This window comes from Thiohalocapsa halophila, assembly GCF_016583825.1.
Classification (GTDB): Bacteria; Pseudomonadota; Gammaproteobacteria; order Chromatiales; family Chromatiaceae; genus Thiohalocapsa; species Thiohalocapsa halophila.
Window position 1 is genome coordinate 1 of the sequence record NZ_NRRV01000001.1, and the last position, 57054, is coordinate 57054.

Sequence of the window (57054 nt, forward strand, 5' to 3'; positions counted from 1 at the left end):
CAAACTCTCCACCTTCATCGACCACTTCAACAACACCCTGGCCAAGCCGTTTCGCTGGACCTATACCGGCAAGCCGCTCGCGGCTTGAGTTGCAGACGGTCTCGGGATTTTCATAGCAAAGCACTAGCATCTCATCGCGCTGGCCTGGGGAACGAAACCCGAAAGGCAGTCCCGCCAGGACTAACCGAACCCGGCGACGCCCCGAAGTGATTGTGGCGATGGTCATCGCGGGGCGATGCTCGTTTCCTAGCTCAGGATAAGCCAGAACGGTATCGGTGAGTTCCGTGTCGGTCAGGGCCGCATATGCCAGCGCTTGATGCAGATCAGAGCGGTGAGCATCGCGGACAGCTTCCGCAAGACCACGCCAGCCGTATTGGGAGAGCAGAGAGAGATGGGCCTTATATTTGGCGTCCACCCAGACCACTCGCCGGGGGCCGCGGAGCCCGGTATCGGGGATCAGCGCACCCATTGAACTTGGGCGACCCTGCCAGTTGAGCCGATGCTTGGCCTCGCCGCGCCCAGCCCAGACCAAGCCGAGGTACGGAGCTAAATCACGCACGAAGGAAGCCACAAAGGCTTCCCACAGTTGGTCAGCTTCAAGGTCCCAGGCTAGGCCATCGAGGCTACGCGCACCGCCCAAGCCCCTCTCCTCCGCCACCCAGCCCATGGCCTGCTGCGCATCTGCAAGCCACCCTGAACTACCCCCAGGCTGATCCCAGGGCGCGGGCCGGCGACTGCGACCGGGCCCCAGATCGTGGTTCAGCAGACGTATCCGCTCGTACAGTGCACGGCTAGTCAGCGAGTCGAGTTGCGGGGCAAGGTCCTGCTCCAGTCGCGCCAGAGTCCAGCGCATGGCAGCGACAAGCTCCGGGTCATCGTCAAGATCTGGGAAGGTGCAGGGCAAACGGCCCCATTGCCCCTTCCCAAGATCCCGCTGAACCCACTGCGTCCACTCGATGCGCCCGCGCGGGGCCGACCGGACCTCCGTACGTTCGACGAAGCCCCGTTTCATATAGCGGAGCAGCGCCTCAAGGCGGTTCAAGACGGGGGCGACGAGCAACCAGGAGGGGACTTCGCGAGCTGAACCCGGGACGAGCGGTGCTTGGCCGAGCCGCGGCTCGACAGCAAAACCGACTGACTGGAGAACACTCCCCAATGCCGCCCAACGAAAACGGGGCGCGACAAGTACCCCTGCCGCAACCCGGCGCGTCGCCGTTGACACCAGCGGCACGGCGCCGATGTGGCTACCGGGGTGCAGAACCAGGCATACGCCGCCGCGGGTCTCGACCTCGGTGCGCAGATCGAGTCGGCGCAAATGCGCGTGGTTGGCTTCCAGAAAGCCGTCGATCCATCGATCCCCCGTGGCGCCGACGCTCGAGGGTCTGATCCGGATAGGATCGCCATGGTCCACCAGCCGAAACAGGTTCCGAGCATTGGATACCGACGAACGAGCCAGCTCACCGCGTCCCTTGCCCTTCGCCGCGGGGCCCCGCGCTGCCATCAGCTCAGACCCATAATCGTGGAACTGATTCTGTCAGTGAGCCCGGCGATGGCTTCGCTGGCACCGCCGCACAGGCGCTCGTCAAGATATTCGCGTAACAGGGGCACGAGCTCTAATTCCAGGCGCCGGGCGACCCTAGCCTGGCGGTCCGCGGAGCCCAAATCTGGGCGGGGATCCAGGAAGTAGGCATGGCCCGGGACGAGCCGAAGAGTCTCATCGTCAGCGAACTCGGCAAAGCTGTGAACGGTGTCGGCGAAGAGGTGCACGGCGAAGTCCACGCGCTCGGCTGCCACGACGTCCAAGTCAGGCCAAACAGGGACGAACGCGAAGCGACGGCGGATGGCGAGATCCAGACGCGCAATGGTGCGGTCGGCCGTGTTGCGAGTACCGAGCATCAGCAGGTTCGGAGAAAGTTCCAATTCTGGCGGATGCCCCGCCGGTACCTGAGGCAGTCTTACCCGCCGGGGTGCCTCGCCGACCTCGAAGAGCATCACGGCCTCGCCCAATACCCGCCCAAGGTCCGCGCGGTTGATCTCATCGATCAGGAGGACGTGGGGTCCCTGCGCAGCCTCTAAGTTGGCTTGAAGCAAATCCCCCGCCCGCACCTCGAAGGCCAAGCCGTCGGCGGCCGGGCGCGGAAAGAGGCCAACCACGAAGTCCTCGTAGGTGCGTGCTGGGTGAAATTGGACCGTCGTCACGCCCCCAATCTGCCGAGCCAGATGCAATGCCCACCGTGTCTTGCCGGTGCCAGGCGGGCCTTCCAGGATAACGAAGCGGCGTTCATTCAGCAGGTTAAGGACCTGTGCAGGATCGAAGCGCGGGAAAATAGCGCTCGCAATGTCCTGCTGACGACCAGCCCAACGATCTCGGAACTTGCCTGTCAGGGGTGTTCCATGCTCGGTGAAAAAGAGGTCCAGAAGATCCTCCACGGCCGAGCCATCCTTGTTCGTGCGCACGGGTACAGCGGCATAGATGACATGGCCATAGGTATTCATAGCGGATTCGGCAGCCGGCCAGCTAGCCATGACGCTATCTGGCACCCGGCTGTTGAGGTCCAGTAGATCTGGCTTGACCCAGACGTGGCCGTGGTGCAATGCACGAAGGGCGCGCAACCTCCTTCCATGACCCGGGCGACCGAGAATGTGACTGTCAGCGCCGAAACCATCGGTGCCAATGACCAAAACCGCAATACTGCCGCCAACGCCTGGGAACCAGACGAAGGAAGTCCCCTGGTACGCCCCTGAGGTAGGATTGTCCGCGGTGATCCAGCCGGCGTAAGAAGCGACCTCTTCTTTCTTCTGGAGGTTTGCGCGCAGTTGGTAGCGCTCCCGGTGGTGTGCGGCGCTATGATAGCGCTCGCCATAGACCGCGGTCATCAGCTCGCGGGCTTGGTCCGAGTTCCCCATGCCCGCCCAATCTCGGCCGGCGACCATGGCAGCGATGAGGTCTTGAAAGGCACTCATGGCAAAAGGCATCTGCACAGTAGCGAGCGAAGCTTGGCCCGCGACAAATGGAGCGTCAATCGGCAGTATTGGGCAAACGGGATCTTGTGTTTTCGCACCAGCGGCTGACTGTGCTTACCCCGTGTGGGGTCGAGGACTTGATCAAGTCAGAAGCTGGTGGACTGCGCTTCGCTTGTCCACCCTACGCCCTGCGCCTGCCGGATTGGCCGGAGTTGTGATCGACGCCCAAAAGCCCGCTTGAGTGATGTAAGCGCCGAGCAACGCCAATACACAGGGACCTTCAGGCACTGGTCCTTATCAGTCGCGGTGTCGGGCTTCGTCCCTCAGCCCGACCTACGAAGCCGCCGTGCTAATCGTTGGGCCAGAATTCCGGATCGAGTGCCTGCTCCGGGCTGAACGGGCAATGCTCCGGAAAGCAGGCACGCGGCAGGCCGGTCTCGTGTGCCGCGGCGCGCTTTGCCTTCGGATAGGCATAGGCCAGAGTTTCGGGCACGAGCCGGCGCAGGGAGGGGCTTTGACGCAGCAGGGTATCGAGCTGGTCGCGCTGCTCGTCAATGGTCCCCATCCATCCGGACGAACGTTCGTCTGGCTGGTGCTGCCATTTCAATAGATGCATCAGCAGAACCTTGAGCCGGCTCTCCAGCTCCCGACGCTCGCTCGCACCCAAGGTCTCGATCTCCTCGGCAATATGCACCAAGTCGGCGTCTTGGAGCCGGCCGGCGCGCAGCAGGCGCACCTGCTGCTCGGTCCAGGCATAAAAGTCTTGGTCATAGAGGGGCTGATTGCTCGTCATGGCTCGACGCGGATACAGCGCACCATTCGGCCGTCATGCAGCGCGCGCTCGGCTGGGTACTGCGCGGCACAGTCCTCGATGGCCTCCGGGCAGCGTGGGTGGAAGTGGCAGCCGGCGGGCGGGTGGGCCGGTGAGGGCATATCGCCTTCCAGCCGGATGATCTCGCGGCGGCGCTCCGGGTCGGCGATGGGTACGGCGGAGAGCAGCGCCTTGGTGTAGGGGTGCTTGGGCTCGGCCAGGATCTGCTCCGTGGTGCCCTGCTCGACGATGCGCCCGAGATACATCACCGCCACCTCGTGCGCCAGGTAGGACACCACCGAGATGTCGTGGGTGATGAAGAGGTAGCTCAGGCCCAGGTCCTGCTGGAGGCGCTTCAGCAGGTTCAGGATCTGCGCCTGCACGGAGACGTCCAGGGCGCTGGTGGGCTCGTCGCAGACGATGAGGCTGGGCTCCACCGCCAGCGCCCGGGCGATGCAGATGCGCTGGCGCTGCCCGCCGGAGAACTCGTGCGGATAGCGGCCCATGGCCTGCTCGCCGATACCCACCTGCTCCAGCAGCGCCGCGACGCGCTTGCGCCGCTCGCCGCGGCTCGGTGCCATGCCGAGCGCCTGCAGCCCCTCGCCGACGATGTCCTCCACCAGCATGCGCGGGTTCATGGACGCGAAGGGGTCCTGGAAGATGACCTGGAGCTCTTTGCGGTAGGGCCGCAGCCGGCCCGGCTTGAGCTGCGCCAGGTCTACTTGGTCGTAGTGGACGGCGCCCGCCGTGGCCCGCTCCAGCTGGAGAATGCCCTTGCCGGCGGTGGTCTTGCCGCAGCCGGACTCCCCCACCAGCGCCAGGGTGCGCCCGGCCCTGAGCGTCAGGTCCACACCGTCCACGGCCTTGACGAAGCCGACGGTGCGCTTGAAGAGCCCGCGGCGGATGGGGAAGTGGACCTTGAGGCCGTCGGTGCGCAGCAGCTGCTCGCCGCCGCGTGCGCTGTCGGCGCCGCCGGTGCTCTCCTGCGCGGCCACCGGCGCGAATTCCGGGCTGTCGCCGTCCCAGAGCAGGCAGCGCACGCGGTGCTCCAGCCCCGCCTGGAACCAGTCCGGCACGGTGTCGTGACAGCGGTCCATGACCCGGAAGCAGCGCGGCGCGAACCGGCAGCCCGCGAAGTCCTGATCCAGCGGCGGCACGCGGCCCGGGATCACGGCCAGGGCGCCGGCGCGCTTGTCGGCGTCCGGCAGGCTCTCCAGCAGCTTGCGGCTGTACGGGTGCGCCGGCCCGGCGAAGAAGGTGTCCACCGCCGCCTGCTCGACGATCTGCCCGGCGTACATGACCGCCAGACGGTCTGCGGTCTCGGCCACCACGCCCAGGTCGTGGGTGATCAGCAGCACCGCCATGCCGCGCTCGCGCTGCACGCCCTTGAGCAATTGCAACACCTGGGCCTGGATGGTGACATCCAGCGCCGTGGTGGGCTCGTCGGCGATCAGCAGCTCCGGGTCGCCGGCCAGGGCCATGGCGATCATGACCCGCTGCTTCATGCCGCCGGAGAGCTGGTGCGGATACTCCTCGGCCCGGCGCTGCGGGTCCGGGATGCCCACGGCGCGCAGCAGCTCCACCACCCGGGCGTCGATGCGCCCGCGCGGCATGCCCTCGTGCACCCGCACCGCCTCGGCGATCTGCGCCCCCACCGTCAGCACCGGGTTCAGGGAAGTCTGGGGCTCCTGGAAGATCATGCCCATGCGCCCGCCGCGGATGCGGCGCATGTCCCGCTCCGTGAGCCGGAGCAGATCCGTGTCGCCGAGACGCACCGAGCCCGCGGTGATGCGCCCGCCGAGCGGCAGCAGCCGCATCAGGGACAGCGCCGTCATGGACTTGCCGCAGCCGGACTCGCCGAGGAGTGCGACGGTCTCGCCGGGGTGGATGCGCAGCGCCAGGTCGTCGCAGACGCGCACCGGTCGCTCGCCGCCGCGGCTCGGCGGCAGCTCCGTGGTCAGTCCAGTGACGTCGAGCAGGGCGTCGGTCATGGTGTCGTCAACGGCTCCGTCCATTCATGTGACCCGCGCCAGCCTTGGGTCGAAGGCATCCCGCACCACGTCCGCGAACAGGTTGGCTGCCAGCACCAGCGTGAACATGAACACGAAGGCGGCGGCCAGCGACCACCAGACGATGGGCTCGCGGGCCAGCTCCAGGCGGGCGCTGTTGATCATGTTGCCCCAGCTGTTCATAGTCGGGTCGACGCCGATGTTGACGTAGGAGAGCACCGCCTCGGCGAGCACCAGGCCGCTGAAGTCCAGCACCACGGTGATCATGACGATGTGCAGCACGTTGGGCAGGATGTGGCGGGTGATGATGGTGCCGTGGCGCACCCCCAGGGCCGAGGCCGCCTGCACATAGTCCTGCTCGCGCAGCTTCAGGGACTCGCCGCGCAGCAGCCGGCAGAGCCCGGTCCAGCTGGTCACGCCGAGGATGATGCACAAAAACAGCAGGCGCAGATCGGCGCGCTCCACCAGGCTCGCGAACTGATCGGCGTTGTTGGTCATGTAGACCTGGAGCATCAGGATGGCCGCGGCGATGAGCAGCACGCCGGGGATGGAGTTCAGCGTGGTGTAGAGGTACTGGATGACGTCATCGGTGATGCCGCGGAAGTAGCCGGCCATGATGCCGAGGATCACCGCCGCCGGCAGCATGACCAGCGTGGTGAGCGTGCCGATGACCAGCCCCGTGCGGATGCTCTTCAGGCTCTGGTAGAAGACGTCCTCGCCCACCTTGTCGGTGCCCAGGATGTGATAGCCCGCCGCCAGCTCGGCGGCGACGAAGCTCAGCACCAGCATCGCCGCCAGGGCAATCAGCAGCACCCGCCAGGGCACCTCGGTGCGGCCCTGCCAGATGGCGTTGGCGCCGTCGTTGAAGTCCTCGCCGCGGGCATGGGCCACCAGCCACACCAGGCCCGCCGTCAGCGCCATCCACACCAGCATGCCTTTGATGGCGCCGAGCACGGTGCGCACGGCGATGTCGAAGCCGCGCCGGGACGGGTCCTTGAGGTGGGCACCGCCGTGCTCGAGCGGCGGGTAGCCGCGCACGATGCTCCCGTCCGGCTGCTCAATGGGCTCCTTGACGAAAAGGTGCGTCGCGAAGGGCGCCGAGAAGGTCTTCTCCTGGCGCTCGCGCAGGCCGGTGAGGATCACGTCCAGCACCGAGAGCACCTGGGTGGAATAGCGGGCCTCGGTGGGCGCGGCGGCGGCGTCGCCGGGCCCCGAGCGCTCGGCATCGGTCTGCGCCGGCGCCGCGGCCTCGCCGGTGGTCACGGGCTCGATGCGCGGATGGAAATGCATCGAGTCCAGCACGCCGATGAGCACATAGAAGCCGATCACCACCAGTGCCGCCACCCCGACCCGCGAGCGCGCCACGCTGCGCCAGGGCGCGCGCAGGTGCTCGTGCTGGGAGGCGTAGACGCCGTAGCCGAGCGCCACCGCGATCAGCAGAAAGATCAGGGCATCGGTGGTCAGGATCACCGGCATGCGTGCTGCCTCCCGTCGTGCCTGGATGGGTGCCCGCGGCGCCGGTGCGCCCGCGCCCAGCGCTCTGCCGGGAAGCGCGTCATGACAACCTCACCCGCGGGTCCACCATGGTGTAGGAAATGTCCGTCAGGATCAGCCCCAGGATGTAGAGCACCGAGCCCAGGAACACCATGGCGCGCACGATGGAGAAGTCCTGGCGGTTGATGGCATCGATGGTGTAGCTGCCGAGGCCGGGGATGCCGAAGAAGGACTCGGTGATCAGCGCCCCCATGAACAGCAGCGGCAGCACGGCCACCACGCCGGTCAGGATCGGAATCAGCGCGTTCTTCAGCACGTGGCGGAAGAGCACGATGCGCTCGCGCAGCCCTTTGGCCCGGGCCGTGCGCACATAGTCGCGGTTGATCTCTTCCAGGAAGAAGGTCCGGTACAGCCGCGTGCCGGTGCCGATGCCGCTCACCACCCCGACGATGACCGGCAGGATCAGGAACTTGAAGGCCTCGAGCCCGATGTCGTAGCCGGAGATGGGCACCAGGTGGAAGAGCTTGCCGATCAGGAACTGCCCGCTGATGATGTAGAAGAGTCCGGAGATGGACATCATCGCCACCAGCAGCACCACGCTGCCGACGTCGATATAGGTGGCGCGGAAGAAGACGATCATCAGCGCATAGCTGATGTTGATGGCGAGCCCCACCAGCAGCACCGGCAGCGCAATGGCCAGGCTCGGCCACATGCGCTGGCGGATGTCGTAGCCGATGTCCCGCCCGCTGTCCGAGGTGCCGAAGTTGAGCGCGAAGAGCTTCACCGACTTCTGGAAGAAGATGGTGTCCGTCAGCGCACCCAGCCCCTCGGCCTCGGCATTGAAGAGCAGCGGGCGGTCGTAGCCGTGGTCCGCCTTCCAGGCCTGGATGGCCTCTTCGGTGACCCGCTTGTCGCCGAGCTGCATCCGGGCCATGTCGTCCGGGGAGTTGACGACGAAGAAGAGCACGAAGGTGATCAGGTTGACGCCGATCAGGATCGGGATCGCGTACAGCAGCCGGCGGACGATGTAGGCACTCACAGCGCGGCACTCCGCTCACGCCGGCGGGCGATGACGATGGCCGGCAATGCGCCCAGCACCAGCACCAGCACCACCGCAGCGATGGGCCAGAGCACGGGCGGGTTCCAGGCGGCGCGCTTGTCCTCGCGGATGCCGGGCTCCAGGCTCAGATACTTGAGCGTGTTGTTGGCCATCAGGTTCGGCTTGACGTTCTCCACCCACTGATGGTGCAGGCTGAAGGACTCCGGGTAGAAGCCGAAGGACCAGGGCGTATCGTGGCGGACGATCTCGGTCATGCGGTCGATGACGGCTTGGCGCTCGGGGCCATCCGGCATGTTCTTCATGCGCTCGAAGAGCCGGTCGAGCTCCGGGTTGCTGTAGTTGGCGGCGTTCTCGCCGCCGTCGATCTTGCGGTTCGGCCCGTACAACAGAAAGAAGAAGTTCTCCGGGTCCGGATAGTCGGCGTTCCAGCCCCACATGAACACCTGGCCCGTGCCCTCGCGCATCTTCTCCTGGAAGCGGTTGTAGTCCGTGGCGCGGACGATGAGCTCGATGCCGAGCTTGGCGAACTGTTTGCGCATCCAGTTGAGCCGGGCCTTGCCGTCGGGGCCCGCGTCCATGGCCTCGTAGTAGATGCTCAAGGGGCGGCCGGTCTCCGGGTCGCGGCCATCGCGATAGCCCGCCTGTGCCAGCAGCGCCCGGGCCTCTTCGATGGGCTTGCGCTGGGGACGGCCGTGCTCCCAGTCGAAGACATAGGGGTTGATGCCGGCCTCGCCCTCGCGGTGGCCGAAGATGCCGGGCGGCAGCGGCCCCTGCCCCTGCACGCCACGGCCGTTGGCGAAGATCGAGATGAACTCGCCGAAGTCCACCGCGATGCTGATGGCCTGGCGCAGCAGCCGCGCGCGCTCGGAGTCGCCGCCGACGACGTCGTCCTCCATGTTGAAGCCCATGTACCAGATGGACGTCTGCACGGCGGTGCTGAGCTGGATGCCCTTCTCGCGCATGTCGGCGGTCAGGCCCGCCTCACCCGCCGCATCGAACTTCACTGCCTGGTCGAAGGCATCCGAGCTGATGCCGGAGGTGTCGTAGTAGCCCTGCAAGAACTTGTTCCAGTAGGGGATGCTCTCCTTCTCCAGGCTGTAGACGGCACGGTCGATGAAGGGCAGCGGCTCGCCTGCGGCCTCGAGCAGGCCCGCTTCCCGGTCCCCGGGCATGCCTTCGGCGGGGTAGGTCTCGCCGTGGAAGTTGGGATTGCGCGCCAGCACCATGCGCAGGTTCGGGTTGTTCTCGGTGAGCATGAAGGGGCCGGTGCCCACCGGATACCAGTCCAGGGTGATGTTGTTGTCCGCCATGCCCGGCTGGCTGGTGAGCGCCTCCGCCTCCCAGGGCATGGGCGCGAAAAAGGGCATCGCGAGCCAGTAGACGAACTGCGGATAGCGGCCGTCGATGCGCACCTTGTAGCTGTAGCGGTCCACCACTTCGACACCCGGAAAGTCGTACCGGCGCAGGTCGAAGAAGGGCCGCTCGCCGCCCACCGGCTCCGGGGCGGCTTCGCGGATGCGCTCCGAGAACGCCTCGAACCCCAGGATGTGCTCCCCCATGAGCCCGGCGATGGGCGAATGCAGCCAGGGCACGGCCAGGCGCTTGATCTGATAGACGTAGTCCTCGGCCGTGAGCTCGCGGGAGCCCGTCTCCGGCAGGTCCGAGAGCTCGTTCAGGCCCGCGATCTGCGCCGGCGACAGGTCGTGGTAGCGGTAGCGCCCGTCCGCGTCCTGCGCGAAGGCCGGATGGGGCTGATAGCGGATGCCGGGCTGGATGCGGACCAGGTATTCCGTCACCGCGATGCGCTCGGGGTCGGCGTCCGCGGGCAGTGGGTTGCCGTCGGCGTCCAGGTGCGTGGGCTCGGGCACCGCCTCGGCGGTGAGCGGCACCAGGGTGTAGGGGCGCTTCAGGAAGTGATACTGCAGCGGCGGCTCGTAGATCTGGGCGATGAACGAGTACTCGTTGGAGCTGTAGGAGCGCACCGGGTCCAGGTGCTTCGGGCGCTCGGTGAAGGCGCCGTAGAGGATGTTCTCGCCGGCCTGGCCTTCCGGGTAGGGGTTGTTCCAGGGCGGGGCGCCGCAGCCCGCCAACAGCACCACGGTCAAACATGCCAGCGCCGGGGTCAGGAGCCTGCTGCACAATGCGCCGAGGGGTGGCCACGGACGCGTCGCCGCTTTCGCCATCGAGAGGCTTTCGGTAATGTGACCGCGCTGCGGACGCGGGCAAGTACGCACCGCCCGACTCACGACTTCAAAACAGACTGACACCGGCAGACCGTGGAGACCATCTGATGGGGTTTTTGACCGACAAGCGCTTTCTCATTACCGGCGTTGCGAGCAATCGCTCCATCGCCTGGGGCGTCGCGCAGGCCATGCACCGTGAAGGGGCACAGCTGGCCTTCACCTACCAGGGCGAGAAGCTCCAGGGGCGTGTGGAAGATCTGGCCAGCTCGGTTGATTCCAATATCGCCATCCCCTTGGATGTCGGCAGCGACGAGCAGATCGACGCCTGCTTCGAGACCCTCGCCGGTCACTGGGACGGCCTCGACGGTATCGTGCACGCCATCGCCTATGCACCCAAGGACGAGCTGGAAGGCAACTACGCCGACGTGCTGACCCGCGAGGGCTTCGCGACGGCGCACGATATCAGCTCCTACAGCTTCGGCGCACTCGCCAAGGCCGGACGCGGGCTGATGGCCGGGCGCAACGGCGCGCTGGTGACCATGAGCTACCTCGGCGCCGTGCGCGCGGTGCCCAACTACAACGTCATGGGCGTCGCCAAGGCGAGCCTGGAGGCCAATGTGCGCTACCTCGCGGCGGCCCTGGGGCCGGAGGGGACCCGGGTGAATGCCGTCTCCGCAGGCCCCATCCGCACCCTGGCCGCCGCCGGCATCGCGGACTTTCGCAGTATGCTCAAGCAAGTGGAAGAGCGCACGCCGCTCAAGCGCAATGTCACCATCGAGGAGGTGGGCAACGCCGCAGCCTTTCTGTGCTCGGATCTGGCGTCGGGCATCACCGGCGACGTCCTCTACGTCGACACCGGTTACCACATTCTGGGCCTCGGTTGACGGGCCCTGCCCCCGCGCGAGCCCATCGCGCGAGCCTGGCCGGCCCTGCGCGCGCTCCCGCGGCCGGTCCAGCGCACCCGCAGGCCCAGATTGCTTTGCAGGCGGCGCGCGGCGCACAACAACGGGGAGCGGGGGCACGCCTTGGGCCCGGTTTTGTCGGGCCCGGAGCGCTGATCAAGGGGTATCGCTTGCGAGCTCCTTGCGCTCGATGTCCGCCCGGGCGACCAAGTCGTCCACCACCCGCTCGAAGCCGTGCTCGCCGCGGATCTGGGTCAGGAGGGCTCGCTCCGACTTGCGGGCGGCGGGCTCCATGTCCTCAGCGCTGCCGTCCTGGACGTCGCGCACCGCGACGATGACGGCATCGCCGTCCGGCTGCTGCCCGGCGGCGTAGCTGACGGCGCCAGCGCCAGGGCGCGGCGCCGCAAAGGCGAGCTCCAGCACGGTCGGGGGCAGCTCCCGCTGATTGCGGGACACGAGTCCGGGCTCCTGCGGGGCCGGCGTGTCCTCGCCCTCGGGGGCCACGGCGGCCAGCTCCTCCCCGCCGCGCAGACGCTGCACCAGCGACTCGGCCTCGGCAAGGGCAGCCGCGGACGCCTGCTGTGCCTGCAGCGCCGTGACGATCTCTTCGCGGACCTCCTCCAGCGGCCGCACGGCGGCGGGCTCGTGGCGATCCACGCGCAGCACGATGGCGCGCATGCGGTCGCGATCCGGCTCGATGAGCTCGCTGTTGTTGCCGCGCACCAGCACGTCTTCGCTAAAGGCGGCATTGGTCACCTTGGGGCTGCCGAGTATGCCTTCGCCGCCGCTGCGCTCGATCCAGTCGCTGGTCTGTAGCTCCAGCCCGAGGGTCTCGGCGGCGGGGATCAGGCTGTCCGGGGATTCATAGGTGAGATTCGCGAGCTGTTCGGCAAGCTCGAAATAGGTCGCCTCGGCGTCGCCGCGGCCTAGGTCGCGGGCGAGCTCGTCGCGGACCTCCTCGAAGGGCTTGGGCTCGCCGCCTTGGACATCCGTGACCTCGATGAGATGGTAGCCGAAGCGGCTGCGCACCGGGTCACTGACGACGCCCGGCTCCAGGTCGAAGGCGGCCTGCTCGAAGGCCGGGTCCATAATGCCGCGGGCGACCATGCCGAGGTCCCCGCCCTGATCGGCGCTGCCCGGGTCCTCAGAATGCTCGGCCGCCACGGCGGCGAAGTCGGCACCCGCCTGGATCTCCTCCTTGAGCGCCGCCGCCCGCGCCTTGACGGCTTGCGCCTCGGCGTCGTCCGCGCCCGCCGGCACCGTGAGCAGGATGTGGCGAATGCCGCGCTCCTGCGGTGTGGTGAATTCCTCCCGGCGCTGTTCGTAGGCGTCGCGCAGTGCCTCTTCGCTGACATCGCCGGCGCCCAAGGCATCTGCATCGAGCACGATGTAGGAGAGCTTGACGCGCTCGGGCGACTCGAACTGCGCCGGGTTGTCCTCGTAGTAGGCCCGAATCTCATCCTCGCTGGGCGGCTCGTCAGGCATATAGCGCGCCTGCGGCAACACCAAGTAGGCGATGTCGCGCTGTTGGCGCAGCAGGCGCGTCGCCGCAGCGAGCTCGGCATCGGTCGTGAAGCCGGAGCGGGTCACGGCCCTGGCGAGCTGCGTGGAGAGCAGGCTTTGACGTAGCTGCTCTTCGTAACTGCTGGGCGTCAGCCCCTGGAGCCGCAGCACACGCTCATAGGTGCCCTTGTCGAAGGCCCCGTCGCTCTGGAAGGCGGGCTCGGCCAGGATTGCCGCGCGCACGGCTTGGTCAGACACGCGCAGTCCCATGTCATAGGAGGCATCCAAGAGCACGGCATCGCGGATCATTTGCTCGCGCACCTGTTGGCGCAATTGCGCGCTGTCGAACAGGTCCGGGTCATAGGCGGCACCGAGGCGCTCGCGCAGCCGCATCCGTGCGCGCTGGACGTTGCGGTCCAGCTGGCGCTCGGTGATCTCGGTGCCGTTCACCTTCGCGACGGCCGGCGCCCCGCCCACGCCCATGTAGGACTGAATGCCCCAGAGCGCGAAGGGGATACTGATGAGGATCACAATGGCCCAGGCCACCCAGCCTTGGGCGCGCTCTTTGATCGCCTGCAACATGGCTCGATCCTATGGTTGACCTCTGAGTTGGCTTGGCAACGCGCAACGGCCCGCTCGCGCGTGCGGCTCGTCACAGCACACCAGCCGCACCGGCGAGACCGCGGACTGCGTACACCGGCACCTGGGCGCCTGGGCGCTCGATTGCGCCTGCGCTGGACATAAAAAAGGCGCGCTTCTCCGCAGCGGAGGAGCGCGCCCTGATCAATGCTGGCGGAGTGGACGGGACTCGAACCCGCGACCCCCGGCGTGACAGGCCGGTATTCTAACCAACTGAACTACCACTCCTAAAAACTCACCGCCTCCCTGCGCCCCCCATGTCGGCTGCTGTCCTATCGGCTGGCGCCCTGGCCGCACCGAGCGCCGTGCTGAGCCGTGCCGACGCGGTAGTGCCTCGACCCCTGCTAACCCCAAGCGAGGGCGACACCGAAGATTGTTGGTGCTGCACAGCCTAGGGTTACGAGCCACGGCAGCACCACGGTGCTGCGCCCACGCCTTTGGCGAACCCTGCGTGGTGGCTTGTCCCAATCGCAGCGGTGACCTTGGTGGGTGCTGCAGGGCTCGAACCTGCGACCCTCGCCTTGTAAGGGCGATGCTCTAGCCGACTGAGCTAAGCACCCGCTTCATCACCCGACTAAGCCGGCTATTGTATAGCATCCTTGAGGGCTTTGCCAGCCTTGAAGGACGGCGTCTTGGAAGCGGCGATTTCGATGCTCGCGCCGGTCTGTGGATTCCGGCCGGTACGTGCAGCGCGCTCCTTCACCATGAAGGTGCCGAAGCCGATAATGGAAACGCTATCGCCATTTTTCAGAGCCACGGCAATGGAGTCCGTGAGTGAGTCGAGCGCCCGGCCGGCAGCTGACTTCGAGATGTCTGCCCCGTCCGCCATGGCGTCGATAAGGTCCGATTTGTTCATTCTCCCCCCGATGTCTCGAATGACCGTGGAAACCGCGCGTTCAGTGGAACCGTCACTAGGGCGGCCACTAGGGCGGCGCCGCCGAGCGGGCGCCACAACCTGCGCCGAATGTTGTCGAGCGCACGCAACGCTGTCAAGCGAATCCGCTGCGCCAGACCGGGCCAGCCAGCCGGACTCCGCGCCCGCACGTAGGCTTGGGCATCAAGTCTTCTCCTCTGGCTTACATACGGCACCCAGCCAAGCTTTGCAGGCGGGGTGCGCTGCCCTGTCAGGCGAGGGTAACTGCTGCACGATGCCCGAGCTGCGCTAAAGCCAAGCGCGAGCAGCGCGCAGGAAGCGCACACCCGGCACCGCCCGCCGGCCCCGAGCCCGAGCCCGAGCAGGGCGCCGGCCACGGCGCTACCGCCGGGCTGGCGCTCAGTGGTGGGTGCGCGCCCCCGTCGGCTGCTCTTCGGGCTTAGCGGGCGGGGCTTCCTTGGCCTCCTCGCCCTCCGGTGCCGTGTCCGCCTCTGTCGCCGGCCGCGGGAGCGCCGTCAGGGCCACATCCAAGACCTCGTCGATCCAGCGCACGCCCCGGATGTCGAGCCGCTGCTTGATGTTCTTCGGGATTTCGATGAGATCGCGCTCGTTCTCGTGGGGGATGAGCACCGTTTCGATACCACCGCGGTGGGCTGCCAGCAGCTTCTCCTTTAGGCCGCCGATGGGCAGCACCTCGCCGCGCAGCGTGATCTCGCCGGTCATCGCGACGCTGGAGCGCACCGGGATCTGGGTGAGCGCAGACACCAACGCCGTGCACATGGCCACACCCGCGCTGGGACCGTCCTTGGGCGTCGCACCCTCGGGCACATGGATGTGCATGTCATACTTCTGGTGGAAGTCCGGCTCGATGCCGAGCGCGGTGGAGCGACTGCGCACCACGGTCATCGCCGCCTGGATGGACTCCTGCATCACATCGCCGAGCTGGCCCGTGTAGACGAACTTGCCCTTACCGGGCACCAGCGCGGACTCGATGCGCAGCAGCTCGCCACCCACCTCGGTCCAGGCGAGACCCGTCACCTGGCCGATCTGGTCATGCTCATCGGCGCGGCCGAAGCGGAAGCGACGCACGCCGAGATACTTCTCCAGCGATTTCGGCGTCACCACCACAGAGGCGCCCGTCTTCTTCTTGAGCAGTACCTCCTTCACCACCTTGCGGCAGATCTTGGAGCACTCGCGCTCCAGGTTGCGCACGCCCGCTTCGCGCGTGTAGTAGCGGATCACGTCACGCAGTGCGTTCTCGCGGATGGTCAGCTCGCCCTTCTTCAGGCCGTTGTTCTTCATCTGCTTGGGGATGAGATAACGCTGGGCAATATTGACCTTCTCATCCTCGGTGTAGCCGGCGAGTCGGATCACTTCCATGCGGTCGAGCAGTGCCGGCGGGATGTTCAGGGTGTTGGCGGTGCCCACGAACATCACCTCGGACAGGTCGAAGTCGACTTCCAGGTAATGGTCGTTGAAGGTGTGGTTCTGCTCGGGGTCCAGGACCTCCAGCAGCGCCGAGGCCGGGTCGCCACGGAAGTCCATGGCCATTTTGTCGATCTCGTCCAGGAGGAAGAAGGCGTTGCGGGAGCCCGCCTTGGACAGGTTCTGGATGATCTTGCCGGGCAGCGCGCCGATGTAGGTGCGCCGGTGGCCGCGAATCTCCGCCTCGTCGCGCACACCGCCCAGGGACATGCGCACGAACTTGCGGTTGGTGGCGCGGGCGATGGATTGGCCCAGGGAGGTCTTGCCGACCCCGGGCGGCCCCACCAGGCAGAGGATCGGACCCTTGAGCTTCTTCACCCGCTGCTGCACGGCGAGGTACTCGAGGATGCGCTCCTTGACCTTTTCCAGGCCGTAGTGGTCGGTGTCGAGCACCTTCTGCGCAACGCGGATGTCGTTGCGGATGCGGGTGCGCTTCTTCCAAGGCACCGAGACCAGGGTGTCGACGTAGTTGCGCACCACGGTGGCCTCCGCGGACATGGGCGACATGAGCTTCAGCTTGTTCAGCTCGGCTGTGGCCTTGTCCTTGACCTCTTTGGGCATGCCGGCCTCTTCGATGCGCTTGCCCAGGTCTTCGAGCTCGTTGGGCGCGTCCTCCAGCTCACCCAGCTCCTTCTGGATGGCCTTCATCTGCTCGTTCAGATAGTACTCGCGCTGGTTCTTCTCCATCTGGCGCTTCACGCGCCCGCGGATGCGCTTTTCCATCTGCAGGATGTCGTTCTCCGCCTCCATCAGGCCCATCAGGTGCTCCAGGCGCTGCTGCACATCCACCATCTCCAGGACGTGCTGCTTCTCCTCGAGCTTTAGCGACATGTGTGCGGCCATGGTGTCCGCGAGGCGCCCAGCCTCGTCGATGCTCGACAACGACGTCAGCACCTCCGGCGGCACTTTCTTGTTGAGCTTGACGTACTGATCGAACAACGTCACGGCGGAGCGCATCAGCACTTCTTGCTCGCGGTCTTCCGCCTCCAACTTATCCGGCAGCGGTGTCACGACGGCGGAGAAGGCGTCATCGGTACCGACGAAGCGCTTGGCCTTGGCGCGCCGGTGGCCCTCCACCAGCACCTTCACGGTGCCGTCGGGCAGCTTCAGCAGCTGCAGCACGTTGGCCAGCGTGCCGATGTCGTGCAAGTCGCCCACCGCCGGGTCGTCCACGTCGGCGTTCTTTTGGGCCATCAGTAGGATCTGTTTGTCGGCGCTCATGGCCGCATCCAGGGCCTTGATGGACTTGTCCCGACCCACGAACAGCGGTATCACCATGTGCGGGTAGACCACGACGTCCCGCAGCGGCAGGACTGGCACCTCTTGTTCGGAGAGGTTGGATTCGTTGTTTTCGTGAACGCTTTCGCCCATGGGAATCTTTGCTCCAGTTGGCCGTAGCGGCTGGCACGGCGTCGCGACGAATATCGCGGTCTGTGCCTACGGCAGTTGCAGAACTCTTGGATGCGGGTTGACGTTTGGGCGCATCAGCTGCGCTTCAATCAGCGCGAGCGCAAAACCCCGTGTCTGCCCGGTAAATTACCAGCAAATCCCATGCCCGTTCTAGCAAACGCGGCTGTTGAGGGATCAGCAAGCCCGATTGTTTGTGTCAGATCGGCGCGTACCGCGCCATCGGTCAACGCCATAGGGTTGGCGGCGTGACGAGGAGGGAGACAGCGGGCTGTCCGCCCGCTGTGAAGCAGGTCCGCACCGGCCCGTGCTGAGCAGGTGCACGGACCGGCCGAGAGCTCAATCGGAGGACGCAGCCCGCTGCTGCTCGCCACCGTCGTAGATGATGAACGGCGTGTTCTCCCCGGCGATCACCGAGGAGTCGACCACGACTCGGCTGACGCTCTCGAGCGACGGCAGGTCGTACATGATGTCGAGCAGCACCTGCTCCATGATGGTGCGAAGCCCGCGGGCGCCGGTCTTGCGCTCCATGGCCTTGAAGGCGATGGCGCGCAGCGCGTCGTCGCGCAGCTCCAGCTCGCAGCCCTCCATGGAGAAGAGCCGGCCGTATTGCTTATACAGCGCGTGCTTCGGCTCGGTGAGTATGCGCACCAGGGCTTCCTCGTCCAGCTCGTCCAGGGTTGCCATGACCGGCAGCCGGCCGACGAACTCCGGAATCAGGCCATAGCGGATCAGGTCCTCGGGCTCGACGCCGCACAGCAGCTCGCCGATCTTCTTGCCATCGTCCTTGGAGTGGACCTCGGCCGAGAAGCCGATCCCGCCCTTGCGGGTGCGCTGCTCGATGATCTTGTCCAGGCCGGCGAACGCGCCGCCCACGATGAACAGGATGTTCGAGGTGTCGACCTGCAGGAACTCCTGCTGCGGGTGCTTGCGCCCCCCCTGCGGCGGGACGGAGGCGACGGTGCCCTCGATCAGCTTTAGCAATGCCTGCTGCACGCCCTCGCCCGAGACGTCCCGGGTGATGGATGGGTTGTCCGCCTTGCGCGAGATCTTGTCGATCTCGTCGATGTAGACGATACCCGTCTGCGCTTTCTCGACGTCGTAGTCGCACTTCTGCAGCAGCTTCTGGATGATGTTCTCGACATCTTCGCCGACATAGCCCGCCTCCGTGAGGGTGGTCGCGTCGGCGATGGTGAAGGGGACGTTCAGCAGGCGTGCGAGCGTCTCGGCGAGCAGCGTCTTGCCCGAGCCCGTGGGCCCGATCAGCAGGATATTGCTCTTGGAGATCTCGATGTCTTCCTTGGCGTCGCTCGCCTCCATGCGCTTGTAGTGATTGTAGACGGCAACCGAGAGGACCTTCTTGGCCTGCTCCTGGCCGATGACGAACTGATCCAGGCTGTCGTTGATCTCGCGTGGCTTGGGCAGGCGGCTGGTGGCCTCGCCCATGCCCTCCTGCATTTCCTCGCGGATGATGTCGTTGCAGAGCTCGACACACTCGTCGCAGATGAACACCGACGGCCCGGCGATCAGTTTGCGCACCTCATGCTGGCTCTTGCCGCAGAATGAACAGTAGAGGAGTTTCCCTTCGTCGTTCTTTCCGTGGTGGTTTCCGCTCATAATTGGCGAGGTCTCCGCGGGACAGTCCGGCTGTTGGGAGGCGCTACGCGCGCCTCCTTACATGCGTTTTATCATAACGATTCGCGCTGATATCGCAAGCCGACGAACCGGGCGATCCGGTGTCGGCGGCTGCGGCGGGCGGGCGTCGCGCATCGGCCCCGGGGGCGTCGGCCTCGGACCGACGCGGCCCCGCTCGCGGCCAAATCGCTAGGCGACGCTCGGCGCATCGGTGCGCTCGTCGAGCACGCGGTCGATGAGGCCGTACTCGGCGGCCACCTCTCCGCCCATGAAGCGATCGCGCTCGGTGTCCTCGGCGATCTTCTCCAACGGCTGGCCGGTATGGCGCGCCAGGATATGGTTCAGCTGATCACGGATGTGCAGGATCTCGCGGGCATGGATGTCGATGTCCGTGGCCTGCCCCTGAAAGCCCCCCAAGGGCTGGTGGATCATCATGCGCGAGTGGGGCAAGCAGAAGCGCTTGCCGGGAGCGCCGCCGGCCAGCAGCAGCGCGCCCATGCTCGCCGCCTGACCGATACACATGGTGCTCACGTCGGGGCGGACGAAGCGCATGGTGTCGTAGATGGCGAGCCCCGCCGTCACCGAGCCGCCCGGGGAGTTGATATACAGATGGATATCCTTGTCCGGGTTCTCGGACTCCAGGAAGAGCATCTGCGCGACGACGAGGTTCGCCACGTGGTCCTCCACCGGGCCCACCAGGAAGACGACGCGCTCCTTCAGGAGCCGCGAGAAAATGTCGAACGAGCGCTCGCCGCGGGCGGTCTGCTCGATCACCATCGGGATCAGGCCGAGGGCCTGCGGCGACGGCGGACTCTGGTCGTGCGTGTCGGTCATGGCTGCGAGAACCTCGTTAACAGGCGTCGGTGCAGGGGGCGTGCCGCAAGCGCGTCGCGGCCGCGATGAGGAAATAGGGATGGGCGCGGCCCGAGGCAACGCGGCGCGGGACGCCGTCGCTTTGGACCGCCCGGCGGCGTCAGCCGTCGCTGCTTTCGGTAAGGGCATCGAAGCTGCTGGACTCTTCTTCCACCTCCGCGGTCTCCAGCATCCGCTCGACGACGAGCTCTTCCATCGCCAGCGACTCCACCGCGGCCAGGCGCTGCTGGTCGGCGTAATGGTAGCGGATGAAGTCTTCCGGGCGCTCGTAGGTAGCGGCCAGCTCCTCCACCAGCTCGCGCACCCGCTCCTCGCTCGGCTTGAGCTCGTAGCGCTTGACCACCTCGGCCACGACCAAGCCCAGCTTGACCCGGCGCGCGGCGGACTCGGCGAAGAGCTCGTTCGGGAGGTCGATGTCGACGCCGCCGGCGGACTGCAGGGTCTGCTGCTTGAGCGATTGGATCTCCTCGTTGATCAGCGCCGCCGGCAGATCCACCGGATTTGCCTCCAGCAGGGCATCCAGCACCTGGCTCTTGACGTTGGACTGGATGCGCTGCTTGAGCTCACGCTCCATGTTGGCCCGCACGTCTGCGCGGAAATGCTCGAAGTCGCCGTCTTCGATACCGAAGGCGGTCATGAAATCGGCATCCAGGTCCGGCAGATGCGGCTCCGCGACCGCCTCCACGCTGACCTGGAACTGGGCGGCGCGACCGGCGAGCTCACTGTTCTGATAGTCCTCCGGGAAGGTCACCTCCACCACCCGCTCGTCGCCGGCGCTCGCCCCCTCCAGCTGTTCCTCGAAGCCGGGGATGAAGGTCCCGCTGCCGAGCACCAGCTGGCGGTGCTCGCCGCTGCCGCCCTCGAAGGGCTCGCCGTCGATGCTGCCGGTAAAGCTGATGGTCAACCGGTCACCGCTTTGCGCCGGGCGCTCCACGTCTTCGAAGGTGCGCCGCTGCTCGCGCAGGCGCTCGATCATCCGATCGACATCGGCATCCGCAACCTCGGCCACGGGCCGGGCGATGCGCTTGCCCGTCAGGTCGTGCAGGTCGATTTCCGGCAGCACCTCGAAGCGGGCCACGTAGGCGTAGCGCCCGCTTTCGGCATCGATGTCGGGCTCGATCTGCGGCTGTCCTGCCAGGCGCAGCTCCTGCTCGGCGACGGCCTGCGGGAAGGTCGACTGCACCATCTCTCCGAGCACTTCGCCGCGCACGTTCTCGCCGAAGCGCTGGCGCAGCACCCGCATCGGCACCTTTCCGGGCCGGAAGCCGGGTAGCCGCGCCTGCCGGGCCACTTCCCGCAGCTTCTGGTCGACCTGTTGCTCGACGTCGTCGGCGGGCAGCTCCACGGTCATGCGGCGGGCGAGCCCCTCGCCGGCCTCGACGGTCACTTGCATTGCTTCGTGCTCCTGGAATTTGCTGTGCGGAATAGCCGAAAAACACGGCAGTATAAGCTGCTGACCATGATTCCTCCAAGCACGAGCGCCGGCGAGAACACAGTAGGCTGCCGAGACGCCGATCAGGACAACCACAAGCCATGAGCTCGACACCACTGCGGCGGTGGGATGTCGGGGGTGCGTCGCGTCATCCCGCGTGTCATACCCGCTTGCGCTGCCGTGACACGGGCGGCAGCATCCGCACAGTGGCCCGCAAGGCCGGAGCGCGCGGCGCCGAGCCCACACGCGCTGCACCAGACCGATTGGTGATCCGAGCCGCGTCCGCTTGCTTGGGCGCTCTTCGCAGCCCTTGCGTCACCCTGACCCGTGCCCCCGACCTTGAGCCCCTTATTCCACTCCCGCTGATTCCAACCCCTCTGAATCCAACCCCTCTGAATCCAACCCCTCTGAATCCAACCCCTCTGAATCCAACCATGGCCCGCCCCACCCGCGCCCGCGTCGACCTCGCCGCGATCCGCCACAACTATGCCCATGCCAAGGCGCAAGCCCCGGGCGCACGGGCACTGGCGGTGGTCAAGGCCGATGCCTACGGCCACGGCGCCGTCGCCGTGGCACGGGCGCTGGCGCCCGTGGCGGACGCCTTCGCGGTGGCCTGCACGGAAGAAGCCCTGGAGCTCCGCGAAGCCGGCATCACCAAGCCCATCGTACTGCTGGAAGGGGTCTTCGAGCCGAGCGAGCTCGCGCACCTGGACAGCGCCCGCCTGACGCCGGTGGCGCACAACCGCGAGCAGCTTGACTGGCTGTGCCGGGCGCGACCGACAAGGCCCTTTCAGGTTTGGCTCAAGATGGACACGGGCATGCACCGCCTGGGCATGGAGCCGGCGGACTTCGCCGCCGCCCACGCCCGGCTCGCCGACTGCTCCCACGTCAGCGAGATCGTGCTCATGACCCACCTCGCCTGCGCCGACGAGCCGGAGCACCCGGCGACGCGGGCGCAGCTCGCCTGCTTCACCGCCCATGCCGGCGGCCTGCCCGGCCCGCGCAGCATCGCCAACTCGGCGGCAGTGCTCGGCTGCCCGGCCGCGCACGGTGACTGGCTGCGCCCCGGCATCATGCTCTACGGCGCCACCCCCTTCGGCGAGGCCCATCCGTCCGCTGCGGCGCTGCGTCCCACCATGCAGCTTCAGTCCCAGCTCATCAGCGTCCGCGCCCTCGATCCCGGCGAGGCCATCGGCTACGGCGGGCGCTACGTCTGCCAAGCACCCACCCGCGTCGGCGTCGTCGCCGCCGGCTATGCGGACGGCTATCCGCGCCATGCCAAGGACGGCACGCCGGCCGCCGTGAACGGCAAGCCGAGCCGCGTCATCGGGCGTGTCTCCATGGACATGCTCACCGTGGACCTGACGGATCAGCCCGACGCCCGCCCCGGCGACCCAGTGCAGCTCTGGGGCGATGCGGTGCCGGCGAATGACGTGGCGGCGGCGAGCGACACCATCGCCTATCAGCTCTTCACTGGCCTGTCGCGGCGGGTGCCCGTGAGCTACCGCGACGACAGCTGAGCGCGCGCTGGGGGAGCTGCTGCGGAATCGTCGCGGCCGGAGGCCGCTCCCACGCCCAGATTGAACCCGCCCGACGGGGCCTAAGCATGGCTACTGCTCATTCTCGACATCGCGATGCAGCCGCCGCTTGGTGCGCTTGAGGCCCAGCCAGGCGCTCCCCAGCACCAAGGGTAGCGCCACGGCCACGCCCAGGGTGGGGTCGATGGGCACGCCGGCTTCGGCGAGGCCATTGAGGCCGTAGCCCACGAGCCCGAGGCCGTAGTAGCTGATGGCCACCACCGACAGACCCTCGACGGTCTCCTGGAGGCGCAGCTGCAGCCGGGCGCGCCGGTCCATGGAATCCAGCAGGCTGCGGTTTTGCTCCTGCAGGCGCACCTCGACGCGGGCGCGCAGCAGCGCGGTCATGCGCGCAGCGCGCTCGGCCAGGGTGTGCTGGCGACGGCCCGTGGCCATGCAGGTGTTCACCGCCGGCGCCAGCCGCGCGTCCAGGAACTCCGTAAAGGTGGGCAGGCCCTGGATGCGCCGCTGGCGCAGCTGCTCCAGGCGCTGGCGCACCACATCGTAGTAGGCCGCCGTTGCATCGAAGCGCGAGGTGGTGCGGGCGGCGACGGATTCGACCTCCGCCGCCACGTCCGCCAGCTCTGCCAGCAAGGCGCGCTCCGAGGAGGGGTCACCGCTGCGCGCCGCTCGCTCCCCGTCATTGGCGCTGCCCATGCGCGCGGCGGCGTCCGCCAGGCGGCGCTCGGCGTCGCTCAGCGTACTGGCCGCCGCCCGCGCCGCGGGCAGGCCCAGCAGCGTCATGGCCCGGTAGGTGTTCACGTCGAGCACCCGCTTCACCAGCCGCCCGGCCTGGGCCTCGGTGAGGCCCTGGTCACGCAGCAGGATGCGCCCGAAGCCGTCCGCGTGGATGCGCAGGTCCGACCACGCCAGGCCGGCACCGCCGGCGACCTCGGCACCGATCACCGGAAAGCTGCCGAAGACCGTCATCAGGTCCGCCGTCGTGCGCTCCGGCATGTCCGCCGATTCCAGCACCAGCAGCACCGCCGTGACCACCTGCCCCGGCAGCGCCCCGAGCCAATCCTGCGGCAGCACCCCGAGGGGCTTGTCACCGAACGGATGGGCCGCGGCGCCCTCGGGCGCCAGGGACCGAGTGAAGCTGTAGGTCACGAACTCCGTGTGCCGCTCCCAGCGCAGACGCAGATCGCCGAGATCGACGAAGAAATACTGCCCGACATCCTCCGGCGCCGGGCGCTCCACGCCGAAGTGCGCCAGGAGCCGCAGCAGGTGATCGACGTTGGCCCCGCTGCCGCGCTCGCCACACTGATAGGCGATGTGGGCCACCGCCACCGGCGCACGCACCGACTCGAAGGTGCGCACGTGCAGCTCTTGGGTGATGGCGTGGCGCAGCGGGTGGTCCGGAAAGGGCAGCGACATGGCGTGGTGTGCGCGCGGTGAGGCATCCGATGGGCGACGACGCACTGCAGGGCCGAAATGCGGGTCAGCCGCGGACCGGGCCGACTCTGCACGAGCGCCGCCCTCGACCGGCAGTGCACAATCGATCCAAGGCTACCGCGCGTGGATGACCTTCGCCACCGCGCAAGCTCCGACGCCGGCCGTCGCGGGCACGCACCGCCGCCTCGGCCGAGGCGGAGACGTGGCCGGGCACGTGCGCGTCCCGGCGCCCGCACCCGGCCGAACTGATCCTGCCCGGAAAGCGCCGATTGGTCGGCGTCTTCCTAGAACACACTGAGCGTGGCAGCCACCAGGGTCGTGGCCACCAGCAGCGTGCAGGCAAGGGCCCACGCAGTGCCGTCGGCCGCATGAGCCAACGCCACCACCTCGACACGGACTCGGGGAAGCTGCTTCTGACGCCGCATGACTCTGATCCCTCCACGACCAAATGGCATGGCCAAATGGCTCGGCTGAATGGCTACGGCCCGCGCACGCGGACCGTGGATGTCGGGGCGGCCGATCGTCACGGATCAGGACTCGCAGCGATCAGGCCGCCCGCAGGAGCCGGCGTGGACCCCGTCGCACTGTAGCGCCGTCCAAAACCAGCTCTTACCCCAAGGGTAGTCCATACAAACCCCAATAGTGTGACGACTGCCCGAAACCTGAGGGGTCGGTCTCCGCAGCCGATCGACGGCTCGCCGGCGCAGCCCCTCGCAACGTGCACGCCCGCTGTCGTACGATGGCGGGCAGCATCGTCGGATGCGGATTGCCTCAAAGGTCCCACCACTCGCGGGTCACTGGCGAGCCCGGAGAGCTTGCAAGCCAAGTTAAAGCGCTTCCCGGAGGCAAAACCGCAGACCAGCACCAATCGGGCTGTCAGCAACAACAACGGCAATCGCTTGGAGCCCGGCGATCGATGCAGCCGCTCAGCGAGCTCGCCGAATGGGCACCGCACCAGCGCCAAGGGGACACAGATGCGCGACGTACGCTCCACCTGCACACCCAGGCCCGAGCTACTGGCCGGGACCTTCAACCCCGAGATCTTCACCGCCAGCCTGAGCCGCGTCCTGGGCGACTATGCCAAGGGCCGGGCCAAGCCCGGCGCCACCTCCCTGTACTCGGACCCAGAGGCCTTCTTCCGGGATGCCACCTACCCCACCCAGGGGCTCTGCAGCATCCTAGACAACGTGCTGGGGCGGCTGATCCAGGGCGATCTGTCGCACCCGGCCATGCAGCGCATGGACGACTCCTTCGGCGGCGGCAAGACCCACAACCTGATCGCCGTGACCCATGTCGCCTATCAAGGCGACACACTGACAGAGCACCTCGCCGACATCGTCCCGCCCGAACGGCTGGGCAAGCCCGGGCAGATCCGGGTGGTGGGCATCATCGGCGACACCGTGGACACCCTGCGCGAGGGCGGCGGCGGCAAGCCCAAGCCGAACACCCTGTGGTGGCTCATCGCCGAGCAGACACTTAACGCCGCGGAGCGCGGCCCCTTCGAGGCCCGCCTGGACGATACCTCGGCCCCGGCCTCCGAAGACTTCTTCGACACCCTCTTCGGCGACCAGCCCACGCTCATCCTCATCGACGAGATCGCCCAAGCAAGGTCGCCGGCACTGCCGCCACCAGCCGCAGCGTCGCCGGCGAGCTGGACCACGCCAACCCCCACCCCGACGGCCACCCGGTGCACGAATGGGCCTGGCGCGTGGTCTTCCTGCACAGCCTGGTGGGCCGCGGCGGCGGCTTCCAGGATGAGAAGTTCGGCATCGACATGGCAAGCGCGGTCTACGAGATGGCCTCGCCCGCCCTCAAGCCGGCCACCGTCCACTCCGCCCTGGCGCAGATCGACGCGGAGGCCAACTACCTGCGCAACCGCAACGGCCGCCTCTACGCCGACACCGTACCCACGCTCAACAACATCCTGCGCCGCATCGAGGGCAACGTCACCGACGCCGAGGCCCTGGAGCGCGTGGAACAGGTTGTCCGCAAGCTGGTGGACAAGTCCGCGGTCTTCGACCTCCACCCCAACATCAGTGACGGCGACGCCATCCCCGACAAAAAGCCCAAGCCGCAGCTCGGCATCATTGCCTTCGACACCCGCGACCTCGCCCCGGCGCGCTTCATCGAGCAGCGCGGTGCCGCCATCCGCGAGCACCAGAACCAGGTCTTCCTGCTGGCCCCCAGCACCGTACACATCGAGGGCGCCGTCTGGACCGAGGCGCGGGTGCAGCAGGAGCGGCGCACGCGCCAGAACATTCTCGCGCTCGCCCGCAAGGCCATCGCCGTCGAGCGGCTCAAGGCCAACCCCGAGAACTGGGGCGTGACCCACGAGCAGTTGCAAAAGGCCGGCTTCAAAGACCGCGCCGCCAAGGCCCCGGCGGAGCTGCGCACGGCCATCGACGAGTCCTACCGTCACCTCCTGTTCCCGAGCCGCAACGGCGGACAGGTGGCCGTGCGCGACCTGGGCAAGGGCGGCGCCGGGCCTACCGGCGGCGGCTCCGGCGGCCTGCACCTGGAAGGTGCCATCCTCAAGCAGCTCGCCGACGAGCGCGAGCTGATCACAGAAGAGCAGGCCACCACCGGCGAGACCCTCACCATCCTCGGTAAGCTCTTCTTCGACGCGTACAAGCAGGTCCCGGTGAGCGAGCTGGTGAGCCACTTCGCTACCCGCCGCCACTGGCCCATCCTGCAGGCACCGGACCTGCTGGCGCAGGTGCTGGTGGTCTTTCCGTCCGAGGCCTTCGACGATGCCGGCAACCCCGACCCGGAGCAGGCCCAAACCGGCGAGTCAGTGCCCCTCGGCGCCCTCAAGACCGGCGTCGTCATGCCCTATCATGAGGCCCAGAGCCGCGGCTGGATCGTCGCCCCCAAGGTACAAGAGCAGCAGTTCACCCTCACCGACCCGGCCAGGATCAAGCAGGTGCTGAACCTGCTCGCCGGCACCGCGCTCAGCCAATCCAAGACTCAGGTGACTGTGCTCAACATCGTCGCCACACTGGCGGATAAGGGTCAGTTCCAAATGGCACTGACCAACACCACCATCGGCGCCCTGGTGGACAATCGCGCCCTGTTCGCGGCCCTGAACAACCGCCTGCATTTCGCCGACAATGGCCAGGTCCGGCTCACCGTCGGCGAGCCCGAGCCCAACTGCAAGTTCCTGAGCTTGCTCAAGCAACCCAACGGACAATCCTGATCCATGGCGAGAACCGCCCCCGCGGCACCGCGCAGCCCAGGCGCCGGCAGCCGGTCAGACAGCGCCAAGGCCGACGACGCCAGGCTCGCGAAGCAGGCCAAGCGCGCCCCCTACCTGCTGCGCATCACCGCCCGCAACGACCTGCCGCCGCCGCTGTTGATCGTCAAAGAGCGCATCGCGCCGGAGGACCGGGACGACACCGCCGGCCTCACCAACCCCCGCGCCAAGCACCTGGAGCGCGGCAGCCTGCACGGCGAGGCCGTGCGCGCCAGCCTGCCCGTGCTGCGGCGCCTGCTGGAGGCGGTCAAGGACGATCAGGGCATCCCCCTAGGCCTGGAGCGCTTCATGTCAACCCAGGGGCTCAAGCAGACCGACCGCAACCTGCCCCTGGACGAGGCCGCCGGCGCCCGCCTCGCGCTCTTCTTCAGGCTCCAGCGCAAGGTCAAAGACAGCGACCGCATCGAGCTCATCGGCCGCCGCGTGGCCATGCTCTCCCGCGAGGAGGCCGTCTACTGGCTCGCCAATGTCACCACCGCCGACCCGGCGCTGCGCAGCTGGGCCGTCAGCGGGCTGCGCCACATGCTCTGCGGCGGCGCCGGCGACAAACGCCTGCCGCAGGTGCTCGAGCGCATCCGCGCCCGGGGCTGAGCGCGCGCAGGACGATGCACCACCGCATGCGCCTCACCGCCCACCAGCAACAGGTCATCAAACAGGCCGCACAGGACGCCTTCGGCCCCGACGTGCGCGTGCATCTGTTCGGCTCCCGCGTCGACGACACCCGCCGCGGCGGCGACATCGACCTGCTCATCCGCACCGCGCTCACCGATCCCGAGCGCATCGTGCGCGCGGAGATCGACTTCCAGGTCCAGGTGCAGCGCGCCCTCGGCGAGCAGCGCATCGACCTGCTGGTGGACTACCCGGGCCGGCGCGTGCGCCCGCCCATCTTCGACGTCGCCGCCCGCACCGGGGTGGCGCTGTGAGCGACAACACCCCCGCCCGGCGCCTGGCGGATGCGCTGCGCGAATGCCACCAGCATGCCCACTACATGCGCTATGCCTTGACGGCCCTGGCACCGCACCTGCCGCTCACCGGCGCGCGGCTCCGCGCGCTGGATGCCGAAGCAGTCCAGGATCTGGACCAATTCGTCCTGCGCTTCGGCAAGCTGCAAGACGCCATCGGCATGCGCCTGCTGCCCGCCGTGCTGGCCTACCTGCAAGAGCCCTATGAACGGCGCCCCATGCTGGACAAGCTGCATCGGCTGGAGCAACTGGGCTACCTCGACGATGCCGCCGACTGGCAGCGGCTGCGCGCCATCCGCAACCAGTTTGCCCACGAGTATCCGGACGCGCCCGAGCGTAACGCCGCCGTCCTCAACACCGCGGTGGAGGCCGCCGCTGCGCTGGAGTCCATCCTCGCGCGCATCGAGGCGGGGCTTGGCGCACAGACGCCGTGACCCTTACCCCGGATGGCCGCCAGCCACGAGCCCGCGGCTCATCAAGCCCCAAGGAGCAGCAGCATGCGCGACGGCGGCATCGTCGCCGCCCGCAACTACCTGGGCCGCCACGGCAAGCGCGACAGCGCCGCGCTGCGCGGCCTGCTCAAGGTCTGGGCCGACGAGTGCGACGACGAGGCATTGAAGCGCGAGGCGCTGTTGATCGATTATGAGCTGTAGCCGAAACGACCCTGCACGGCCTGTGCCGGGAACGAGCGCCTGGATGCAAGCCGCGGACAGGCTGTCGGTCGCGAGCCATCAACCCGAGCGAGTGGAGGCAGCACATGCACATCGCCGTCGAGCGGCAGCCGCTATGGACTCGGTGATGGTGGCCCTGGTGGTTGGTGGATTCTGATGGAGCCGGAAGTCCACTTGATCCGTGACCAAGAAGTCGCCGTGCCGGACCTGGCCGGCTGGCGGCGCGAGCGCATCCGCGCCCGGGGCTGAGCGCGCGCAGGACGATGCACCACCGCATGCGCCTCACCGCCCACCAGCAACAGGTCATCAAACAGGCCGCACAGGACGCCTTCGGCCCCGACGTGCGGGTGGATCTGTTCGGCTCCCGCGTCGACGACACCCGCCGCGGCGGCGACATCCCGGGATGGGGCCGGCACGCACCAGCCGACGGAGCATCCCCATGAAGCCATCCATCGCCTTTGAGCGACACCGTGAATCCATCCGCCGTATCGTTGCCGCCCATCACGCGAGTCATCCACGGGTATTTGGCTCGGTCCTGCTCGGCAAGGATCACGATGGCAGCGACCTCGATTTGCTCGTTCAGCCCACCGCAGAGACCTCGCTGCTCGATATCGCGCGCATCCAGGTGGAATTGGAAGCGCAACTGGGCGTCCGCGTCGATGTGCTGACGCCGAATGCCCTACCGGCGCAGTTCCGGGATCGCGTGCTGCACGAGGCGCAGCCCGTATGAGCAGCAAGTCATTGCGTGTGCCTGACTATCTCGGCCATATGCTGCAGGCCATCGACCGCATCCAGGCCTACACCAATATGGTTCCAAAAGAGGCATTTATGCAGAGCACGCAGCTTCAGGACGCCGTGGTCCGCAATATCGAGATCCTCGGCGAAGCGTCTCGGAACGTGCAACTGCACGGGCCCGAGCTGGTCGCCCAACACCCAGACATCCCTTGGTCTGCACTCTATGCCATGCGCAATCGCATCAGCCATGGCTACTGGTCAGTGGACCTGGATACCGTGTGGAATGTCGTGCAACGCGAGCTGCCCACCCTTCGCGTGCAGATTCATACCCTAGTTTCGCAAATGCAGGCTTAGGCAACATGGCGCACCAGGATTTAAGGCTGATCGAAGCCGGCTTTCCCTGCCATCAGGTGGGGGCGGAGACGCGGCGCGAGTGCGACCGTGGCAAGGCGCCGCCGACGCATCGGCTGCACGTCTGGTGGGCACGCCGCCCGCTGACGCCGAGCCGGGCGGCGATCCTGGCTTCGTTGCTGCCGGCGGATGCTGACCCTGAAGCCTTCGTGAAGGAATTGGGTATCCGCGTGCTCGTGGCGGATGTGCATGGGGTCGGTTGGGTGCTCGGCGAGGAGAAGTTGCGTGAGCGTGTGATCAACACACGCGAAGGACGATCACTCAATGTCGATGAGGTCGTACAGCGGGTGCTGATGCAAGAGCTTAGGGGTGCGACAGGAAACGGTTAGCCGCTGGCGCAAGCTGCCAGCATACAGGGCCGCCATCGAAGGGCACCTGGCCGACAGCCACAACGCGACCGCTGGCCGCATGGCCGATCTGGTGGAACGTGCCCTTGATGTGATCGAAGAACAGATGGACTACCGGTATGACCGCCGCATCAAGCTCAGGGCCGCAATTGCCGTCCTTCAGTTGTCCGGGCTGGGTCGGGCTATGGCCGCCAGGCAAGTGCCCCGCGCCAGCAGTCCTACCGGTAACTCGGGTATCGACTGACGGGTTAACTGTGGACCCCCGTCCCATACTGGACTTCGTTGGAGCAATCCGTCTGCTAAGCTTCGGTCGCAAGAAACGCGGCAGCCGGGGAGAAGCAGCATGACCAAAGAAGAGGTCCGGGAGCCCAGCACACGGACAGAAGGAACCACCTTCCGAAGCTTGGCGGATGTAGGGCTAGATCGGCATCGACAGGGGATCAAAAAGGAGCCGGAAGAGCGGAGGGAGCAGGAGGAAGAGGGTAGGGAGCGCAGAACCACGAGCGCCGAAGCAGAGCGTGAGTTTAAGCGGGAACTTCAGCGCGTTGCCCGGATCGTCCAGGAGCTGCCGTACGATGCTGTGTTCAGCATCACAATGAAATTTCTCATCGCGTTCTGGATGGCGAACCTGGTAATTGTCGCGATTGTCTCTGGCGTCTTGTTTTTGCTGACTGGAGGACTACCTGGGCTATCGGGCGGCGCGTGACCTTAGCCATTTCCGCGTAACCATTGGCGGGCAAAGTCGTGAGCGGCCGAGAAGCCTATCAGCGTTAGCTGCCCGGAGCTTGGTTGTCCGGGCCATTCCGTTGTGCTGAAAGAGACAGATGTACCGGCCCGCATCTGGCTAATCAACGCCCGGGTTTGGGATTGGCTGAACGTTCCCTCAATAGTGTCCTTAGCGTAGATGGGAGTATTGTCGTCGACTCTCACCACTGGGGAAGTTCCTGGGTGATGGTTCACACCTATGCGCGCGGAGGCGTAGGTGGGGCCCAGGAAAAACGACGGTGTAGGCTGCAACAAGTAGTCCCCGCGGGAGTTCACCGTACAGAAGCGCACATCCCGCACCTGATCGTACCGGCAATTCGTGTACCAAGTGCAGTCCGGACCGAAGCTGTCGCTGTCTTTGTCCCTACGCCACTTGCCACAAGCAAGGTTAGATTCCGCCCTCGGGGAGTCGGCCGGCTCCCGTGAGGAGGGCCTTTCGCCAGTGTCCGCCGTGTATGATCCCGGGGGCGCTGCGCACGCCGAGATAAACAGACCGATAAGAGCAACAACAAGCGACCGCACCACGTCAAACTCCTGACCACGCCGAGTCTTCGCATCTACCCTACAAGAGGTAATGTTCCAATTCCCATGCAGAATCCAGGGAAGCCGGAACAATCTCTTGGTTAGCAGATCAGGGCACTGGTCGGGAACCCCCAACTTAACCAACAAGTCGACGAGGGACGCCTGAGCAAAGACAGGGGGTCGCCGCAGGACGGGCCTGCGAAACTCCGCCAAAAGTTCCCCCAGGGTTCCCCCGCGATTCACGCCCACCTGGCAGCCCTCGGAGAAATTCCGTAAGCACCTGTTTGTGAATGGTGCCCGGGGCGGGACTCGAACCCGCATGGCCGAAGCCGAGGGATTTTAAGTCCCTTGTGTCTACCAGTTTCACCACCCGGGCGGGCGCGAGGGCGAGATGTGTGCGGGCGAGGTCGCGAGCCGGCTAGCGCCGTGGGAGGCGGCGGCCCGGCGACGAAGGGGAATGGAGGCTGAGGTCGGAATCGAACCGGCGTCCACGGCTTTGCAGGCCGCTGCATAACCACTCTGCCACTCAGCCGAAGCCCTCTAATATAACGGCCGTCGGGTGCTTTGTCACGCCCCGGATCACGCGCCGGACCAGGGCGACTTCCGGCGCTCACGGCGCTGCATCGGGCCGGTGTCACGGCGCCCGTTGGCGACTGCGTCGGATGTGGCACCGGTCTGCCAGCGGGCCGCGATGAGCCCTTGCGAGCCGCATCCGCGTGTTGACGGCGGCAAGCGGCAACGGTCATACTGGTGGGTCTTGAGCGGTGGCCGCATGCCGTCGAAGACCGTGCACCGAGCGGGTCGGCTCGGGCTTCAGAGTGAGCCCCCAGGATGAGCCGACGGCCCGTCGTTGCGGGCGCTTCTCGCCGAGCTTTTCGTAACTCCAACACCGACGGGGACGATCCGGTGCCCCGACGCGATCCGCGCCAGTTGCGGGGTAACAGGACTTATGTACGCAGTCATTGAAACAGGCGGTAAGCAATACCGCGTTGCCGAAGGCGACAAGCTTCGCGTCGAGAAGCTCGACGCCGAAACCGGCGCCAGCATCGACCTCGACCGGGTGCTCATGATCGCCGACGGCGGCGACGTCAAGGTCGGCAAGCCCTTTATCGACGGCGGCAAGGTCACCGCCGAGGTGGCCGGTCACGGCCGGGGCGGCAAGGTCAAGATCATCAAATTCCGCCGTCGCAAGCATCACATGAAGCGCCAGGGCCACCGGCAGTGGTTTACGGAGCTGAAGATTACCGGCATCGCGGCCGGCGGCTGACGAACAGCGCCGACTGCGACCCGCTTACGCGACCAGCGACACGAGGCATTCATCCATGGCACACAAAAAGGCAGGCGGCAGCTCTCGTAACGGCCGCGATTCCGAATCCAAGCGCCTCGGCGTCAAGCGCTTCGGCGGCGAGCGCGTCCCCGCCGGCAGCATCCTGGTGCGCCAGCGCGGCACGCGCTTTCACAACGGCGCGGGCGTCGGGCGCGGGCGCGACTACACCCTGTTCGCGCTGAAGGACGGAGAGGTGCGCTTCGAGGTCAAGGGCCCGCGCAACCGCCGCTACGTGAGCGTCGTCGAGCCGGCGCAAGGCTGAGCGCCTGCTGGGCCGAGCGTAACGCGCCAGAGCCGGAGCCGAAATGCACTCGCAGCGTCGGCTCGTTGTCGTGCCGGCAAGCGTGCGGCCGCCGGCGCCGACAACGCTGACGGCAACAACAACGCAGCATCGCTGGCCCTCGGCTGGACTATCACCGCGCGAGGGACGATAGCCTCTCGCTCAGCGCCCTCGCCCGCAGCGCGGCGCCCCCGCCCGCAATCGAAGCGCCGCGAGCGCTGCATCGCGAAAGCCCCGCCCCGCGGGGCTTATTGCGTTCTGCATGCCCGCGAACACCGAGATACCCACCGTGAAATTCGTCGACGAGGCCAGGATCCGCGTAGAAGCCGGCAACGGCGGCGATGGCTGCGTGAGCTTTCGGCGCGAGAAGTTCATCCCCAAGGGCGGACCGGACGGCGGCGACGGCGGTGACGGCGGCAGCGTCTACCTCGTAGGCGATGCGAATCTGAACACCCTGGTGGACTTCCGCCACCAGCGCCGGCATCGCGCCGACAACGGCCGGCCGGGCATGGGCCGCAACCGCACCGGTGCCGCCGGCGCCGATGCGGAGATCCGCGTGCCGCTCGGCACCCGCGTGAGCGACGCCGCCACCGGCGAGGTCATGGGCGAGCTGCTGGAGCAGGATGCGCGCCTGCTGGTGGCCGCCGGCGGCTTCCACGGCATCGGCAATACCCGCTTCAAGTCCAGCACCAACCGCACGCCGCGGCAGTCCACCCCGGGCAAGCCGGGCGAGCGCCGGGAGCTGCTGCTGGAGCTGCTGCTGCTCGCCGACGTGGGTCTGCTCGGCCTGCCCAACGCCGGCAAGTCGAGCCTGATCCGCGCGCTCTCCAGCGCCCGGCCGAAGGTGGCGGATTACCCCTTCACCACCCTGTATCCGAATCTGGGCGTCGTCAGCGTCGGCCCCAAGCGCAGCTTCGTGATGGCCGATGTTCCGGGTCTCATCGCCGGCGCCGCCGGCGGCGCCGGGCTCGGCACGCACTTTCTGAAGCACTTGGCGCGCACCCGTCTGCTGCTGCACCTGGTCGACCTAGCCCCGGCGGACCCCGAGGCCGCACCGGCGGGCGATATCCGTACGCTGGCCGCCGAGCTGGCGGCCTTCGACTCCGCCCTCGCCGCCCGGGAGCGCTGGCTGGTGCTGAACAAGATCGATCTGCTGGACGCCGACACCCTGGCCGCACGGCGGGCCGAGCTGGTGCAGGCGCTGGACTGGCGGGGGCCGGTGTACGCCGTCTCCGCGAGCACCGGCGCCGGCACGTCCGAGCTGGCCCGAGACGTCATGGCGCGGCTGGACGAGCTGCCGCATCCGCTGCACCCCACCCCCACACCGAGCCCGGATGAGGCCGACTGGCATCCGCTGGACTGAGGGCCCGTCGGCTCCATCGCCCCGGCGCAAGCACCCCGGCCCATCCCAAGACCCACCGCGATGTTTCAACGCCATCACATCCCCGGCACCCGGCGCTGGGTCGTCAAGATCGGCAGCGCACTGCTGACCCGCGACGGCGCCGGCCTGGACACGGATATGCTAGCCCCCTGGATCAGCCAGATGGCCACTCAGCGCGCCGCCGGCCGCGAGCTGGTGCTGGTATCCTCCGGCGCCGTCGCCCAGGGCATGGCGCGCATGGGCTGGCGCCAGCGCCCGCAGGCCCTGCACGAGCTGCAGGCCGCCGCGGCCATCGGGCAGATGGGTCTAATCCGCGCCTACGAAGACGGCTTCTCCCGCCACGGGCTGCACACGGCCCAGGTGCTGCTGACCCGCGACGACCTGGTGGACCGCAAGCGCTATCTGAACGCCCGCAGCACCCTGCGCACGCTGCTCACCATCGGCGTTGTGCCGGTGGTGAACGAGAACGATACCGTCGCCACCGACGAGCTGCGCTTCGGCGACAACGACACACTGGCCGCGCTGGTGGCGAACCTGCTGGAGGCGGACCTGCTGATCCTGCTCACCGACCAGGACGGGCTCTTCTCGGCGAATCCGCGCACCGACCCCGAAGCCCAGCTCATCGACTCGGCGCGGGTGGACGACCCCCAGCTCGACCGGGCCGCCGGCGGCAGCAGCGGCGGCGTCGGCACCGGCGGCATGGTCACCAAGCTGCGCGCGTCCCGGCTGGCGGCGCGCTCCGGCTGCGCGACGGTCATCGCGCCCGGGCGGCGCGGCGAATGCCTGACACAGATCGCCGGCGGCGGCGACATGGGCAGCCTGCTGGTGCCGGCCCAGGGGCCCCAGGCGGCGCGCAAGCGCTGGCTTGCGGGGCATCTCAGTGTCAGCGGGCGACTGGTGCTCGACGACGGCGCCGTGCGCGCCCTGCGCGAGGGCGGGCGCAGCTTGTTGGCGGTGGGGGTGACCGCGGTCTACGGCCATTTCGCCCGCGGCGAGGTGGTAGCCTGCGTGGACCGCGACGGCCGCGAGGTGGCCCGCGGGCTGGTCAACTACGACGCCCAGGACGCCATCCGCATCAAGGGGCTGCCGAGCAGCGCCTTCGAGGGTGTGCTGGGCTTCGTCGACGACGACGAGCTAATCCACCGGGACAACCTGGTGCTCATGTGAAGCAGGCACGACGGCGCCCTCCGGGCTGCGATGGCGGACGCGGCGCTAGCGCGCGCCAGAGTCCGGCGGTCGAGGCGCGCGGCCGGGAGCTGGGCTCAGCGTGCGACCCAGCGGCCGTCCTCTCTGGAGAGCCAGAGCTCAACGACATCCGTCTGCGGCCGCTCCTCGCCGCGGCGGATGCGGCGCTCTACGCGGCAGTCGAAGTGGACGCCGGGGCGGTCCAGCCCGCGACAGCCGAGCTTGACGATGTCTTCCAGCTCCAGGGTCAGCACACCGGCGTCATCGGCCCCCAAGTGCTCGACGCTGCGAGCGTTCAGATCCGTCAAGGTGGCGGTGTAGGCGCTGCGGATCTGCTCTTCAGTGGGCTCTTCGACCACGCCGGAGCCGGTCTGGGCGCTCGCCTGCGCATCATCACCGCCGTCCTGCGCGCGAAGCGCGGCGCTGGGGGCCACGGCAAGCAGGGCGAGCGCCAGGGCCCACACACGCAGCGACGCAAGTAGCCGCATCGGCCCTCCAAGAGCGGTTTCGGGCGGTCGCGAGGAAGATCGTGCTGACTGCAGGGGCATGGCTTCGGCTTGGGAGCAAAGGGCTTTACAGCTGCGATTGTAGCGGGCGCCGGCCGCTCGCGCGCAGCTGCGATCCTCCGCGGGCAGCACCGCGGCGCTTGCCGACGGGCGTCAAAATTCGTAGCCTGCGTGGTCTGCTTTCCCTCCAAAGCTCAGGGCCTTTCTCGGAGATCCGCATGTCCTCGCCCGCCGATATCGCCCGTTACAACATGATCGAGCAGCAAGTGCGCCCGTGGAATGTGCTCGACCATCGGGTGCTGCAGGTGCTCGGCGAGCTACCCCGAGAGGCCTTCGTGCCCGACGCCTACCAGGCGCTGGCCTATGCAGACGTGGAAATACCTCTGGGCACAGACACCTGCATGCTGGCTCCCAAGATGGTGGGCCGCATGCTGCAAGCGCTTCAGGTGCGCGACGGGGACAAGGTGCTGGAGATTGGCCCGGGCACCGGCTATATCACCGCCTGCCTCGCGCGCCTCGGCGGCCGCGTCATCGGCGTCGAGATCGACCCCGACCTGGCGGCAGGCGCCCGCGAGCGGCTCGACGCCATGCAGCTGCGCCGGCTGGAGGTGCATACCGTCGACGCCATGGCCGGGCCCGTCGACGGCGGCCCCTTCGATGCCATCGCCGTCACCGGGTCGCTCCCCACGGAAGAGCCGCTGCCCATGCTCACGCAGCAGCTGGCGCCGGGGGGGCGGCTGTTCGTGGTCGTCGGCGAAGATCCGGTGATGCAGGCACGACTCGAGACCCGCGTCGGCGGGATCGGCGACCTGCGCCGCCAGACCTTGTTCGAGACCTCGGTGCCGGCGCTGAAGAACGTCCCGCAGCCCGAGCGCTTCGTCTTCTGAGGCCAGCCGCGCATGGTGCGCCAGGTGAATCCCAGCGAGCTGGCCGCGATCCTGAACGGCGACGCGCCCGCGCCACAGCTGCTCGACGTGCGCGAGCCCTGGGAGCTCGACATCTGCGCTCTGGAGGGCGCGAGGCACATCCCGATGCGCCGCATCCCGGGGGCGCTCGGCGAGCTGGACCCGGAGCGCCCGGTGGTGGTCATCTGCCACCACGGCATCCGCAGCCAGCAGGTGGCCCTGTACCTAGACCACCAAGGCTTCCGGCAGGTACTGAATCTGCGTGGTGGCATCGATGCCTGGGCGCATGACGTGGACCCGGACATGGCGACCTACTGACCGCCGCCAAACGGCCCCCACAGACGACTCCGCCCGTCGCAGTCTCCTATCCATCGCGCCCCGCCGCAACCGAGCGCAACCATCACAGCGAGGTCATCGTGATGAGCATCCACCAGGCCCCCATGCCCCTGTGCAACGCCGGCTTCTCCCAGCTCATGATCATCGACGCCCAGGAAAGCCTAGCGGCGGTGATGCCGAAGGACGAGCTCGCGGTGGCGGTGGCCAATATCAACCGCCTGGTGCAGGCAGCGGAAATCCTGTCGGTGCCCATCATCTCCACCGAGCAGTATCCCCATGGCCTCGGCCGCACCATCGACCCGATCCGCGAGCACCTGCCGGAGACCGTGGCGCCGACGGAGAAGACCTGCTTCTCCTGCTGCACTGCCGCCGGCTTCGAGCGCGCGCTCACCCAACAGCCGGAGCGCAAGCAAGTGGTGCTGACGGGCATGGAGGCGCATATCTGCATCGTGCAGACGGCCTCGGGCCTGCAGCGCTGGGGCTATCAGGTGTTCGTGGTGGCCGATGCCATCTGCTCGCGCCACCCGGCGAACCGCCAGAACGCCCTGGAGCGCATGCGCCACAGCGGCATCCACGTCACCAACACCGAGTCCGTCGCCTTCGAGTGGCTCGGGGACTCAACCAACCCACACTTCCGCGAGGTGTCGCGGATGTTCAAGTAGCCGTGCTGCCACCGCTTGCCGGCCTGGGTCCCGCTCCGCCTCTTGCCCGGTCTGCTGCCCCGCCAGTCGCCCCACTGGTCGCCCCACTGGCCGCCCCACTGGCTACCAGGCAGTCGCCGGCCAGACAGGCGTCCACCAGGGCTGTGACCCGCCCCAGCGCGCCGCGGTTCTCGACGATGACACGCCGCCCCTGCTCGCCCACCCGGGCGCGCTCGGCGGCGTCGGTGAGCCAGCGCCGCAGCACCGCTGCCAGGCCATCGGCATCCGCCACCTGGGTCAGGGCACCGCGCTCGCGCAGCAGCCGCGTGATCGCCGCGAAATTGAAGGTATGCGGCCCCGCCAGTACCGGCAGGCCCGCCGCCGCGGGCTCCAGCAGATTGTGCCCGCCGGTGGGCACCAGGCTGCCGCCGACGAAGGCGACATCCGCAGCGGCAAAGAAGACGGCCAGCTCACCCATGCTGTCGCCGAGATAGACGGCGACGTGCGCCGGACAGGGCTCGTCCAGACTGCGCCGCGCCAGCCCAAAGCCCGCCCGGCGCACCAGTGCGGCCACGCGCTCGAAGCGCTCGGGGTGCCGCGGCACCAGCACCAGCAGGGCCGTGGGCAGGTCTGCACGCACCATCGCATGGGCGGCGAGCACCTGCTCCTCCTCCCCCTCGCGGGTGCTCGCGGCCACCCACACCGGGCGGTCGTTGCCCCAGGTGCGCCGCAGCACCTCGGCTCGGTCGGTGAGGCTCGCAGGGGGCTGCACATCGAACTTGATACTGCCGGTGACGACAATGCGCTCGGGCTCCACGCCCAACGCCTGGAAGCGCTCGGCGTCCGCCGCCCCCTGGGCGGCGATACACGAGAACCGGCGCATGGTCTCGGCGCTGAAGCGCGCCACACGTGCATAGCCGCGCGCCGAGCGCGCGGACAGGCGCGCATTCACCAGCATGGTCTGGATGCCTCGCGCGTCACAGGCAGCGAGCATGTTGGGCCAAACTTCCGTCTCCATCACCAGCACCAAGCGCGGCGCGGCGCGGTCCAGGAAACGGCTCATGATGCCCGGCAGGTCGAAGGGCGTGTAGCGGTGCAGCGCCGCATCGCCTAGCAGCTCCCGCAGCCGGGCTGCGCCCGTGGGCGTCGTCGTGGTCACCAGAACCCGCACATCCTGTTGCAGCAGGTGGCGCAGTACCGGCAGCGCCGCCTGTACCTCGCCGACCGAGACGGCATGTAGCCAGACATCCACAGGCGCCGGCGGCTCCGGCTCGCGGGCCAGACGCTCGCGCCAGCGCTCGCGGTAGGCCGGTGCCCGGCGTGAGCGCCAGAGCAGACGCAACAGCGCGAGGGGGATCAGCAGCGCGACCAGAAGAGAGTAGAGTCGGCGCGACAATACGGACCGTCTTACAACCCTGGCGGGCGATTATCCGGGGAGACCGGGGCAGGGAATCGGCGGGCGCCGACCCCGCTGCCCCGATGGGAACGGGACAGCCGCGCGAATCAGAGCGCGGTGGCGGTGGTGTCCGCGCCCGCGTCTTGCGGCGCCGGGGCAGCGGGCATGGCCGCCGGGGCCGGCTCCGGCACCAGCTGCTCGGGCACCGACTTGGCGAGCTTGCCCTCGGCGATGGCGGCGTCGATCCAGGGCTGATGCAGTGCCAGCAGGCTCCAGACCATCACCATGCCCACGGGCCAGGCCAGCAGGGCCGCCGGACGGGACGGGCGGAAGCGCAGCACCACCCAGAGCCAGATGACCGTCAGCACCGCTGCCGTCACGTATGCGACCGGCTGCCACTGGAAGCCTTGGTCCATGGGCAAGTAGTTGCCGAGTCCGTCCACCGGCGGCGGCTCGCCCAGATACAACAACCAGACCCAAGCCACCCAGAGCGCCGCTGCGGCGACGCCGAACACCAGCGCCGAGAGCCAATGCGCCGGCCAAACCAGCCAGCGCGGCAGCCGCTGCACGCCGCCGGCACCGATGACGGCCAGGGGCACCAGGAGCCCAAGGGCCGCGACCGGGCTCAGCGCATCGGACAGGACCAGAAGCCCCCAGCCGAGCACGGTCACCACCAGCGCGGCGCGAAAACCGGGGAAGCCGAAGATGGCGCCCGGGCGCAGCACCAGCGTGAGCACGGCCAGCAGCCAGGCCGGGAAGGCCATGGTCAGGAACAGCCACAGCCATTGCAGCTGCGCCGAGGGATTGCTGAGATCGATGCCGGCGATGTAGCGACCCAGGGTATTGGCGGACAGCCAGGTCTGGTAGAGGTCATCGCCGCGCTGCTGCAGCAGGAAGGGCCAGATCAGCAGCCAAGGCAGTGCAAAGATCACCGCGACGATGATGCCGCGCAGGTAACGCCCGAAGCGGGCGATGCCTAGGAAGGGCAGCACCAATGCGGAGATCCCGAGCACCAGGGGCCCGAACAGCCCGTGGGCCATGAAGGCGATACCGGCGCCGGTGCCAAGCCAAAGGCCGCCCCAGAACACGCGGCGCGGCCACAATGCCATGCCGTACAGACCCATGGCCATACCGGCAATGAGCCCGGTCTCGGGCAGCATATCGTGGCCGTACCAGACGACACCGAGACTGCTGATTAGCACCAGCACCGCGGCGGCGCCAGCCGCCGGCATGACTGAATCGTCGGCGTGGCGCCAGGCGGCGCGGCCGACGAGCGCCGTGAACAACAGTGTCAGGCCCAGGAAGACGCCGCTTGCCACGCGTGCGGCCTGCTCCGCGGGCAGATAATCCCCGAGCGCTTGGGCCAGACCGGCGCCAGTCATGTAGTACAGCGGCGGCGTGTCCAGCACGGGCGTGCCGTCCACCTGCGGCACCAGGTAGTCGCCGCCGTCGATGATGCTTTGCACGGCAGCGAGGGAGCGCGTCTCGCCCGCTGTCCAGGGCTCATGCCCAACGAGTCCGGATGCGACGAAGGCGCCCGCCAGCAACAGGGTCAGGAACCAAAGCCAGGAGCTCTTTTGTTTGGGGGGTTTGGCCGCGGATGCATCCGCCTCGGCGGCCTGGGTCGCTGATTTTGCCATCTCGAATCCTCACTGCCAGCGCGGGATGGACTATAGCACAATGGCCCTGCTGCTCTGCGGGCCGATCACCGCCATTGTACCGGTCTCTGGCGCCGGACTGCGGCGCCCATCGCCGCCGAAAGCTGTCCAGGATCACCCTGCACCCACATCCGACCCCGCGACAGCGGCAGCGAATGCAACAAACTCCCATGATCCAGTCCCCCCCGCGCATCACCGTGCTCGCCTCGTTCTCCGGCGCCGGCGGCGTCGAGCGGATGCTCGTGAACCTGCTGCACGGCTTGACGGCGCAAGGCCGCGACCTGGACCTGCTCACCATCCGCACAACGAGCCCGCATCTCGATGACCTGCCGGCGGCCGTGCGCCGGATCGACCTCGGCGCCCGCCACAGCCTGGGCGCCGTCGGCGCCTTGGCCCGCCATCTGCGCGCCGAGCGGCCGCCGGTGCTGCTGGCGGCCAAGGACCGCGCCGGCCGTGCCGCAGTGCTGGCGCGCCGACTCGCCGGCGTGCGCACGCCCATCGTCATGCGCCTCGGCACCAATCTCGGCGCGGCCCTGGCGGAGCGCCATCCCCTCGCGCGGCGCCTGCGGGTGGCCGCCGCGCGCCGCAGCTGGCGACGGATCGAGCACATCGTCGCGGTCTCCGCCGGCGTCGCAGCGGACACCGCGGACATCGCGCAGTATCCGCGCGGGCGCATCAGCGTCATTCACAATCCAGTCATCACGGCGCAGCTTTATGCACAGGCCGCCCTGCCCTGCCCGCACCCCTGGCTGACGGCGGCGGCGCAACAGACGGCGCCGGTGGTCCTCGGCGCCGGCCGCTTGGAGCGCCAGAAGGACTTCCCGACACTGCTGCGGGCCTTTGCGCAGCTGCGCGCGGCAAGACCCTGCCGGCTGGTGCTGCTCGGCGACGGCGCCTGGCGCGAGCGGCTGCTGGCGGAAGCCGAGGCCCTCGGCGTCGCCGCCGACCTCGACCTGCCGGGCTTTCAGGCCAATCCCTATCCCTTCCTCGCCAACGCCCGACTGTTCGCGCTCTCATCCGCCTGGGAGGGCTCGCCGAACGTCCTCACGGAGGCAATGGCCCTGGGCACCCCGGTCGTGGCGACCGACTGCCCGAGCGGACCGCGGGAGATCCTCGCCGACGGTCGTTTCGGCCCGCTGCTGCCGGTGGGGGATGCACCGGCGCTGGCGGCGGCCATGGCGAGCGTGCTGGATGACCCGCTGCCCAGAATGACGCTGCAGGACGCCGTATCTCCCTATCGCGCCGACACCAGTGCGACGGCCTATGCGGCGGTACTGGATGCCGTCGCCGCGGGGCTGTCGCACACCCAAGCGGATAAGCCGTTTTAACTGATTCTTGCACCGTGACTAGGTGACTCATGCAACGCTATCGCATCCTGCACCGGACCTACTACAGCTTCTCGGGCGAGGTACAGCTCGGCCCCCACAGCCTGCGTCTGCGACCACGGGAAGATCACGAGGTGCGCATCGAGTCGGCAACGCTGACCATCACGCCCACCGCCGTGCTGCGCTGGCAGCGCGATGTCGAGGACAACTCGGTGGCGACTGCAACCTTCGAGACACCTGCTAGCCAGCTCGCGATCGAGAGCGATGTCGTCATCCAGCACTTCAACGCGGCACCGCTCGATTTCCTGGTCGACGCGCAGGCCGTCGATTACCCCTTCGCCTACTCCGCCGAAGATCAGCCCGTGCTCTTCCCCTACATGGACGCGTCCCGACGCAGCAGCGGCGACCCGCTGACGGCCTGGGTCGACGCCGTCTGGAGTCCGGGCGAGCGGATTCAGACCTACGCGCTGCTGCAACGCCTGTGCGTCAGCATCCACGAGCGCATCGCTTACCGGGTGCGCGAGGAGCCCGGTGTCCAGGATGCCGCGGAGACACTCGCATTGGGGACCGGCTCTTGTCGCGACTCTGCCGCCCTTTTCATCGAAGCGGCCCGCTACCTGGGCCTCGCGGCGCGCTTCGTGAGCGGTTACCTCGAAGCCGAGCCGTCGGCGCTCAACTACGGCGCGACACATGCGTGGGCCGAGGTCTATCTGCCCGGCGCGGGCTGGAAGGGGTTCGATCCGTCCATCGGGCAGATGGCCGGTGCGCAGCACATACCCGTGGCCGTGGCGCGGCTTGCAGAGTCCGTCCCGCCGGTTGCCGGCAGCTACGTCGGCATGCCGGGAGCGAGCCTCAGTGTCGGTGTCTGGGTATCGGCGCTGTAGCCAAGGACGCGGCAGGGAATGCGGGCAAGCCGCCCCGGGGGGCGGCAATCTCGGGTGAGCCGTTGCGCTTACTGCTGGGGTTGCGGCTGCCCAAACTGGGGTCCGGGTGCCTGCTGGGGCGCGCCATAGGGCATACCGCCGTAGGGTGCTCCATAACCACCACCCCCGTAAGGCGCGCCATAGCCGCCGCCATAGGGTGCGCCCATGCCACCATAGGGACCGCCATAGCCGCCGGGACCGCCGTAGCCGCCCGGACCGCCGTAGCCGTATCCATAGGGTGCGCCATAGCCGCGTCCGCCGCCATAGCCGCGGCCATAACCGCGCCCGTAGCCCCGGCCGGTGCCGCCGCCGCTCATATTCATGTTGAAGTCACTGTAGCCGTCGCCGAACATGTCCGTCATGCCGTCCATCATGCCGTTGTTGCCATAGCCGCCGGGGCCACCCCACCAGGCGCTGGCGGAGAAGGAGACGCCGGCGAGACCGACGATGGCTGCGATGCCGACATTCTTGAGAAGCTTGGTCATGAGCAAATTGCCTCTTGAGCTTGGTGCGCGCGAGCACGCATGGTGGCGACCGCTCCAGGATGGAGGGTGCCGTGAAGGGAGGGTCTGAACCGGAGGGCGACCAGGCAGCGCGGCGCACCGCGCTCCGGCCTCAACAAGATGTCGTCGCGATCCACCGAACGACAGGCGCTGCGGCAGGGCAGCGGATGCAGTCGCAAGGGGTCTGTGGCAGGAAGCTTAGAAGTGCTGAGCGCACAGCCTCTCCAACGCGAGCCTGAGACAAATTGACCGACCGTCGGGCTAGACTCCAAAGCCCGGCGTGTGCCGCCTGCCATCGGCAGACCGGCGCACATGATAAACAGCTTGGGGCGGGACGAGAGAATGAAACGGGCGCCGTCTGCGCCGCCGCCCGATATCTCAGCTCGTCGTCGCCGCGTCCGCGAGAGCCAGCCCCCGCAGCTGCTGCGAGAAGCGCTCCAGGGCGTGGATACCCGTGGCCTCCGCCTGCTGGCACCAATCCTGGAGCTGATCCAGCAGCGCCGACTGGGTGGCTGCCTGACGCTCCCAGATCTGGCGCAGGCGCTCGCGGAACTGGTAAACCACCGCCAGCTCCCGACTCTGCGCCAACAGCAGCTCCAGATTGCGCCGCCCGCTCTCATCGAGCTGACTCCAAGCACGCGCAAGCATGGCGGCAGCGCGCCGCGGCGACGTGCTGCCGTCGAGCGCCCCACTGCTCCGGGCCGAGCGTGTCACCGGCTTCAGCACATCCAGACTGAAGCGGCGGATCACGTGCATGCGCCCGACAAGCAAGGCCCTCAGGGTGTCCATGTCGATGTTGCGCTTGTCCGCGATGAAGCGTGGCGATGGTGCCAAGCGCTTCACGCGCGCCAACCGCAGCCAAGACAGCAGCCGGATGTAAGCCCAGCCGACGTCGAGCTCCCAACGGCGACTCGCGAGCCGCGCCGAGGCCGGGAAGGCGTGATGATTGTTGTGGAGCTCCTCGCCCCCGATCAGCACGCCCCAGGGCAGGATGTTGGTGGAGGCATCCGGGGTCTCGAAATTGCGATAACCCCAGTAGTGGCCGATGCCGTTGACGACGCCGGCGGCGAGCACCGGGATCCACAGCATCTGCACCGCCCAGACGGTGACGCCGTAAATACCGAACAGAAACAGATCGATGAGCAGCATGAGGGGGTATCCGGCCCAGCTGAAGCGACTGTAAAGATTGCGCTCCAGCCAATCGTCCGGGGTGCCGTGCCCATAGCGCTCGACATCCTCGGTGCGCTTCGCGGCGATGCTGTAACGCTCGGTGCCACGCCAGAAGATCTCGCGGATACCGAAGACCTGCGGGCTATGGGGATCGCCTTCGGTATCACAGTGGGCGTGGTGCTTGCGGTGCACTGCAACCCAGTGGCGCGTGATCATCCCCGTGGTGAGCCACAGCCAGAACCGAAACAGGTGCGCGATCACCGGATGCAGGTGTAGCGCGCGATGGGCTTGCGCCCGGTGCAGATAAAGCGTGACAGCGACAATAGTGAAGTGGGTCATGGCCAACGCGGCCAAGACGACCTGCCAGGGCGGCAGATCAAGGAACCCCTGATACGACATTCAGTCAATCCTAGTAAAAAGGCGGGTCTGCGCGAGGCGGTGGCCGCGAAAGTCCTGGTGAGAAGCGGACTCAGCCACCTCCCGATGGCCCGCGGTTGCTCCCAAGTCAGGCAGCACGGCGGTCCAATCGTTCCCCGCTCGTGTGGATGACCCACTGGCGGCTGGCCTTGGCCGCAAGCCTGTCCACAACGCGCACAGCACTGAGCTAGCGGCGGGCGCCCGCCGGCTTGCCGTCAGCGACCGGACGCCGGCACCAGCGCCCAGTCCAGGGTCATGGTCTGGGCCGGCAAGTGGTGCAGCGGCGCCTCGGCCCGCTGAACGGCCAATTCCGCCAGGCCCAGGTTGTCGGCCAGCCAACGGCGGAAGGAGGCGTCGGCCGCCGCCAGCCGCTCGCCCACCACCAGCCAGTCCCCCGCGGGCAGCCGCTCGGGGAAGAAGCTCCGAGCGGACATGACCACAGCGTCCGGAAAGGCCAGGCGCAGATTGCCGGCGAGCGGGTCGCTGTCCGCCAGCACCAGCTCGGGGCGCGCCCCCGCCGCACGCATGTCCGCCGCGAGGGCCCGGTAGGGGGCGTTCAGGCGCGACGGGCGCTGCGGGTCCGCCCACAGGGCCTGCCCCGGCAGCGCCACGGACACCGCCACCAGCACCACCAGGGCCAAGGCGACGAAGACCCGGCCGCCGCGCCCGCCGGGGGCGGCATGACAGGCGAGCAGCAGGGGCGCGTAGAACAGCATCGGCTGCAGCCAGTGCTCCTTGATATCCCGGGCGCCGCTGACCAGGATCAGCGCCACGGCGAGGGCGAGCACGACGCCGGCGGCGCGCCACAGGAGCCGGCAGCCCGGACGGGGCGCGCGGTCGGTCCCCCCGCCCCTCCCCCGGCGCAACAGCAGCGGCGAGACCAAGAGCAACACCCCGAGCATCGCCCCCAGGCCCGACGCCAAATCCAGCAGCGTGCCCCAGCCGATGCCGGCGCTCATTTGCAGCTTGTCGAAGCCCTCCCCCGCCGCCGACGGTGCGCTCAGCGCCCAGAGCGCATGGGGCGCGAAGACCGCGGCCGCCATAGCCAGGGCTGCGGCGAAGCGCCAGCTCAGCATGACCCGCCGCCAGGCGGGCAGTGTCGCCGCCGCCGCGAGCAGGCCGAGGGCGAAGAAGCCGAAGTTGTATTTACTCAGCGCGCCCAAGCCCAGCAGCAGCCCGAGGGCCAGGTAGGTCGGCCAGTCGGGGCGCCGCGGCAGCCGCAGCACCGCCACCAGGGTCCAGGCGGCCACCACCACCGCCAGCACGGTGTGGGTGAAGTTGCGCTGGTCCTCCCAGACGATCTGCGGGATCAGCGCCAGCCCCAGCACGGCGATCCACTGCCGGGCCGGGCTCAGGCCCAGCTCCCGGGCGGCGGCGGCGACGCCGGCGACCAGCAGCGTCAGCAGCAGGGTCTTCAGCGCCAACAGCGCCGGCAGGCTCGGCCCGGTCACAGCGAACAGCGCCTGCACCAGCCAGGTGTAGAGCGGCGGCTGGCTGTTGTAGCCGAGCGCCGGGAACTGGCTCAGGATCAGCTGCTCGGCGTGGTCCCACTCCGCGGTGGGCGTCACCAGGCCGAGCGAGAGCGCATTCAGCGCAAAATAGACCAGCGCGGCGGCGGCGATGGCCAGGGTGGTGCTCCTTTTCGGCAGCGCGGTCATGGCGAGGACTGGACTGCGGTCAGCGCGCGGCAGGGCTGGATGCGGGTGCCGCGCCGGCCAGCAGCTCCCGGTAGACGGCCAGATTGCCGGCGACCATGCCCGCGACGGAGAACTCCCGCGCCACCAGGTCGCGGCCGGCCTCGCCCATGCGGCGACGCAGGTCCGCAGCCATGAGCAGATCCAGGATCGCCGCCGTGAGCGCCGGCACGTCCGCCGGCGGCACCAGCCGGCCATTGACCCCGTCGCGCACCGCCTCGGGGATGCCGCCGACGCGGCTGGCGACAATGGGCACGCCGGCGGCGGACGCCTGGAGCAGCGAGACGCCCAGCCCCTCCAGCGTCGCCGGATGCACCAGCAGGTCCATGCAGGGCAACACCCGCGGCAGATCCTCCCGATAGCCCATGAGCCGCACGTGCGCGGCGAGGCCGTCGCGGTCGATGCGCTCCTGCAGCGGCCCGGCCATTGGCCCCTTGCCGAAGAAAAGCACCTGCACGTCCGGCACCGCGGCAAGGATGGCAGGCAGCGCATCCAGCAGGAACCGGTGCCCCTTGCGCTCGATGAGCTGGGCCACCACGGCGATGACGGGACCGGATCGGGCGGCGCCGCCGGGCGCGGCACCGAGCACGCCGGCCAGGGCCGTCCAGTCGCAGCCGCCGGCGTACGGCGTCGGATCCACGGCGCTTCGCACCACCCGCAGCTTCCCCTCCGCCAGACCTGCTGCGAGCAGCACCCGGGCGATGCCCTCGGAGATGGCGATGACCCGATGGTGCAGCCGGTACTTGGCCGCCGCGAGCCAGCGCGGCTCCGGGTTGTCCACGCGCCGCGTATGCACCACGGGCACGCCGGCGCGCCGGGCCGCGAGAGCGCCCATGACGTCCGCCCCGATGCGGCTGTGCAGGTGCACCAGGTCCGGGCGGACATCGCGGATGACCCGCCCCAGCCGGCGGATGATGCCGAGATCCAGATCGCCGCCCATGGGGATCGCGTGCACCTGCGCGAAGGGCGCTGCGCGCCGCACCAGGGTGCAGCCGGGCCGGCAGGCCAGATGGCTGTCGACGCCCTGCCCGGCGAGCCCTTCTAGCAGGTAGAGCACCTGCTGCGCGCCGCCGTAGAGCTCGGCGCCCCCCTCCACATGCAGCACCCTCACCAGCCGCCCCCCGGCAGCGCCCGCAGGGCCGCCATGACCTCGTCCACGGTAATGTCGCGCATGCAGTCGAAGCGCCCGTTACAAGTGGGCCGGCGCCGGCAGGGCGAGCAGTCCCGCGCATGATAGAGCACGCGGGCGTCGGGTCGGGCGGTATCGGTGTACGGCAGCGTCGAGCCGAACAGGAGCAGCGTCGGGCGCTTGCGGGCGATGCCCATGTGCCCGAGGCCGGTGTCCACCGCCACCACAGCCCGGCTGCGGTCGATGACGGCGGCGGCCTCCAGCAGACCGGTGCGCCCGGCGAGGCTCACGGCGGCGCCACCGGAGGCCTGGGCGATCTCGGTGCCGGCTTCTACGTCATCCGGGCCGCCCAGCAGCACCGACGGCAGCCCGGTGGCGGCGCGCAGCCGCAAGGCCAGCTCGGCCCAGCGCGCCACCAGCCAATGCTTCTGCGGGCGGGTGGTGAAGGGACAGAGGGCGAAGCAGCCGTCGGCCGCACCGGCCGCCGCCAGCAGGTCGTCGGCGGCGGCACCTTCCTCCGGCCCGAGGTGCACGGCCATCTCGAACCCGTCCAAAGGCAGGCCCAGCGTGCGCGCAACATGCAGGTATTCCGAGCCGATGCGCGCCCGCTCCGCCGCCGGCTCCCGCGGCAGGACCTCGGTTAGCAGAAAGCGGCTGCCCTCTCGGCTGCTGAGGCCGATGCGCGTCGGCGCCGCCGACAGCCACACCGGCAGGGCGCTCTTGAGCAGTCCCTGGAGATCCACCGCCACATCGAAGCGGCGTGCCCGCAGATCGCGGCGTAGGCGGTAGAGCGCCGCCGCAAGCGCCGGCAGCCGCCGCTCGCGCCACAGCGCCCGCAGCGCCGGGGCGGGCCACTCGATAACCTCGTCCAAATGCGGGTGGTGGCGCAGCAGGGGCGCGCAGCCGGGCTCCGCGAGCCAGGCCAGGTACGCGTTCGGGTAGGCGCGGCGGAAGGCGGCCGCCAGCGGCGAGGCGAAGAGCACATCGCCGATGGCGCTGAGGCGCACCAGGAGAATCCGCTCGGGCGCCGCTGGGATGACCGGGCTCGGCTGCTCCATTACCCCGTACTCCCGGGCTCGCCGGCGGCGACGGCGCGAAAGAAATCCAGATAGTCTGCGGCGGAGGCCGCGATGCCGTAAGGTGCCGCAGCGGCACGCAGCAGCCTCGGTGGCGTGGGCTCCAGCAGCAGGACCTCGATGGAGGCCGCCAGCGCCGAAACGTCCCCCACGGGGGTCAGCGGTCCCAGCCGGCCGCCTTCGAGCAGCTCCGCGACGCCGCCGGGGCAGGCGGTCGCGGCCACCGGGGTCCCCACGGCCATGGCCTCCACCAGCACATTGCTGAGTCCCTCGCGACGCGAGGACACCACCAGCGCCGAGGCCCGAGCCAGGTACGGGAAGGGCTCCGCCACGAAGCCCGGCATCGTCACGCGCTCGCCGATACCGAGGCGTCCAGCGAGCGCTGCGAGCTTGCGGCGCTCGCGGCCTTCGCCCAGCAGCATCAAGCGGGCGTCCAGGTCCGCCGGTAGGCGTGCGAAGGCGCGCAATAGGGTCGGGAAGTCCTTGACCTTGCGCAGCCCCCCTACTGCCAGCACCACCGGTGGTCCACCGGGGGCCAGCCAGGGATGCGGCGCCCGGGCACCGATGCGCCGGTCGAGATCATCGGGCACCACAGGATTCGGCAGCACCCGCAGCGGCACCCCCGAGATGCCGATGCGGTGGCGCAGGTCGTCGGCGACGGCGTGCGATACCGCCGTGATGCCGTCGAGGCGATGGTAGTCCCGGCGCACGCGCCGGCGCTGCCGCCAGGTATACAGCGGATTGAAGCGCTTCGCCGCCAGGCTGACCGACAGTGGCGTGCCGACGGTGGTCACCACCCGCAGGCCGCAAGCCAGCTGCTCGCGCGCGTCGAGGGCGGCCCGATCGTCCGCGAGCTTCCCCGTGAACACCAACTCCGGCGGCCGCGAGCGCAGCGCAGCGGTGAGCGCCGGCGCCCCGGCTCCCAGCGGCGCCACGCACACCCCGTCTGGCAGCCCCCGCAGATAGCCGTGCCCGGTGCGACCCACCAGTAAATCCACCTCGCAGCCAAGCTGCGACAGCCCGCCGGCGAGGCCCGTCATCACGCGCTCGACGCCGCCGCTGCCGAAGGCGCCCACCGCCAGCGCGACATGCATCAGCCAACACCTCGAGCAGCGCGGGAGCTTCCGGCGAACAGGCCGACGCTCAACGCGGCGCCGGCGAGCAGGGCCCAATAGGCGCGCCAGGATTGGTGCATGGCATGAAAATCGAACAGATTCCAGATCATCGAGTAGACCAAGGCCAAGGCCAGGAAGCGGGCGACATCGCCATCCACCTGGCGGACGACCCGCGCTTTGGACACGGAGCGCAGCAGCAGTGCGAACAGGCCGAGCCAAAGCATGAGTCCGATGAGCCCGAGCTGCACCAAGACGTCTAGGTAGGTATTGTGCAGATGCTCAATGGGTCCGTAGCCGATGAGCATGATGCTGGGGTCGCCGCTGGCGGCGAGGAGCGCCTTCGCAGCCCCCGGTCCCCAGCCCAGCCAGGGATGCTCCAGCCACGCGGTGACACCGAAGCGCTGGGCGTGCCAGCGCTGGCTCAGCGACGAGTCCGGCGCATAGTCGATCTCACCAGCGAGCATGGCCTGCACGGCGCCCCACTCCGAGGCGAACCGCTCGGCCATAGGGCCTGCATAGAGCAGCACCACCACCGCTGTCACCGCGCCCACGGGTAGCAGCAACCGCAGCGGCAGCCGCAGTCCCGACGTGCGCGCGGATGAGGCCAAGCCGAGGACTGCCGTCAGGGCCAGCGCCAGCCAGGCGCCGCGGGAGAGGCTGAGCAGGAAGCCCTGTGCCACCAACAGAGTCGCCACCCACCAGAGCGCGAGCCGCAGGGGCCGGGGACCGGGGCCCTGCCACCAGCGACGGCGCAGCACCACCAGCCCCAGCAGTGCCGTCCCGCTGAACAGCGCCCCGACATTGGCCGGAAAGCCGAACCCCGGCCGCGCCTCCAGAAATGCCCCCGGGTCCGCGAGCAACAGGCCCCAGTCCAGGCGCCATAACGCCCCGAGGATGAGACCGACCAGGGCGAGCCCTAGCAGACGCAGCAACCGCGACTGATCGCCGGCGAGCAGATAGGCCACCGGCACGAACACCAACAGCTGCGCCCACTGTGCGGCAGCCTCCATGCGCACCGCCAGCGTACCGCCGGGGTAACTGCCAAAAACCCCCAGCGCGAGGGCATAACCGGAGAAGCCGACGGCGACCACCACCCCGGCAGACAGCGGCCAGGCGGGACGGCGCATCAGCACCAAGAAGAAGGCGAGCACGACGAGGCCCAGCCCGACAGAGACGCCGGCGGGCGCCGAGAACAACGCCAGCGCGGTGACATCCAACCCCAGGCGCCGCAGGCGGTCAATCCAGACTTGCAGCACGGGGTGTCCAGTTGGGTTGCATCGGGCGGTGGGAGCGGCGTCCCGCCATGGCCTTGCCGGCAAGGGGCTGGCACGGGGCTGGCACGGGCGCGATAGCCCGATGCGTCTGCCCGGGACGCCCTGTCGTGGCGAGCCGAGTATGATAGCAGAGCCACGCCGTCTGGAGACCGTCCGCCGCCGCTTTAGCTGCCGCGGGGCAAACACATGGCGCGATTGCAGCCGCTCGGGCTGTGCGGACTGCGCCAGCGCCCCACGCGGCGTCGCATTGCATCTGGGGCTGCGCAGAAGCGCCCGCAGCGCATGAGGATCGACCTGAGCGGCCCACTGAGTCTGACCGATCGAGGCGCACCTGCAACGGACACCCCCAGAAGATAGCCCCATGGACACAAGCCGCATCGCCTGCCTCTTCTCAACGTCCGGGCACAGCGGCGTCGACCGGCTTGCACAACATCTGCTGCCGGCGATGGCCCGCCGCGGCTATCGCGTGGACCTGCTCAAGGTGCGCCGGCACGGGCCGCATCTCGCGGCCGTGGCCGCCGAGACGCCCGGGCTCGAGGTCGTCGAGCTCGGCAGCCGCCACACCTATGCCTGTATCCCGGCCATCGTGCGCTATCTGCGACGCCGGCGCCCGCTCGTCATGCTCTCCGACAAGGATCGCGTGAACCGCACGGCACTCCTGGCCCGAGCGCTGTCCGGGGTGCCAACGCGGCTGTATCTGCGCTCGGGGACGACGCTGTCGGTGAGCCTCGCGAACCGCGGCGCCTTCCAGCGCCGACTGCAACGCTGGTCTTTCGCTCGGCTCTACCGCCACGCCGCCGGTGTGCTGGTGCCGAGCCAGGGCGCGGCGGCGGATCTCGCGGCTTACGCCGGGCTCGATGCAGCACAGATCCAGGTGGTGCCGACGCCGGTGGTGCCCGCTGCACTCCTCGATACGGCCCTGCCGACCCCGGAGCATCCTTGGTTCCATGACCCGGCGGCGCCATTGATCCTCGGCGTCGGCGAGCTCAGCCCGCGCAAGGACTTCATGACCCTGCTGCGCGGCTTCGCGCAGTTGCGCACCCAACGTTGCTGCCGGCTCATGATCCTCGGCGAGGGTAGCGAGCGCGAAGCGCTGCTCGCCGAGGCAACGGCGCTTGGCGTCGCAGACGACGTCACACTCCCCGGCTTCGTGCCGAAACCCTACGCCGAAATCGCTCACGCGGACCTGTTTGCGCTCAGCTCGCGCTGGGAGGGCATGCCGCTGGTGCTAGTGGAGGCCCTGGCGCTCGGCACCGCTGTGGTGGCCACGGACTGCCCCAGCGGCCCGCGGGAGCTGCTCGCCGACGGTGACCAGGGCTGGCTGGTGCCGGTCGGCGATGCCGCGGCGCTGGCGGCGGCGCTCGCGGCCACGCTGGCGGCGCCGCAGCATGCCGATGCCCTGCGCGAGGCGGCACGCCCCTATACCATCGAGGCTGCCACAACCGCTTATCTGACGGCCATGGGTTTGGCACCGTCCGCTTGCTGACCAGCTGCCCGCGACAGGCCGCCGCCGTCCGGCCGCAGCGCAAGCGTGACGCCGTCGCCTGCATCCGAGGCCACACCACCGAGAAAACCCGATCCATGCTGGAACTGCTGAAAGACCTCTGGGGCTTCATGCGCGAGCGCAAGAAGTTCTGGCTCGCGCCCATCATCCTGGTGCTGCTACTGCTCGGTGCGCTCATGGTGCTCGCCCAGGGCTCGGCCGTGGCGCCGTTCATCTACACCCTGTTCTGATGGCGGATACCGCGGCGACCGGCGGCGATGCAGCGCCGGCGATGACTCGGCGCAAGGACCCGCAGGACGCTCACGCGGTCCAGAACAGCGGGGGCTGGCTCGGCCCCTGGCGAGCACGCGTCGGCGGGATTCCGGTAGGCTGGCTGATCCTGTTCTTGCTGTTCGCGAACCTGATGCTGGCCTATCCCGGCCTGGACCTGGCGGTGGCCGGCTTCTTCTACACCCCGGGCGACGGGTTCACGGCCCTAGGCCAGCCCTGGGAGCGGCTCCTCTACCACTCCGTTGAGGTCCTGATGATCGCCGGCAACCTCGCCCTGGTAGGGGTGTGGCTGCTCAATCGGCGGAGCGGCCGGCGGCTGCTGGGGCTCACGGGCCGCAAGCTGGCCCTGCTGTTGTGCCTGTTGGCGCTGCTGCCGGGGCTGGTGGTCAACCAGGTGCTCAAGGAGCACTGGGGGCGGGCGCGCCCGGTGCAGGTGGCGCAGCTCGGCGGCGATCGAGCCTTCACGCCGGCCTTCGTCTACACCGGCGGCAGCGGCGGCGCCTTCAGCTCGGGCCATGTTGCGGCCGCGGCCTATGTCATCGCGGTGGCGCACCTGCTGCGTGGTCCGGGCTCGCGCTGGGTGGTGCTGGCGGTGCTCTACACGGCGCTGGTCGCGCTGGCGCGCATGGCCGCCGGCGGGCACTTCCTGAGCGATGCCGTCACCTCGGTGTTCCTGGTGCTCTTCGGCTATATGGTCCTGCGGCGGCTCGTCTGCGGCGGGACGGACAGCGACGGTACAAAGGCGTGTGATTGAGCCTCGGCATCGGCCGCTGCCGCGCGTCTGTGCGATGATTGCGGGTCGGCCATAGGAGCGGTGAGCGACAGCCGCAGCATCCAGGTTGCCGAAGCCAAACGAACAGCGGAGCGCCTGCGTTGAGAACAGGTTTGGGATCGAGGACGGGCCTGGTGATCCCGGCGGCCGTCGCGGCTGCCGTGCTCGCCGCCGGGTGTGCCACCACCGACGACGAGGCCCTGAGCGAGCGGCTCACTGCGCGTGCCGTTGCCGGGGAGTTCAATGCCATCGCCGTCACCAATATCCGCTGCAACGCCAACACCGAGGCCTGCGCCAAATCCCATGCCGTCAAAGGAGATGCCTGCCTGAAGCTGGCTATCCAGCAGCCGCAGTCTGCATCGGTGCAGGACTCCCGTATGCGCGACCTGCTGGACTGTGCCGAAGACGGCTATCGCAAAGCGCTGGCGCTGCAGCCGGACCGCAACGCCCCGAGCCGCATTTCCTATCACGGCGGCCTGCTGCTGACCCTGAGCGAGCGGCGCAACCGCCTGGACGGCGTCAGGGAGCAAAAGCTGGACCGGGAGAACGAGAAGCTGCTGATGGCCGCCCAGGACGCCCGCCGCGAGGTGCCGGGCAGTGCGCTCGGCTTTCTGTACGGCGCTTCGGCGCACGTCTACCGGGCGACGCTGAAGCCGCGCGGGCGCGACCGCTGCAATGACCTGCGCCAGGCGGAGTCCATGCTGAAGCGCTCGCCGCCGCCGCCGAATGAGCTCGCCGACGAGCAGGGCCGCATCCGCTCGCTGGTGCAGCAGCAATTGCGGGAGAACCGCTGCCCGCGCATCCGGCGCATCTAAGGTGCTCGATACCTCCCGCCGGCCCGGCGTGCCCGCGCAGGGGCTCGTACTGCCGCTGCTCCTGATCCTGGGCGTGACACTGTGGCGGCTATGGGCCGCCGCCACGGTGCCGGTGACCCAGGACGAAGCCTACTATTTTCATTGGGCCCGGGCCCTAGCCTGGGGCTATTTCGACCATCCCCCCGGGGTGGCCCTGCTCGGGCTGGGCACGCGGCTGGCGCCGGAGTCGGTCTTCGCGGCCCGGCTCGGCGCGGTGCTGGCGGGACTGCTGGCGCTCTTGGTGCTGTGGCGCTTCTACGCGACGCTCGGGCTGCGCCGGGGCGATGGGCTGCTGCTGGCCCTGGTGCTGGCGGCCGCGACGGCGCCCGGACTCATCGCTGGGGTCATCACCACTCCGGACACTGTGCTCATGCTGTTCTGGGCGCTGGCATTGCACGAGGCCCTGGCCGCGCTGCGCGGTGGGCGCCGGCGTTGGCTCACGGCCGGCATCGCGACCGGACTCGGCCTACTCGGCAAGTACAGCATGGCCGTGATCGGCCCCGTGTTCCTGTGGGCCATGCTGGCGGCGGATCGCCGGGCCCTGGGAACCCCGTGGCCCTATCTCGGTGGGCTGCTGGCCTTGCTGGTCTTACTGCCGCACCTACTGTGGAACGCCGAGCACGACTGGCTCAGCCTGCGCTTTCAGCTCGGCCACGGGCTCGCTACCGAGCTTGGTAGCTTCGACGTCGCCGCCGCCGGGCTGCCGGCGGCCGTCGGTGACCAGTCCTATACGCCGCCCGGCACCGACCCGCGGACGCCGCTGGATCGGCTCGCGAGCCTTGCCAGCTTCTTCGGCACCCAGCTCGCATTCTGGGGCCTCCTGTTGTTGCCCCTCGGGGCTGCGCTCTGGCGCGGCGGCGTGAGCCGGGCGCGGCGAGCGATCCGCAGCACCTTCGACGGCCCGGCACGGGCGCTGGTCGCCGCCGGGGCCCTGTTCCCACTGGCCCTGTTCGGTGTGTTGTCGCTGACCAGCGACGTCGAGGCCAACTGGTCGGCGCTCTACCTCGCCTGCGCGGTGCCAGCGGCGGCCGTGCTGCTGCGCCCGCTGGCACAGTGGGCGCTGCTCGCCGCCGCCGGCAACCTGCTGCTGGTGAGCCTATACGCCTTCCACGCCGCCACCGCAGCCCTGCCGCTGCCGGATGCAGCGCAGCGCGTCCTGCGCGAGAGCTATGGCTATCCGGCGCTGGCCGACTACGCCGAGTCCCTGGGCAAGCCGGTGTTCGCGGACCGCTACCCGTTCGTCGCCATGCTCAATTTCCATGCCCCCGAGCTGGCGGTGGCGCAATGGCCGAACATCGCCCGGCCGTCGGAGTACAGCCGCGGCAAGCTGGTGCAGCCGCCGCCCTTGGCGAAGCTCAGGCAGACGGGGTTTTGGCTGGTGGCCTACAAGTTCAGTCCGCCGGAGATCCCGGGCTTCCGCGCCGTGGAGACCCGCAGCCTGTTTCAGTGCCAGGGCCAGCCGCTGAAAGTGGTCCAGGGCGGCGCGCCCTGGAGCGCCGCCGGC

51 protein-coding genes, 4 tRNA genes and 2 pseudogenes (1 of these 57 only partly in view) are annotated in these 57054 nt (G+C 68.5%); 29 read left to right on the forward strand and 28 right to left on the reverse strand.

The features are described from left to right. The 7 genes from CKO31_RS00005 to CKO31_RS00035 form a co-directional block, all read right to left on the reverse strand. A partial coding sequence (locus CKO31_RS00005; protein ID WP_200232783.1) for an McrC family protein occupies positions 1-1501 on the reverse strand: 1501 nt, incomplete at its 3' end. Beyond that, complete coding sequence (locus CKO31_RS00010) at positions 1501-2964, reverse strand: McrB family protein (protein WP_200232784.1); 1464 nt, start codon at positions 2962-2964, stop codon at positions 1501-1503. The genes CKO31_RS00010 and CKO31_RS00005, both read right to left, overlap by 1 nt. A gap of 349 nt (positions 2965-3313) precedes the next feature. Further along, complete coding sequence (locus CKO31_RS00015; protein ID WP_200232785.1) at positions 3314-3757, reverse strand: DUF29 domain-containing protein; 444 nt, start codon at positions 3755-3757, stop codon at positions 3314-3316. After that, positions 3754-5766: an ABC transporter ATP-binding protein gene (locus tag CKO31_RS00020; RefSeq protein ID WP_200233203.1), complete on the reverse strand. Its 2013-nt coding sequence runs from the start codon at positions 5764-5766 to the stop codon at positions 3754-3756. The genes CKO31_RS00015 and CKO31_RS00020 overlap by 4 nt, the downstream gene beginning before the upstream one ends. Positions 5767-5790: 24 nt before the next feature. After that, positions 5791-7260 (reverse strand): ABC transporter permease, encoded by a 1470-nt coding sequence (locus CKO31_RS00025; protein WP_200232786.1) that lies wholly within the window; start codon positions 7258-7260, stop codon positions 5791-5793. Between the two features lie 79 nt (positions 7261-7339). Continuing rightward, positions 7340-8317, reverse strand: a complete 978-nt coding sequence (locus tag CKO31_RS00030) for an ABC transporter permease (protein ID WP_200232787.1) — start codon at positions 8315-8317, stop codon at positions 7340-7342. Then, positions 8314-10521 (reverse strand): ABC transporter substrate-binding protein, encoded by a 2208-nt coding sequence (locus CKO31_RS00035; RefSeq protein WP_200232788.1) that lies wholly within the window; start codon positions 10519-10521, stop codon positions 8314-8316. The genes CKO31_RS00030 and CKO31_RS00035 overlap by 4 nt, the downstream gene beginning before the upstream one ends. Positions 10522-10628: 107 nt before the next feature. Between CKO31_RS00035 and CKO31_RS00040 the strand changes: the two genes are divergently transcribed. Beyond that, on the forward strand, positions 10629-11405 hold the full coding sequence (locus tag CKO31_RS00040; protein ID WP_200232791.1) for an enoyl-ACP reductase FabI: 777 nt from the start codon (positions 10629-10631) through the stop codon (positions 11403-11405). Between the two features lie 174 nt (positions 11406-11579). Here the strand turns inward: CKO31_RS00040 and CKO31_RS00045 are convergent, their stop codons facing one another. The 8 genes from CKO31_RS00045 to tig all read right to left on the reverse strand — a co-directional run bounded on the left by CKO31_RS00045 (position 11580) and on the right by tig (position 21232). Next, on the reverse strand, positions 11580-13508 hold the full coding sequence (locus CKO31_RS00045) for a SurA N-terminal domain-containing protein (protein WP_200232793.1): 1929 nt from the start codon (positions 13506-13508) through the stop codon (positions 11580-11582). Between the two features lie 208 nt (positions 13509-13716). Then, a tRNA-Asp gene (locus CKO31_RS00050) sits at positions 13717-13793 on the reverse strand. Between the two features lie 255 nt (positions 13794-14048). Then, positions 14049-14125, reverse strand: a tRNA-Val gene (locus tag CKO31_RS00055). Between the two features lie 23 nt (positions 14126-14148). Beyond that, complete coding sequence (locus CKO31_RS00060) at positions 14149-14421, reverse strand: HU family DNA-binding protein (RefSeq protein WP_200232794.1); 273 nt, start codon at positions 14419-14421, stop codon at positions 14149-14151. Positions 14422-14838: 417 nt separating this feature from the next. After that, the gene (gene lon, locus CKO31_RS00065; protein ID WP_200232795.1) at positions 14839-17295 is read right to left on the reverse strand and encodes an endopeptidase La; all 2457 of its coding nucleotides are present in this window, start codon (positions 17293-17295) and stop codon (positions 14839-14841) included. A 375-nt stretch (positions 17296-17670) separates the two neighbouring features. Continuing rightward, positions 17671-18948, reverse strand: a complete 1278-nt coding sequence (gene clpX / locus CKO31_RS00070) for an ATP-dependent Clp protease ATP-binding subunit ClpX (RefSeq protein ID WP_200232796.1) — start codon at positions 18946-18948, stop codon at positions 17671-17673. Between the two features lie 207 nt (positions 18949-19155). Beyond that, positions 19156-19800, reverse strand: a complete 645-nt coding sequence (clpP, locus tag CKO31_RS00075) for an ATP-dependent Clp endopeptidase proteolytic subunit ClpP (RefSeq protein ID WP_200232797.1) — start codon at positions 19798-19800, stop codon at positions 19156-19158. A 139-nt stretch (positions 19801-19939) separates the two neighbouring features. Next, a complete protein-coding gene (tig, locus tag CKO31_RS00080) occupies positions 19940-21232 on the reverse strand; it encodes a trigger factor (protein ID WP_200232798.1) in 1293 nt (430 codons plus the stop codon). A gap of 473 nt (positions 21233-21705) precedes the next feature. On the opposite strand from tig, the gene alr reads away from it, so the two are divergent. Further along, positions 21706-22791 (forward strand): alanine racemase, encoded by a 1086-nt coding sequence (gene alr, locus CKO31_RS00085; protein WP_200232799.1) that lies wholly within the window; start codon positions 21706-21708, stop codon positions 22789-22791. A 90-nt stretch (positions 22792-22881) separates the two neighbouring features. On the opposite strand, the gene CKO31_RS00090 is transcribed toward alr, so the two are convergent. Further along, positions 22882-24225, reverse strand: a complete 1344-nt coding sequence (locus CKO31_RS00090; protein ID WP_200232801.1) for a DUF3422 family protein — start codon at positions 24223-24225, stop codon at positions 22882-22884. Positions 24226-25217: 992 nt separating this feature from the next. Here CKO31_RS00090 and CKO31_RS27915 point away from each other — a divergent pair. The 13 genes and pseudogenes from CKO31_RS27915 to CKO31_RS00155 all read left to right on the forward strand — a co-directional run. Continuing rightward, positions 25218-25787: pseudogene (locus tag CKO31_RS27915) on the forward strand (DUF499 family protein); the annotation flags it as partial. A 143-nt stretch (positions 25788-25930) separates the two neighbouring features. After that, positions 25931-27439 carry a hypothetical protein gene (locus tag CKO31_RS00100; RefSeq protein WP_200232805.1) on the forward strand — a complete coding sequence of 503 codons (1509 nt, stop codon included), beginning with the start codon at positions 25931-25933 and terminating at the stop codon, positions 27437-27439. 3 nt (positions 27440-27442) lie between these two features. Further along, positions 27443-28087 (forward strand): DUF7680 family protein, encoded by a 645-nt coding sequence (locus tag CKO31_RS00105; protein ID WP_200232807.1) that lies wholly within the window; start codon positions 27443-27445, stop codon positions 28085-28087. A gap of 26 nt (positions 28088-28113) precedes the next feature. Further along, on the forward strand, positions 28114-28419 hold the full coding sequence (locus tag CKO31_RS00110) for a nucleotidyltransferase domain-containing protein (RefSeq protein WP_200232809.1): 306 nt from the start codon (positions 28114-28116) through the stop codon (positions 28417-28419). Then, entirely contained in the window at positions 28416-28892 is a 477-nt protein-coding gene (locus CKO31_RS00115; RefSeq protein WP_200232811.1) for a hypothetical protein, read from the forward strand. Before CKO31_RS00110 ends, CKO31_RS00115 begins: the two co-directional genes overlap by 4 nt. A 63-nt stretch (positions 28893-28955) precedes the next feature. Continuing rightward, entirely contained in the window at positions 28956-29111 is a 156-nt protein-coding gene (locus CKO31_RS00120; protein ID WP_200232814.1) for a hypothetical protein, read from the forward strand. 138 nt (positions 29112-29249) lie between these two features. Continuing rightward, positions 29250-29363: pseudogene (locus CKO31_RS00125) on the forward strand (Uma2 family endonuclease); the annotation flags it as partial. Positions 29364-29404: 41 nt separating this feature from the next. Then, positions 29405-29572 carry a hypothetical protein gene (locus tag CKO31_RS00130; protein ID WP_438873993.1) on the forward strand — a complete coding sequence of 56 codons (168 nt, stop codon included), beginning with the start codon at positions 29405-29407 and terminating at the stop codon, positions 29570-29572. Continuing rightward, complete coding sequence (locus CKO31_RS00135) at positions 29569-29859, forward strand: nucleotidyltransferase family protein (RefSeq protein WP_200232815.1); 291 nt, start codon at positions 29569-29571, stop codon at positions 29857-29859. The genes CKO31_RS00130 and CKO31_RS00135 overlap by 4 nt, the downstream gene beginning before the upstream one ends. Next, a complete protein-coding gene (locus CKO31_RS00140) occupies positions 29856-30218 on the forward strand; it encodes a HepT-like ribonuclease domain-containing protein (protein WP_200232816.1) in 363 nt (120 codons plus the stop codon). Before CKO31_RS00135 ends, CKO31_RS00140 begins: the two co-directional genes overlap by 4 nt. A 5-nt stretch (positions 30219-30223) precedes the next feature. After that, on the forward strand, positions 30224-30604 hold the full coding sequence (locus tag CKO31_RS00145; RefSeq protein ID WP_200232817.1) for a DUF1156 domain-containing protein: 381 nt from the start codon (positions 30224-30226) through the stop codon (positions 30602-30604). Further along, entirely contained in the window at positions 30585-30866 is a 282-nt protein-coding gene (locus CKO31_RS00150; RefSeq protein WP_200232818.1) for a hypothetical protein, read from the forward strand. The genes CKO31_RS00145 and CKO31_RS00150 overlap by 20 nt, the downstream gene beginning before the upstream one ends. A gap of 99 nt (positions 30867-30965) precedes the next feature. Continuing rightward, complete coding sequence (locus tag CKO31_RS00155) at positions 30966-31328, forward strand: hypothetical protein (RefSeq protein WP_200232819.1); 363 nt, start codon at positions 30966-30968, stop codon at positions 31326-31328. Positions 31329-32200: 872 nt separating this feature from the next. Here CKO31_RS00155 and CKO31_RS00160 read toward each other — a convergent pair. Together CKO31_RS00160 and CKO31_RS00165 are read right to left on the reverse strand one after the other, a co-directional pair. Beyond that, positions 32201-32285, reverse strand: a tRNA-Leu gene (locus CKO31_RS00160). Between the two features lie 82 nt (positions 32286-32367). Next, positions 32368-32441, reverse strand: a tRNA-Cys gene (locus CKO31_RS00165). A gap of 417 nt (positions 32442-32858) precedes the next feature. Between CKO31_RS00165 and rplU the strand changes: the two genes are divergently transcribed. The 4 genes from rplU to proB all read left to right on the forward strand — a co-directional run bounded on the left by rplU (position 32859) and on the right by proB (position 36064). After that, on the forward strand, positions 32859-33176 hold the full coding sequence (rplU, locus tag CKO31_RS00170; RefSeq protein ID WP_200232821.1) for a 50S ribosomal protein L21: 318 nt from the start codon (positions 32859-32861) through the stop codon (positions 33174-33176). 55 nt (positions 33177-33231) lie between these two features. Beyond that, on the forward strand, positions 33232-33498 hold the full coding sequence (gene rpmA, locus CKO31_RS00175; RefSeq protein WP_200232823.1) for a 50S ribosomal protein L27: 267 nt from the start codon (positions 33232-33234) through the stop codon (positions 33496-33498). 307 nt (positions 33499-33805) lie between these two features. Next, positions 33806-34879, forward strand: a complete 1074-nt coding sequence (cgtA, locus tag CKO31_RS00180; protein ID WP_200233204.1) for an Obg family GTPase CgtA — start codon at positions 33806-33808, stop codon at positions 34877-34879. A 60-nt stretch (positions 34880-34939) separates the two neighbouring features. Continuing rightward, entirely contained in the window at positions 34940-36064 is a 1125-nt protein-coding gene (gene proB / locus CKO31_RS00185; protein WP_200232825.1) for a glutamate 5-kinase, read from the forward strand. 95 nt (positions 36065-36159) lie between these two features. Here the strand turns inward: proB and CKO31_RS00190 are convergent, their stop codons facing one another. Continuing rightward, positions 36160-36570, reverse strand: coding sequence for a hypothetical protein (locus tag CKO31_RS00190; RefSeq protein WP_200232827.1), 411 nt, complete (start codon positions 36568-36570; stop codon positions 36160-36162). 236 nt (positions 36571-36806) lie between these two features. Here CKO31_RS00190 and CKO31_RS00195 point away from each other — a divergent pair, with 236 nt between their 5' ends. The 3 genes from CKO31_RS00195 (at position 36807) to CKO31_RS00205 (ending at position 38491) form a co-directional block, all read left to right on the forward strand. Then, entirely contained in the window at positions 36807-37475 is a 669-nt protein-coding gene (locus CKO31_RS00195; RefSeq protein WP_200232829.1) for a protein-L-isoaspartate O-methyltransferase family protein, read from the forward strand. 15 nt (positions 37476-37490) lie between these two features. Next, a complete protein-coding gene (locus CKO31_RS00200; protein ID WP_438873994.1) occupies positions 37491-37811 on the forward strand; it encodes a rhodanese-like domain-containing protein in 321 nt (106 codons plus the stop codon). 101 nt (positions 37812-37912) lie between these two features. Beyond that, positions 37913-38491: an isochorismatase family protein gene (locus tag CKO31_RS00205; protein ID WP_200232833.1), complete on the forward strand. Its 579-nt coding sequence runs from the start codon at positions 37913-37915 to the stop codon at positions 38489-38491. On the opposite strand, the gene waaA is transcribed toward CKO31_RS00205, so the two are convergent. After that, entirely contained in the window at positions 38484-39866 is a 1383-nt protein-coding gene (gene waaA, locus CKO31_RS00210) for a lipid IV(A) 3-deoxy-D-manno-octulosonic acid transferase (protein WP_200232835.1), read from the reverse strand. The two genes, CKO31_RS00205 and waaA, sit on opposite strands and share 8 nt — an antisense overlap. A gap of 107 nt (positions 39867-39973) precedes the next feature. Beyond that, positions 39974-41506, reverse strand: a complete 1533-nt coding sequence (locus CKO31_RS00215; protein ID WP_200232837.1) for an ArnT family glycosyltransferase — start codon at positions 41504-41506, stop codon at positions 39974-39976. A gap of 188 nt (positions 41507-41694) precedes the next feature. On the opposite strand from CKO31_RS00215, the gene CKO31_RS00220 reads away from it, so the two are divergent. Continuing rightward, positions 41695-42852 carry a glycosyltransferase gene (locus tag CKO31_RS00220; protein WP_200232839.1) on the forward strand — a complete coding sequence of 386 codons (1158 nt, stop codon included), beginning with the start codon at positions 41695-41697 and terminating at the stop codon, positions 42850-42852. 29 nt (positions 42853-42881) lie between these two features. Next, a complete protein-coding gene (locus tag CKO31_RS00225) occupies positions 42882-43733 on the forward strand; it encodes a transglutaminase family protein (protein ID WP_200232841.1) in 852 nt (283 codons plus the stop codon). A gap of 68 nt (positions 43734-43801) precedes the next feature. On the opposite strand, the gene CKO31_RS00230 is transcribed toward CKO31_RS00225, so the two are convergent. The 7 genes from CKO31_RS00230 to CKO31_RS00260 form a co-directional block, all read right to left on the reverse strand. Next, positions 43802-44257: a sulfur globule family protein gene (locus CKO31_RS00230; protein WP_200232842.1), complete on the reverse strand. Its 456-nt coding sequence runs from the start codon at positions 44255-44257 to the stop codon at positions 43802-43804. Positions 44258-44653: 396 nt separating this feature from the next. Continuing rightward, entirely contained in the window at positions 44654-45844 is a 1191-nt protein-coding gene (locus CKO31_RS00235; protein WP_200232843.1) for a DesA family fatty acid desaturase, read from the reverse strand. A 233-nt stretch (positions 45845-46077) separates the two neighbouring features. Next, positions 46078-47520, reverse strand: coding sequence for a glycosyltransferase family 39 protein (locus CKO31_RS00240; protein WP_200232844.1), 1443 nt, complete (start codon positions 47518-47520; stop codon positions 46078-46080). A gap of 19 nt (positions 47521-47539) precedes the next feature. Further along, entirely contained in the window at positions 47540-48667 is a 1128-nt protein-coding gene (locus CKO31_RS00245) for a glycosyltransferase (protein ID WP_200232845.1), read from the reverse strand. Next, the gene (locus CKO31_RS00250; RefSeq protein WP_200232846.1) at positions 48664-49743 is read right to left on the reverse strand and encodes a glycosyltransferase family 9 protein; all 1080 of its coding nucleotides are present in this window, start codon (positions 49741-49743) and stop codon (positions 48664-48666) included. The genes CKO31_RS00245 and CKO31_RS00250 overlap by 4 nt, the downstream gene beginning before the upstream one ends. Next, positions 49743-50855, reverse strand: a complete 1113-nt coding sequence (locus tag CKO31_RS00255) for a glycosyltransferase (protein WP_200232847.1) — start codon at positions 50853-50855, stop codon at positions 49743-49745. The genes CKO31_RS00250 and CKO31_RS00255 overlap by 1 nt, the downstream gene beginning before the upstream one ends. After that, positions 50855-52132: an O-antigen ligase family protein gene (locus tag CKO31_RS00260; RefSeq protein ID WP_200232848.1), complete on the reverse strand. Its 1278-nt coding sequence runs from the start codon at positions 52130-52132 to the stop codon at positions 50855-50857. The genes CKO31_RS00255 and CKO31_RS00260 overlap by 1 nt, the downstream gene beginning before the upstream one ends. Before the next feature lie 379 nt (positions 52133-52511). Between CKO31_RS00260 and CKO31_RS00265 the strand changes: the two genes are divergently transcribed. The 5 genes from CKO31_RS00265 to CKO31_RS00285 form a co-directional block, all read left to right on the forward strand. Beyond that, positions 52512-53636 carry a glycosyltransferase gene (locus tag CKO31_RS00265; protein ID WP_200232849.1) on the forward strand — a complete coding sequence of 375 codons (1125 nt, stop codon included), beginning with the start codon at positions 52512-52514 and terminating at the stop codon, positions 53634-53636. Positions 53637-53731: 95 nt separating this feature from the next. Further along, positions 53732-53884 (forward strand): DUF5989 family protein, encoded by a 153-nt coding sequence (locus CKO31_RS00270; RefSeq protein ID WP_200232851.1) that lies wholly within the window; start codon positions 53732-53734, stop codon positions 53882-53884. A 41-nt stretch (positions 53885-53925) separates the two neighbouring features. After that, positions 53926-54678 carry a phosphatase PAP2 family protein gene (locus CKO31_RS00275; protein ID WP_200232854.1) on the forward strand — a complete coding sequence of 251 codons (753 nt, stop codon included), beginning with the start codon at positions 53926-53928 and terminating at the stop codon, positions 54676-54678. 152 nt (positions 54679-54830) lie between these two features. Continuing rightward, on the forward strand, positions 54831-55511 hold the full coding sequence (locus tag CKO31_RS00280) for a hypothetical protein (RefSeq protein WP_200232855.1): 681 nt from the start codon (positions 54831-54833) through the stop codon (positions 55509-55511). Position 55512: 1 nt separating this feature from the next. Further along, on the forward strand, positions 55513-57054 hold the 5' portion of the coding sequence (locus CKO31_RS00285) for an ArnT family glycosyltransferase (RefSeq protein ID WP_322789061.1). 75 nt of this gene lie beyond the right edge of the window; only the first 1542 of its 1617 coding nucleotides appear in the window; it begins with the start codon at positions 55513-55515; its stop codon lies beyond the right edge, outside the window.

Bases quoted from the DNA above. Each gene is read 5' to 3' on its own strand.
- CKO31_RS00010 (WP_200232784.1), bottom strand. From the start codon at position 2,964: ATGAGTGCCTTTCAAGACCTCATCGCTGCCATGGTCGCCGGCCGAGAT.
- CKO31_RS00015 (WP_200232785.1), bottom strand. From the start codon at position 3,757: ATGACGAGCAATCAGCCCCTCTATGACCAAGACTTTTATGCCTGGACC.
- CKO31_RS00020 (WP_200233203.1), bottom strand. From the start codon at position 5,766: ATGACCGACGCCCTGCTCGACGTCACTGGACTGACCACGGAGCTGCCG.
- CKO31_RS00025 (WP_200232786.1), bottom strand. From the start codon at position 7,260: ATGCCGGTGATCCTGACCACCGATGCCCTGATCTTTCTGCTGATCGCG.
- CKO31_RS00035 (WP_200232788.1), bottom strand. From the start codon at position 10,521: ATGGCGAAAGCGGCGACGCGTCCGTGGCCACCCCTCGGCGCATTGTGC.
- CKO31_RS00040 (WP_200232791.1), top strand. From the start codon at position 10,629: ATGGGGTTTTTGACCGACAAGCGCTTTCTCATTACCGGCGTTGCGAGC.
- CKO31_RS00045 (WP_200232793.1), bottom strand. From the start codon at position 13,508: ATGTTGCAGGCGATCAAAGAGCGCGCCCAAGGCTGGGTGGCCTGGGCC.
- CKO31_RS00060 (WP_200232794.1), bottom strand. From the start codon at position 14,421: ATGAACAAATCGGACCTTATCGACGCCATGGCGGACGGGGCAGACATC.
- lon (WP_200232795.1), bottom strand. From the start codon at position 17,295: ATGGGCGAAAGCGTTCACGAAAACAACGAATCCAACCTCTCCGAACAA.
- clpX (WP_200232796.1), bottom strand. From the start codon at position 18,948: ATGAGCGGAAACCACCACGGAAAGAACGACGAAGGGAAACTCCTCTAC.
- clpP (WP_200232797.1), bottom strand. From the start codon at position 19,800: ATGACCGACACGCACGACCAGAGTCCGCCGTCGCCGCAGGCCCTCGGC.
- tig (WP_200232798.1), bottom strand. From the start codon at position 21,232: ATGCAAGTGACCGTCGAGGCCGGCGAGGGGCTCGCCCGCCGCATGACC.
- alr (WP_200232799.1), top strand. From the start codon at position 21,706: ATGGCCCGCCCCACCCGCGCCCGCGTCGACCTCGCCGCGATCCGCCAC.
- CKO31_RS00090 (WP_200232801.1), bottom strand. From the start codon at position 24,225: ATGTCGCTGCCCTTTCCGGACCACCCGCTGCGCCACGCCATCACCCAA.
- CKO31_RS00105 (WP_200232807.1), top strand. From the start codon at position 27,443: ATGGCGAGAACCGCCCCCGCGGCACCGCGCAGCCCAGGCGCCGGCAGC.
- CKO31_RS00110 (WP_200232809.1), top strand. From the start codon at position 28,114: ATGCGCCTCACCGCCCACCAGCAACAGGTCATCAAACAGGCCGCACAG.
- CKO31_RS00120 (WP_200232814.1), top strand. From the start codon at position 28,956: ATGCGCGACGGCGGCATCGTCGCCGCCCGCAACTACCTGGGCCGCCAC.
- CKO31_RS00130 (WP_438873993.1), top strand. From the start codon at position 29,405: ATGCGCCTCACCGCCCACCAGCAACAGGTCATCAAACAGGCCGCACAG.
- CKO31_RS00135 (WP_200232815.1), top strand. From the start codon at position 29,569: ATGAAGCCATCCATCGCCTTTGAGCGACACCGTGAATCCATCCGCCGT.
- CKO31_RS00140 (WP_200232816.1), top strand. From the start codon at position 29,856: ATGAGCAGCAAGTCATTGCGTGTGCCTGACTATCTCGGCCATATGCTG.
- CKO31_RS00145 (WP_200232817.1), top strand. From the start codon at position 30,224: ATGGCGCACCAGGATTTAAGGCTGATCGAAGCCGGCTTTCCCTGCCAT.
- CKO31_RS00155 (WP_200232819.1), top strand. From the start codon at position 30,966: ATGACCAAAGAAGAGGTCCGGGAGCCCAGCACACGGACAGAAGGAACC.
- rplU (WP_200232821.1), top strand. From the start codon at position 32,859: ATGTACGCAGTCATTGAAACAGGCGGTAAGCAATACCGCGTTGCCGAA.
- rpmA (WP_200232823.1), top strand. From the start codon at position 33,232: ATGGCACACAAAAAGGCAGGCGGCAGCTCTCGTAACGGCCGCGATTCC.
- proB (WP_200232825.1), top strand. From the start codon at position 34,940: ATGTTTCAACGCCATCACATCCCCGGCACCCGGCGCTGGGTCGTCAAG.
- CKO31_RS00190 (WP_200232827.1), bottom strand. From the start codon at position 36,570: ATGCGGCTACTTGCGTCGCTGCGTGTGTGGGCCCTGGCGCTCGCCCTG.
- CKO31_RS00195 (WP_200232829.1), top strand. From the start codon at position 36,807: ATGTCCTCGCCCGCCGATATCGCCCGTTACAACATGATCGAGCAGCAA.
- CKO31_RS00205 (WP_200232833.1), top strand. From the start codon at position 37,913: ATGAGCATCCACCAGGCCCCCATGCCCCTGTGCAACGCCGGCTTCTCC.
- CKO31_RS00215 (WP_200232837.1), bottom strand. From the start codon at position 41,506: ATGGCAAAATCAGCGACCCAGGCCGCCGAGGCGGATGCATCCGCGGCC.
- CKO31_RS00220 (WP_200232839.1), top strand. From the start codon at position 41,695: ATGATCCAGTCCCCCCCGCGCATCACCGTGCTCGCCTCGTTCTCCGGC.
- CKO31_RS00225 (WP_200232841.1), top strand. From the start codon at position 42,882: ATGCAACGCTATCGCATCCTGCACCGGACCTACTACAGCTTCTCGGGC.
- CKO31_RS00230 (WP_200232842.1), bottom strand. From the start codon at position 44,257: ATGACCAAGCTTCTCAAGAATGTCGGCATCGCAGCCATCGTCGGTCTC.
- CKO31_RS00235 (WP_200232843.1), bottom strand. From the start codon at position 45,844: ATGTCGTATCAGGGGTTCCTTGATCTGCCGCCCTGGCAGGTCGTCTTG.
- CKO31_RS00240 (WP_200232844.1), bottom strand. From the start codon at position 47,520: ATGACCGCGCTGCCGAAAAGGAGCACCACCCTGGCCATCGCCGCCGCC.
- CKO31_RS00250 (WP_200232846.1), bottom strand. From the start codon at position 49,743: ATGGAGCAGCCGAGCCCGGTCATCCCAGCGGCGCCCGAGCGGATTCTC.
- CKO31_RS00255 (WP_200232847.1), bottom strand. From the start codon at position 50,855: ATGCATGTCGCGCTGGCGGTGGGCGCCTTCGGCAGCGGCGGCGTCGAG.
- CKO31_RS00265 (WP_200232849.1), top strand. From the start codon at position 52,512: ATGGACACAAGCCGCATCGCCTGCCTCTTCTCAACGTCCGGGCACAGC.
- CKO31_RS00270 (WP_200232851.1), top strand. From the start codon at position 53,732: ATGCTGGAACTGCTGAAAGACCTCTGGGGCTTCATGCGCGAGCGCAAG.
- CKO31_RS00275 (WP_200232854.1), top strand. From the start codon at position 53,926: ATGACTCGGCGCAAGGACCCGCAGGACGCTCACGCGGTCCAGAACAGC.